The organism is Luteibacter sp. SVR4-7G (genome assembly GCF_056755555.1).
Genome location: NZ_JBPGXO010000003.1, coordinates 1 through 55,483, shown reverse-complemented (window position 1 = coordinate 55,483; position 55,483 = coordinate 1). Strand labels below are relative to the sequence as shown.

Sequence of the window (55,483 nt, the reverse complement as noted above, 5' to 3'; positions counted from 1 at the left end):
CCCGGCCAAGAAAACCTCGGCCAAGAAAACCTCGGCCAGAAAGCCCGCGCCACGCCCCACCCGCACATAGGCCCGGGCCTGGGGTTGCCACGGGCGGCAGAGTTAATAGACTAGGCCGCTAATGGGGAAGCCGGACCAGGCAGTAAATGAAGATCGATGACGGCAGCGGAAGGCGCGCCGAACCGGTGACGCTCGGCGAAGTCGCCGCGCGGCTGCGCAATCCCCGCATCGATCGCATCGTGGTCGGCTTTCGCGAGTACCGGGTGGCCCCATTGCGAGCCATCCTGCTCGGGCTCATCGTGGTCTGGACCGCGGCCTGGCTGCACGGTCCGGCCCGCATGGCGGCCGACGCGCAGCGTGTCGTCCCCGTCGCGCTCGGCCTGTTCGTCCTCAGCGTCGTATGGATGCTCTGCGTGCGGATCAGGCCGCTGCGTCAGAACGCGGCCGTCGACGCGATCGGCAGCGCCGCCAACTTCGTGATGGTCGCCATCCTGCTGAAGGCCGCCTTCATGCTGGTGGTCACGCTCACGGCGGTGCTGCCCTTCCTCTCCGTGGCCCTTGGCGTGCGTTACAGCCGCCGTGCCTTCGCCGCGGGCGTGGCCGCGTCCGTGCTCATCCTCGCCATCGTGCCTCCCGACGGTTATTGGGTCGCCCGCCCCGCCTATGCGCTCTACGCGCTGGGCCTGGTCGTCGTGCTGCCGATGACCCTGTACCGGATGATGGAAGCGCTGCGCGAGGTATCGGCCGAGGCGATCGCATCACGCGAAGCCCAGCATCGTTTCATTTCGATGATGAGCCACGAGATGCGCACGCCGCTCAGCACGGTGATCCACGCCGCTTCGCTGATCGATACCTCGGTGATGGGCGAGGACCAGCGTGGCCTGGTCGCGTTGCTTTCCGCGAACGCCAACGCGTTGCTGCATCGCGTGAACGCGGTGCTGGACGTCGCCTCGTTCGCCGGCGGCAGCTTCAATCTGCGCCATCAGGCCTTCGCCTTCGACGAAGTGCTGGCCACCGTCGGTGCGGTCTGCCGCCCCTTCGCCGCCGAGAAGCGGATCGTGTTCAACCTTGCGCGCGACGCTTCGGTGGAGGGCATCTTCATCGGGGACCCGGGACGCATCGAGCAGGTATTGTCCAACCTCGCCTCGAATGCGCTGAAGTTCACCCCGCCCGGAGGCTCGGTGGACGTGCGCGTGGAGCTGATCGAAGGCATCGGTGGCCGCGAGCCGACCATCGTCTGCACCGTGACCGACACCGGGATCGGCATCGCCGATGCGGACAAGCAGCGCATCTTCGATCCGTTCCACCAGCTCAGCGGGGGGGAAAGCCGGCGGCAGGAAGGCGTGGGGCTCGGCCTCTACGTCGTGCGCAACGTGTCCGAACAGATGCGTGGCAGCATGGAGGTCGCCGACAACCCCAAGGGTGGCGCGGTATTCCGATGGCGCTTCCCGCTGCCTCGCGCGGCGCCCGGTGCGCGCAGCGCGTCCGAGGTGCCACTCACGGAGTTGCTCGACGACCATCGGGCACGCGTTCCCGCGCAGCGCTGCCTCGTCGTCGACGACAACGCGGCAAATCGCGAGATCGTGGGCCGCATCCTCGATCGTGCCGGGCATGTCATCGTGTTCAGCGAAAGTGGCGACGAAGCGCTGGCACGCCTCGCGACCGAGTCGTTCGACCTGATCTTCATGGACCTGCACATGCCGGGCAGTTCCGGTTGGGACGTGCTGGGCCGCATCGACACGGCACGCCGTTCGGGCAGCGTGCCGCCGATCATCATGCTCAGCGCGGATTCGAGCCATGACGCCGTGCGCATCGCCTTCAAGGCGGGTGCCAGGGCCTACCTCACCAAGCCGATCGCGGCGCAGCGCATGCTCGACGTCATCGAGGCCGTGGTCGAGGAGCGTCGTCTTGAAAGCGTGGCACGGCTCTGGCAGCCCGCTGTCGAGCCCGCGGCAGAGCGCGACGGCTCAAGTCCGCTGGAAGACATGCGCGCGCTTAGCAGCCTCGAGGAGTTCTCGGAGTTCGTCGAACTCTGCGCGCGGACGGCGGCGAACCACCTGGAGGGCCTGCGCGGGGCGATCCTCTCGCAGGACGTGGCCGCGGCGACGGAAGCGGTGCACGCCCTGCGCAACGTGCTGGGCAATCTCGGCGTTCCGGGCGGCGACAGGGCGTGCGACGACATTGCCGTGATCATCGAAGCGGGCGGCGACATGCGCTCGGCCGTCGTGGCGGTCGACGGACTGGCCCGGTCTGTCCACCGTTTCGTGTCGGTCCAGCGCGAGCAATTGCGCGCGGTAGCCGGCGCGTGACGGAACTCGACGAACTCGCCGCGCGGATTGACGGTCAGGAACGCGCGACGGCGGGGCTCAAGCCCGACAACGAAGCGCGTATCGTCTTCCTCGCGGAGACGCCGCACACCCGGCGAGCGCAGTCCGTGGTGTACCTGCATGGGTTCACCGCCAGCCAGGCCGAAGGCGATCCTGCACACCGGGCCATCGCCCAGGCCTGCTCCGCGCACCTGTTCCTCAATCGCCTCACCGGCCACGGCAGCGAACGACCCGATGCGATGGCGGGCGTCACGCCGGAACGCTGGCGGGCCGACGCCGACGAGGCACTCGACGTCGGTCTGCGCCTTGGCGAACGGGTGGTGCTCGTGTCGACGTCGATGGGAGCCTCGCTCGCCCTGGACCTCGCCGTGCGCCGGCCGGACGCGATCGAGGCGGTGGTTGCGTGGTCGCCCGGCATCCGCGTGCACGACCCCGAGCAGCTGCGCGCCGCGCTGCTGTTGCAGGGGCCGGTCGTGCCGCCGGGCGAACGTTCTGCCTTCCAGCGCCGCTACTGGTCGTCGGTGGTGCACTCCGACGGGTACCGGGCGATCGCGCGCCTGTTCCTCGAGTGGATGCGGCCGGAGCGGCTGCACGCGATCGCCTGCCCGGTGTTCTTCGGCCTGTGGGATGGCGGGGAGGGCGACCGCGACACGCTGACATCGGTGACGGCGATGCGCGAGGCCTTCGATTGCCTGGGTACTCCACCGTCGCGGCGCCGGCTGGTGGCATACGACCATGCGGCGCACGTGCTGGCCTCGCCCGAGCGCTCGCCCGCGGCGGCGCGCGTGCTGGCCGATTCACTGGCGTTCCTGCGCGAGATGGGCATCGCACGGTAGGGAGCGGCTGGCGGAATTCGTTTTCCGCTATCTTTGTGTATTATTGTTGTTCCAGGACCTGACCAGGTGCGTTCTAAACGCGCGATGTCCCGGTGGACCGCGATCTGGCTGTCCCTGGCCGGCTGGCTGGCGTTCGCCTGTGCCGCATGGGCGATGGACAGCCGCGACCGCGACGTCAGCCAGTTCTATCACACGGCGTGGACGGTGCGCGAAGGAGCTCCCGGCCAGGTGACGGCGCTTGCACAGACGGCCGACGGTTACCTGTGGCTCGGCACGCAGACGGGGCTGTATCGCTTCGACGGCGTGCGCTTCGAGCGCTACCGTCCGCGTGAGGGAGGCGATTTCCTGGCTTCCAGCGTGGCCTCGCTTTACGCACCGCCATCGGGCGGACTGTGGGTCGGCTTCCGTTATGGCGTCGCCTGCTTCATCGACGGCGAGCGCGCGACGCATTACTCGGCGGGATCCGGGCTTCCCCCGGGCACGATCTATGCGATCGGTGGAACGCCCGACGGGAGGATCTGGGGGGCCTCGTTCAACGGCCTCGTCCAGTTCGATCATGGTCGCTGGCATCTGGTGCAGCAGGCGATGGGCCTGCCTGGCAAGCACGCGCGGAACCTCTCCGTGGATCGCGAAGGCCGGCTCTGGGTGGCAACCGAGGATGCGCTCGCATGGCTTCCGGCGGGTGGACAGCGTTTCGAGGTCGCGACCCGCGCGGTCGGCAGGGTGAACCGCATCGCGGAAGCGCCCGACGGATCGATCTGGGTGGCCGAAGCCGATGGCGGCGTACGACCCGCATGGATGGGGAAGGACGATCCGGCCGCGGCGGGGCCCGTGCTGCGCCTCTCCTCCGCGGGCTTGTTGTTCGACCGCGACGGAGCGCTGTGGATGCCGACGCTGGGTGACGGAATCCGGCGCGTATCGCGCGTGCGCGACCTCGCCGGCATGGAGATCGGTGCCGAAGGCAAGGAGGCGCAACGCTTCGTCGAGCGCGACGGATTGAGCTCCGACTACGTCAGCGCCGTGATCCAGGATCGCGAAGGCAATATCTGGGTCGGCGGCAGCAGGGGACTCGACCGGTTCCGCGTCAGCCGGCTGTTGCCCGCATTGACCTCGCCAGGCGCCACCGACTTCGCCATGGTTGCCGCCCCCGGTCACGGCATATGGGTGGGCACGAAAAACCAGCCGCTCAGTCGCGTTGAAGATACCGGCGTCTATCCCACAGAACTGGTACAGCCGGTGACCGCGGCAAGCCGCGATGCCGACGGTGTCTGGCTTGGCGGGCCTGGCGGCATCTGGCGCCTGCACGACGGCAAACCCGAACCCTATGCATCGCTGCCCTATCCCGACTACTCGGGCGTGCAGGCGATCGCGGGCGATGGCAAGGGCGGCGCCTGGGTATCGATCAACCGGCCGGGCATTTTCCATTTCACCGAAGGCGGCTGGGAACACGATCCCCTGCCCGCGTTCGGCAACGACCCGTCGCCGCTCGTGCTGCTGAACGACCATCACGGGCGGTTGTGGATGGGCTTCGCGCGGAACACGATCCTCGTGCGCAAGGGCGATGCGGATATCCGTATCGGCACCGGCGAGGGCCTGGACGTGGGCAACGTGACCGCGCTGCTCGAAGATGGCGAGACGATGTGGATCGGAGGCGAACGGGGTGTCGGTGCGCTCGTCGGCGGTCGCGCGCGGATGATCCAGGTCTTCGGCGAGCCGCTGCGCGGCGTGTCCGGCCTGGTCCGCGATCGCCGCGGCGATTTCTGGATCAACGCGGCGCAGGGCATTGCCCGCATCCGCGCTGCCGACATGGCACGCGCGCTGGCGGACGCCTCTTACCTCCCGCGGGTGTCGCTGTTCGATTCCCTCGACGGGTTGCCCGGCACGCCCGCGCAGTTCCGTCCGGTGCCCACCGCCGTGGTCGCCGACGATGGCCGGCTGTGGTTCGCCACGACCAGCGGCATCGTGTCGATCGATCCCTCCGACATCCCGCACAACCGGCTCGCGCCGCCGGTGGCGATCCGCACCATCTCCACCGATGCGGGCACCTGGCCGGCGGGCGCGTCGGTGAGCCTGCCGGCGGGGACCGAGCGCCTGCGCATCGCGTTCACGGCGACGAGCCTGACCATGCCGGAGCGCGTGCGCTTCCGCTACCGCATGGAAGGGCTCGATACGCGATGGCGCGACGCCGGCACTGTACGCGAGGCGGTCTATACCGATCCGCCGCCGGGCCGGTACGTCTTCCACGTGATCGCGACGAACGAAGACGGCGTCCCGAACGAGGTGGGCGCATCGATCCCGGTGACGATCGCGCGCGCTTTCTACCAGATGCCGTGGTTCTTCCTGCTGTGCATCGTGCTGGTGGCGCTGTTGATCTGGGTCGCTTTCCTCATTCGCCTGCGCCGCATCGCCGTCCAGTTGCGCGCGCGCCTGCAGGAACGGCATGCGGAGCGCGAGCGCATCGCCCGCGAGCTTCACGACACGCTGCTGCAGAGCATCCAGGGACTCTCCATGCGCTTCCAGGCGATCGCCAACCGCGTGCCGCCCGACGATCCGCTGCGAGCCGCGATGGAAAGCGCGCTCGATCGTGCCGACCAGGCGCTGGTCGAGGCGCGGGACCGCGTGCGCGACCTGCGCACCCATGCCGGCGAATCGTCCCGGCTCGACGTCGCGCTCCGGGCCCTCGCCGCTGCCTGCACGGCGGAGCACGCCGTGCCGGTGTTCGTGGCCATCCTTGTGGAGCTGCGCGATCTGGATCCGCTGGTGCGCGATGAGCTGTTCCGCATCGCACGCGAGGCCGTGCACAACGCGTGCGTCCATGCCGACGCCAGCCGCATCGACCTGACGCTTCGCGTCGACGACTGCGCGCTGCTGCTGAGCGTGCGCGACGACGGCCGTGGCATCGACGATGCAGTGCTTCGCGATGGCCGCGAAGGGCACTGGGGGCTCCGCGGGATTCGCGAGCGCGCCATCGCCGTGAGCGGCATCGCCTCCATCGCCACCCCCGAGGGTGGCGGTACGGAGGTGACGGTCCGCGTGCCCCTGGAGCGCGCCTTCCCGGCCCGGCACACGCCGCTCGGGTCGGCGTGGCGCCGGCTACGCGACAGGTTTCGTCAACGGTAGCAGCCGTTGCCGAACTGGCCCTTCGCGAGCGGGCAGAGAATGGCGGCGAAACCCCCGTTCACCGGCACGTCGAAGGAAAGCGAGCCATCGGCCGTGACATTCTGCGCCGACCGGACGACATCGCCCCGGCCGCTGCCGTCGCGAACGATGTCGGCGTGCCACGGGCCCACGCCCAGCGTGACGAGTGGCACGGTGAGGCGGCGTGCGGGGCCGGCGGCGATGGCACCGATGAACCAGCGATCGCCGCTGCGCCGGGCGAAGATCGCATCCTGGCCGGGTGCTCCGGCGATCAGCTTCGTTTCGTCCCACACCGTGGGTATCTGGTCGATGAAGGCGAGTGCCTGCGGCCGCTTCTCGTACGCTTCGGGCCGGTCGGCGAGATGCGTCCAGCCGGATTCGAACACGATGGGCAAGGCCACTTCATGGGCGATCGACGCTTCCTTGCGCCCGGCGTCGAAGGCCACGGGCGTGTAATCCATTGAGCCCACGACATCACGCGTGTACGGCTGGATGGTGTTGCCGACGGCAGGCGGATCGTTCTCCGCGCCGCGCACGCCTTCCATGCTCATGAGGTGCGGCCACGTGCGCGCGAGACCGTGCGGAATCGTGGCGCCATGGAAATTGACCATAAGGTGCAGGCGTGCCGTGTCGGCGAGGGTGGCGTCGTACCAGCGGTAGCGCGCCTGCGAATCGGATTCCATGAAGTCGATCTTGACACCCTTCACGCCCCATCCCTTCACCTTGGTGAGTTCGGCCATGCGCTTGGCCGGCGTGTCCAGCTTCGACCAGTGGAACCACAGCAGCACGTCCACCTGCTTCGCATTGGCATAGCGCACCAGCCCGGGTACCCAGGCGTCGCTCCAGCCCTCGTCCACCAGCACGTAAGGAATCCGGTTGCGCGAGGCGAAGTCGACGTAGGCCTTCTGCCGTTCATAGTTCGAAGGGCTTTCGTGTTCGCTCAGCCACGACCAGGCGACCTTTCCGGGACGAATCCACGAGGTGTCGGCAAACCTCGCCGGATCGGCCAGGTCGTCCACCAGGGTGGATTCGGTGACGGTGGCCAGGTCGCCGGCGATCACGGTACGCCACGGCGTGACGCCGGTGCTTTCCACCCGCGCGTCGGCAAGGGTCAGCGCGTAGGTTGCGCTGTTGGCCGTATGGGTTAGCCGGCTGCCGTCGTAGCGGCCGTCGGCGTTGGCTTCGGTGATCAGCAGGTAGTTGTCGCCGACCCGGAACAGCGACGGATAGCCGAAGTCCCCGGATGTCGCTGCCCCGGCCGTGGTTTCGATGCGTTCCTTCTCGTACTGCGGGTTATACGGCAGCAGCCACGCCTTCGCGCTGGCCGGCACGACGAACGCGGTGGCCTCCCCGGTGATCGTGGCCTGCGTCGCGCCGGGCAGTTCGTAGCGGAACGCGACGCCGTCGTTGGCGATGCGCACGACGACGTCGAGTTTCTGCCCCCTGCCGTTCTGCAGCGAATAACGGGTTTCGGTAAGGTTGGCGTTGCGCTCGAGCCGCTTGCCCACCGTCATGCGGTAGCGTTCGTTGAGCTGGCGATGGCTCGTGGCGATGAGCTTCAGGTCGCGGGTCAGGTCCGCGTCCGCGGTGCGTAGCCCGAGTGTCTCGTCCACGAGGGCCAGCCCGTGCGGATCGGTGATGCTCAGCACCGGGCGGCCACCGTCGCGGAAGACGAGCGTGGCGAGCGGCGGCGCGGCGAAGGCGGGAACGCTGAAGAGGGCTGCGAGCGCGGCGGCGAAACGGACTGGCTTCATCCGGGTTTCCTGTCGATGGCGAGAGGACACGGTACCATCCGCGACCATGGAATCGCTCGCGTCGACGGTCACGTTTCTCGAAGCGGAGGAGGGCTGGCGCCATCCTCTGGCCTTCCTCTGGCGCGCCGAGGCCGCGGATCGACTCGACCTGCTCCTGCTGGGCACGCACGAAGAAGCCTTGACCATGCGGGCCATCGACCTGCTCGATGCCATGGAGGCGCTCGACAGCGAGGGCTTCGCATCCATTCGCGATGCGATACGGCGTGGGGAGGGCCGCGCGGCGCTGGCGCCGTGGCTGGACGTCGGCGTTCCCGACGGGCAGCACTACGACGTGCTGGACCATGTGCTCGCCGGCGTGCTGGCCATTGCGGAACCGGATGTCGAGGATCCGGCTCCGCCTCCGGACATGGTGTTCTACCAGCCGACGCCCGCCCGGCACATCATCGACGGCGTGCACCGTGCGCGGATCGCGGGCAGCGATGCGGTGCTGGATCTCGGCGCGGGCCTGGGCCACGTTTCCATCCTGGTGAACATCCTCACCGGCGCGCGCACGTCGGGCGTGGAACGTGAGCCCGCCTACGTCGAGCGGGCCATGGAGGCCGTGCGCGGTCTGGGCCTGCGCAACGTGGCCATCGACGCAGGCGACGCGCGCGAAGCGGACTTCTCCGAAGCCAATGTCTTCTACCTCTTCACGCCCTTCATCGGCACGGTTCTGCGCGACGTCGCGGCGAAAATCGAGCGGGAGGCGCGCGAGCGCCACATACGCGTGCTTTCCCTCGGCCCGTGCACTCGCACCTTTGCGCGCATGCCCTGGCTAGGCACTGACGACCCCGTTCCCGCGGCCGTCGATCGCGTCGTGGTCTTCGACTCCGCGCTTGGCGGGCGGTAACTTTCCGATGAGCACGGCGCGGAAGATGCCCGCGAGCTGGTGGAAACCGGCCTCGGTAGGGTGCATCTCGTCGTGCCACTGCGCGTCCTCGGTCAGGTTGCCGCGGAGGTCCACGTAGTCGAACATGCCACCGAAGCGTGCATCGTGCTTCAGCGGATCCAGTACGCGCGCGACGAAGCCGTCGATGAGCAGCCTCGCGAATTCACGCCACGCCTCGATGCCGCCGTCGATCACGTGCTCGATGTTAGGCCCGATCCACGGGCCCATCGATTTCTTCAGCAAGGCCGCTACACCGAGGTTGCCCAGTCCAAGCTCCGCCTCGCTGCCGATGAGTCGCGGGTAATCGTAAGTGTGGGCGAGGATCGCCACCGCGGGGCGCGCCTTGTGGAACGCGCCCACGAAGTACTCGTACGCCTTGCGCACTTCCTCGTAGCGGCCGGTGCCCACGATGACCTCGAACGCCTGGCGGGGGCTCAGGTGCCGCTTGCCGGCAAGCGCGCCGTGCAACCAGGTATCGACGAAATCGTTCCCGCCCGCGCTCAGCAGCACCGCGTCGAAGGCATACCGGGTGAACCATCCGAGCAGGTCCTCGACGTTGTCTTTCGTGAACATGGAGCGGCCGGGATGCGCCTTCTGCGGAGCGGCCTGGTCGCCACTGCGTTCCACCCGGAAGAACAGGCCGCCATTGCCGAACTGCGGTACACCGCGTTCTTCGTCCTCCGGCGCGGGCGAAACGATCCAGTCGAGCAGGTTCATCGCCAAAGGCGTGGAGAACCAGGAATCGCCTTCGCACAGGAAGACCGGCGTGGAATCGAGCCGGTGCTGGGCCTTCAGGCCCATATACATCTGGCGGAACTGGCCGCGTTGGGAAAGCGAGGACGACTGTGGCATGGATGGGGTACCTCGGCCGTGCAACGGGCCGATGCTACACCTCGGCGTACGCGCTTACCGGGAACGGGTCACGCCTCGAACGTTGTCGTGGCACCGCCGGGGGCCGGCGGTCCGCGCCGCCGCCAGGTTTACCAGCGCCCGCGACCGAAATGGCCCTGACCCCCGCCGACCGAGATGCTCACGCCGCCGGTGGGGTGGTCGCAGCTGCCGAAGGCCTGACTGAGGCTGACCGTGCCGGCCTGGTAGCTGCCACTGCCGCCGCGACTGGCACTGACCACGCCGGTGGTGACGCTGCCGTGGACCTGCGGCTTGTTGTACGTGGCGTCGTCGCAGCGAGGGACATCATCCGCGTCCGCAACCCCTTCCATGCGGCCGCTGGTGTCGCCGTAATAGGTGCCCGGCGGGTCCTTCGGGCGGGAGGGGACGACGGCGACGTTCTCGCCGCTCTTGGTCGCCATCGACGCGTTCGCGCTGGCGGACCCGGCCGGCGCAGCCGCCGTGCTGGCAGGTGCCGGCGTGTAGCCCGGCGGAAGCTTGAGGTTGAGCGGCTTGTCCTGGGCCACGGCGGCCGTGGCGAGGAAGGAGGCGGCGAGGACTGCGATGGTTTTCATGGTGCGCTCCGGGTTCTGGCCTTCGAACGCTCGAGGGCGCGTCCGGTGTACCGGCCTTGGATCACCGGACGGCCTTCCGAGTTCCCGGCCGCTTCCCACCTTACTCCGTCAGGGCTTCTTCGGTGTCCTCGGGCGCGCCTTCGCCCAGCCGGGCACGCAGGGCGTCGATTTCACGGCGGAGGTTGCGGTTTTCCGCCTCCAGATCGGCGATCTGCTCGCGCAGGGCCTTCACTTCGTCGGTCGGTTTCTCGCGCGGCTTGCGCCTGGATTCGCGGACACGCTTCGCGGCTTCCTTCAGCTGCGCCTCGCCGGCGCTGGCCGCAGCGCGCTGCTCTTCTTCCGGCAGGCTGGCGACGGCGGCCGCGGCACTGATCGACAAGGTCCCGGACTTCACCGCTTCCACCACTTCCGGGGCGGCCTCCTTGCGGATCTTTTCGATCATGCCGACCTGGTTGCTGCTGATCCGCGCCTCGCGGGCGATGTCCTTGCGGGTTTCGGTCGCAACCGGGCGTGCCGTCTTTGCCGGCGCGGGCTGGGCGCCCGCGGTGTCGAACGGCACGTCGGGCGCGACAGCGTTGCCTTCCGCTTCGGCTTCCGCGGCGCGCGCGCGGCGCTCCGCCAGGATCTCCCGCTTGCGCAGGGCGAGCACGCCGCGCTGGAAGTCCGACACGCTGCGCCGGCCCAGGTGTTGCTCGATCATCCACAGGTGCACGTCGTCCAGGGACTGGAAGCGCTCGTTCTGCACCGTCCTGAACGGGATGTCGTGCTTGCGGCAGATGCCGTAGCGATTGTGTCCGTCCACCAGCGTGTCGCCCCAGAGCACCAGCGCGTCTCGGCAACCCTCGGCCAGCAGGCTGCGCTCGAGCGATTCGTATTCGTCCGGAGTGAGCGGATCGATGTAAGCCTTGAGTACTTCGTTGATGACGATGTGCATGCGTTGGCGGTGGGAGGTGGCGGCGGCGGGGCGGGCATTCTAGTGCCTGCAGCCGGCGCGTGCAGGGCTTCCGGCATAGGCACGGGCCCGATTCCCGTGCGAGGCTTGGGAGATGGCGGCCGCCGGCCGCGTACGGGGAGGGGCAGGATGGTCAGTCGTCGCGAATTCGTGCAGGCCGTGCCGTTCGGCGCGCTCTCCCTCGCCGCCGCGGGCATGCCCTGGACAGAGGCCCGGGCTGCCGCGGCGGGCAGGTCGCCCAGGGATATCCCGGCGGACCGGATCGTATCGCTCAGGGGAGACAGCCTCTTCACGAAACCGGACGAGTACCCGGCGAAACTGGCGCGCATGGTGGGAGACGGCGACGTCGCCGACTTTTACCTCGCCGGCGGCGCGGTGACGTCGCTTGAGGCGAAGTTCGCCGCCTTGCTCGGAAAAGAGGATGCGGCGTTCATGCCGACCGGCACGATGGCCAACCAGATCGCCATCCGTCTCCTGAGCAAGGACCGGTCGCGCGTGCTGCTGCAGAAGGAGAGTCATGTTTACCGCGACGAAGCCGACGCGGTGGCCGTGATGAGTTCGATCAACCCGGTGCCTGTCGACGGCGGTGCGTCGGACGCCCTGTACGACGGGGTTGCCGCCGCGTTCTCGCAGAGCGCAGAGAAACCCTATCCGATCGAAGTCGGCGCGGTCTCCATCGAGAGCCCGGTACGCCGCCTCGATGGCGCGGCGGTATCGCAGGAGACCGTGTCGAAGATCGGAGAGCTGGCCCGGAGCAAGGGTGCCGGCATGCACCTCGACGGGGCGCGGCTGTTGCTGATGTACGGTAGCAGGGACTTCGACGTGAAGCGCTATTGCGCGCCGTTCGACTCGGTGTACGTTTCGCTCTACAAGTATCTCGGCGCGCCCTTCGGCGCCATCCTCGCAGGCAGCAAGGACTTCGTGACGAAGGCGCGCAAGGCGCGCCATGTTTTCGGGGGAGCGATCTTCCATGGCTGGATGGCTGCCGCGATTGCCGAAAAGACCCTCGACGGCTTCGACCAGCGCTTCAGGCGGGTGCGCGAAGAAGGCGAAAAGCTGCTGGACCTGCTCGCCGCCATTCCAGGCATCGAGGTGCGCCGCGTGCCGAATGGTACGAACATCGCCTTCCTCAAGGTGGACGAGCGTGTCGCCACTGGATTGAAGGAACGCCTGGCGAAGATCGACGTCGTCAGCGGCGATGTCATCGACGGTGGCCTGCCATTGACGTTCAACGAGACGCTCCTGCGCAGGCCCGTGGCGACCATCGCGGCGGCCTTCGCGCCGCCGAAACAGGCATGAGGAAAGCACCATGCATCGACTGACTGCGCTCGCCCTCCTTGGCCTTGTCCTTCCACTCGCCGCTCCGGCGCAGGACACGCAATTCATCGATCCGCCCGGCCTGCCCAAGGCGGCAGGCTATACCCACGTGGTGGTCGCGCCGCCGGGAAACACGATCTATCTCTCCGGACAAGTCGCGCTCGACAAGGACGGGAAGCTGGTCGGCAAGGGCGATTTCGCCGCGCAGGCCGAGCAGGTCTTCGCCAATATCGATACGGCGCTCAGGGCGGCGCACGCATCCTTCCACGACGTGGTGAAGATCAACTTCTACGTCACCGATGCCACGAAGGTGCCCGCATTGCGCGTGGTTCGCGACAAGTACGTGGACACGGCACATCCGCCGGCGAGCACGCTGGTGGAAGTGCGCCGGCTGGTGCGCGAGGATTTCCTGCTGGAAGTCGACGTGGTGGCGGTGACCGCGGGTCCTGCGAAGGTCGCCGTGGAGCCCTGGCGGCCGGAGGGCGTGTCGAGCGGACTGTTCGAGTCGCATGCCGCGTTCGACCCGCGCGGCGGTGACATGTACTTCGTCCGCAGCGACAAGTCGTTCGCCGGCTGGCGGATCCTCGCGTCGCACTGCGACGGTACGCGCTGGTCGGCGCCGAAGCCGCCTTCGTTCGCCGGGAAGGGACTGGAAGCCGATCCCTGGTTCACTCCCGACGGCGCCCGCCTGTTTTACATCTCGTCTCGTGCCAGCGGCGGCATGAAAAGCAAGGACCTCGATATCTGGCAGGTCGACCGCGCGCCGGACGGAAGCTGGGGCAAGCCAGAGCGGCTTCCGGCGCCGGTGAATTCGGACGAGGCCGAGTGGTTCCCGCGGCTGGCGCCGGACGGATGGCTGTACTTCGGTTCGAATCGTCCAGGCGGGGTGGGAAAGAACGATATCTGGCGTGCACGGAAGGACGCATCGGGTCGATGGGTCGTGGAGAACGCAGGGCCAGGCCTCAACACCGCAGGCAACGAATACGAGGCGCTGCCGTCGCCCGACGGTTCGTCGATGGTGCTCGCGACCGATGCCGGCTATTTCGAATCGCGCCGGACGCCGGGCGGCTGGTCGCCGCGCGTGAAGCTGGGTCCGGAAATCAACGGCAACGGCTCCGAAATCGGCGCACTGTTCTCGCCCAGCGGAAAGTCACTGCTGTTTTCGTGGGATACCGGCGAGCCGGCATCCGGCGAGTTCTTCGTCTGGCATCGTGAAGGCGCGGAAGACTGGCCTCCGCGCTGCGGGGTTTAGTAGGCCACTTCCCTCACCATGCGCATGGACCAGGGGCACCAGCGATTGCCGGGAAGGAACGAGCCGCCAACTTCGTGGAGATTGTCTTCGATCTCGAACGGTGTGGCATCGCAGACTTCCGTTTCCATGCCGTCGGTCAGGCGCACGGTCTCAGGGATCAGGTGGAAGGGCCATTCGGTGTTGTATCCCTCGCGTCCTTTCACGATCTGGCCGGTAATGCGCGGATGGCGCGCCTTGCCATCCGCGTCCAGCACGATGTCGCGAAGCAGTGCGATGGTCTTCGGATCGGTCGCGCCAAAAACGAATTCGTGAGCGTCGGATCGAATGCCAGACGTCGATACAAAGGAAAAGTAGGCCGTCTCAGCGCTGGTGCTTGCGGAGAAGAGGGTGCAGGCCAGTGCGGCCGAGGCGATGAAAGTCGGGTTCATGGTTTTTTCTCTTCGAAGTTGAACGTGGCCGTAGGCCCCTGGTTGTCGGCGATGTCGTTGCCATAGGCGCAAAAACGCCAGGGTTGCTTCTTATCGACGGCGTACCAGCGCGACCAGCGATGGGGCTGGTAACCGTCGGGCGCCTGGCAATCGGTTTGCGAAGCCGGACCAAATTTCACGAAGAGGCTGCGCAGCTCCCACAGAACGAAGTCCGGTTTGACTTCGGTCAGACCGTCATGCTCCCGGGAGTCCAGGTAGGGCACGACGGCAGGTGCCGTATCGTCGATCTGGCGAAGGCGAATGGTCGCATCGCGCGGAGCCTGCCAGATCCCTCCCGTAGTGCCGCCGATCACGCAGGCAACGTGGACGCCTTCCTGCGCCGGGAGGGCGAGGCCGACGAGCGGCTGATCGCTGTAAGGCCGGGCTTCGCTGTACCCTGCGATATCGGCACAGTTCGTCGTCGTCGCCGGGCCGGTCTTATAGCGGACCAGGTCGAAACCCTCCTCGATTCGCAGGTTCCAACGCGCCGGCACGCGCTCTCCGTCGATGAGCTCGTTGCGCTGCGTGCTCCAGCCGGCGCGCGTGCGTGACAGCGTGACGCCGCTCCCCGGATCGAGCCGCGTCACGTCGATCGTGCCGTCGTCCCGGATCGCCTGGGCGATCCGCTCCACGGGCATCGCGTAGCTGGTGTCTTCGCGGGCTACCGGGAGGCCGCCGTCCGTCAGTTCGCATGGGCGCCCTCCGCCGCATCCCACGTACCCGGGCGAGACCGTCGTGTTGAGGACGGCGATAACGCCGCCTCCGTCCATGGCGAACACCGGAGACCCCGAAGTACCCCCGGCGACGCCCTGGCAGTCGTTCGGCAGCGCCGCCGGCCAGTACCACGGATTGGGATCTTCGAAGATCGTCTGGCGCGCCTGCGCACGGCAGGTGGAGTGGCGGAGGAAGCGGGCCTCTTCCGCCACGCCGATCACGGGAATGTGGGCCAGCTCGACCGGCGCACCGGGCGCCATGCCCGTCGGTTGGAGCCGCAGCGGCCGAACGCCGAGGGCCGCAAGTTCTCCATACGTGGCTTTGAGCGAAAGCACTGCAATGTCGGCATTCTTCATCGTCGAGTGCAGGACGCGTTCGATACCGAAGGTGACGTGCTTCGACTGGGTATCGATGAAATAGGCAGGCGTGAACGACCAGGAGGGCTTGGCCGGCCGATCGATGATGACGGCGTTCTCGTCGGACTCCTCGACACAATGTCCGGCGGTCAGGATCAGGGCGTGGCTGGACGGAGGGGGCGAGTCCGATGCCGCGACGACACTGCCGGTGCAATGGTATGCACCGTCTCCCATGAGCAGTTTGCCGACGGCGCTGAAGCGTGCAGCGCGTGGATCGGTGGAAAGCAGGAGCGGTGCAGGATTTCGCGCCGCGTCCGAAAGAATGCCTGGCTTTGGCGACGCGGCCGCGGGTGCACCCAGGGCGAAGGAGAACAGAACGATCGACGTCGCGGGCATACTTAGTGTCCGCGTCTTGTTGCTATGGTGGTCTTTCACCGGCGCACTTCCTGTGGGCTGAGGGACGCGGAACTTTGCATCGCGTATCGCGCCTGTCAAACCGGCTGCGGTCGCACCGCGCTGTCGTGCAAGCTCGCCGAAGACTGACGCGAATTCTGGCTTGAGAACTATCGTGCGTTTTCGGTCGACGGGCCGGCACACGACCTCGCTCTCGGACTTCGTCGCGTCGCGGTGGTATCGTCGGCTGGTTCAAAAGGGAGGGGAGCATGAGCAGATTGAAAGAGATCGACCAGCGCATCGCCGAACTCGGCGACTGGCGTGGCGTGACCCTGTCCAGGGTGCGCGAACTCATCCACGAAGCGGACCCCGAGGTCGTTGAAGAGCTCAAGTGGAGAGGCACACCCGTCTGGTCGCACGGAGGCATCATCTGCACGGGGGAGAGCTATAAGGCGAAGGTGAAGCTTACTTTCGCCAAGGGCGCCTTCCTGAAAGATCCCTCCAGGCTCTTTAATTCGAGCCTGGACGGAAATCTGCGCCGGGCCATCGATATCGAGGAAGGGCAGGCGATCGACGCGGAAGCGTTCAAGGCACTGATCCGCGCCGCCATCACCCTCAACACGGCACCCAGGAAGGCTGCCGTGAAGCGTACCGGGTAGTCGGCACAGCGTGGACCCGAACCGAGACTCGCTCTCGATGCTGACGCCGATGTGGAAACGCCAGGGAGAGGGTCGCTCCCAGCGGAGCGACCCTCCGGTCTTTCCGGAACGATGTTATTGCGGCTGCGTAGCAATGGCCGTCGGGAAGCTACCGACGTTGATCGTGGCGACCACCTTGTCGTTCTTCAGCGGGTCGATCACGGAAACCGTGTTGGATCCGGAGTTGGCCACATAGACGCGGCCTAGCGTCAGGCTCACCTTCACGGCGTCCGGTGCGGTTCCCACCGTTACCGTGCCGACGATGTTCTTGTGGATCGTGTCGATGACGGAAACCGTGCCGTCGGCGAGGTTGGCCACATAGGCGCGGGCACCCAGCAGGCCGGTGGCCACGGCGTTCGCGTTATTGCCGGCTGCGATCGTGTCGGTCACCTGGTTGGAGGACGTATCGATGACCGAGACGTTGCTCGAAGCCTCATTGGCGACGTAGACGCGGGCGCCGAAGGGGCCGACATCCAGGTTCATCGGCTGGACGCCGACAGGCACCGTGGAAACCGTCTCGCCGCTGCGGGCATTGATGACCGAGACCGAGTTCTCGCCAAAGTTGGCGGTGTACAGGAACTTGCCGGTCGGTCCGGTCGCCACGCCGAAGGGAAGGGAGCCCGCGGGAATCGAGGACGTGACGGTGTAGTTGGCCGTATCGATGACCGATACCGTGGAATCGTTCGCGTTGGTGACATAGGCGGAGCGGCCGTCCGGGCTGACCGTCACGCCAAAGGGAAAGTTGCCCACCGGCACCGAAGCGATGACCGTATTCGTGGCCGCCTTGATGACCGAGACGGTGTTATCGGCGCTATTGGTGACGTAGACCGTCGCACCGTCGGGACTGATGGCAGCGCTCTGCGGGACGTTGCCGACCGGAATGGTGGCCGTGACCTTGTTGGTGAGCGTATTGATGACCGAGACGCTGTTATCGCCCTGGTTCACCACGTAGGCGTTCGGGTTGAACGCAGCGGCGGGAAGCGTCACGCCGGCGAGGAGGAGGGGCAGGGCGCAGCGTGCAGCCGGCTTCATCCAGCGGCGGGCCGTGCTGCGGGAGTCGGGCTTCATGGGCTTGTTCTTCATGGTGAGACCTCGAAGTGGCATAAGGGCGGAAAACGCCCGCGACAAAGCGATGCCGGAAGACAGACCTCCGGCATGAGACGACTACGTAATCAGCGCACGGATGGCGTGCTCCCCTGCCAACCGATTCTGCGCACCGTCACCATAGGGCGAGGACGTTACCGACAGTTTCCCTGGGGGTTACCTCGTATGTTGCACACCGGTGGCAACCGATCGGGGCCATGGTGGGGGCAGGCCGCCCGAGCGGCCGTATCGGCGGGTTGCTAAAATAGCCGGATGCAACCCCTCGACCCTTCAGGTTTTCGCCTCACCGTCGCCCCCATGATGGACTGGACGGACCGCCACTGCCGGTACTTCCACCGGCTGTTGTCGCCCCATGCCCGGCTCTATACGGAGATGGTGACGAGCGCCGCCCTCGTGCGCGGAAACCAGCTTCGCCTGCTGGAGCACAGTCACGAGGAGCATCCGGTGGCCTTGCAGCTTGGCGGCAGCGATCCGGTCGAGCTGGCCAAGGCGGCGGTGCTGGGCGCCCGGGCGGGATACGACGAGATCAACCTCAATGTCGGTTGCCCCTCGGACAGGGTCCAGTCGGGCAGGTTCGGCGCCTGCCTGATGCGCGAGCCCGACCTGGTCGGAGAGTGCGTCCGGGCGATGGCCGATGCCGTGGATGTGCCGGTGACGGTGAAATGCCGCATCGGCGTCGACGACCAGGACGAGTACGCGGACCTGCAACGCTTCACCACGACCATGCTGGAAGCGGGCGTGCGCATCCTCGTCGTGCATGCCCGCAAGGCGTGGCTCGAGGGGCTGAGTCCGAAGGAAAACCGTGAGATCCCGCCTCTCGATTACGAACGGGTTTACCGCCTGAAGCGGGAGTTTCCAGAACTCACGGTCGTGATCAACGGCGGCATCACCACGGTGGACGCTGTGCGCGAGCACCTCACCCAGGTCGACGGCGTGATGCTGGGCCGCGCGGCTTACCACGACCCCTTCGTGCTGGCCCGCATCGAAGCCGATCTATACGGTACGCCGCTGCCCGAGCGCGCCGACGTGCTGGAGCGGATGCGCATCTACATCGACGCGGAACTGGCCCGCGGTGCCCAGCTCAAGCACATTACCCGGCACATCCTCGGGCTTTACCAGAGCGAGCCGGGCGCGCGCGGCTTCCGCCGCCAGCTCTCCGAAGGGGCCCACCTGCCGGGCGCCGACTGGGGCCTGATCGAGTCCGCACTTGCCGCGTTCCGTCAGGCCGCGTGACACTTGCTACGATTTCCCCAGGGCAGCGCGCATGATCGTTACCGAACGTCTGATCCTCACGCCCAGTGCCGTCTCCGATTTCGACGACTGCAACGCGATGAGAACCGATCCGAAGGTCATGCAATACATCGGCGGCGAGGCGCTTCCTGAAGATACCTGGATCAGGCTGCTGCGCAACGTCGGCCACTGGACGTCATTCGGGTACGGGTTGTTTACGTTGCGGGAAAAGGACGGCGGGCGTTTCGTCGGTGAAGCTGGGCTCGCCCACTTCCATCGCGGATTGGGCGATCGTTTCGATGCCTTCCCCGAGGGCGCATGGGCGCTCGCGAGTGCGGCACACGGCAAGGGTTACGGCACCGAAGCCCTGCTGGCCGTGCACGAGTGGTTCTTCGAACGCCGCGGGAAGGGACGCACCGTCTGCCTCATCGATCCCGAGAACACGCCGTCGGTTCGCCTGGGCGAGCGCCTCGGCTATCGGCCGTTCGACGAAGCCGAGTACCGCGGGAAGACGTTGACGCTATTCGAGCGCCTTCCCTGAGCGCCCGATCTCGACGAGCGCGCCCAATCCACGTTTCAATGCATGGACGCCGGCCTCGCCGAGACGCTCATGCAACTCGGCATCGATCCTGTCGCGGGCCGAGGCCTGGACCGCAGCGGCATCGCGTCCGCGCTCGGTCAGCGTGACGATCAGCTTTCGGCGGTCGGCCGGATCGCTTTCCCTCGACAGGTAGCCGCGCATGACCAGCGCGTCGACCAGCTGCCCTGCGGCCTGCTTCGAGATACGCAGTTCCTGCGCCATCCGCCCGACGGGCACGTCGCCCGCGCCCATGGCCAGGCCGCCGATCACATAGAGCCCGTTCTCCGGGATGTCGTCGTAACCGGCCTGGCTCAAGGCATCGCGCATGGCGGAGCCGTATGTCCCGCGCGCGTGCCGGAGCAGGGCGGGGACGACAATGTTTTCATACCCATGGGAGTCTCCCGTCATGCCCGCCGCCTCGTCAAGTAAGTTGATAGTCAACTTACTTTATTAAAAGCTTGGCAGCAAGTATCGCCCCGGTCCGGTTTTCGTTCAGCTTCAGGCGGGGCGGCGCTGGGCATGATCGTTCGAACAGCTTGCCCGGCTCCCCGCGCCCCACATGAAAATCACGTTTCGTCCGCTACTTTTCGCCGCGTTCTGCCTTGCTCTCCCTGCTATCGCCTCCGCTTTCCAGTCGATGTCGCTGGAGCAGGCGGTGAGCAAGGTGCAGAAGGACACCGGGGGGAAGGTGTTGTCTGCGGATACGCGGCTCGTCGAGCGCGGCCGGATCACTGAATACCGGGTCAAGGTCCTCACCCTCGACGGCCACGTCAAGGTGGTGCCGATCCGTACCGAAACCGCCAAGCCCCTGGACGCCAGCGCCGGGGACAACAAGGAGAAACATTGATGCGAATCCTGCTCGTAGAGGACGAGGCCCCGCTGCGCGAGACCCTCGCCGCGCGCCTGAAGCGTGACGGTTTCGCCGTCGATGCGGCCCAGGACGGCGAAGAAGGCCTGTACCTGGGACGCGAGGTGCCGTTCGACCTCGCGATCATCGATCTCGGCCTGCCCAAGCTGTCGGGCATGGACCTGGTCAAGGCCCTGCGCGAGCACGGCCAGCGGTACCCCATCCTGATCCTCACCGCCCGCGGCAGCTGGCAGGACAAGGTCGAGGGCCTGAAATACGGTGCCGACGACTACCTGGTAAAACCGTTCCACGTCGAGGAACTGCTGGCGCGCATCAACGCGCTGGTGCGCCGCGCCAGCGGCTGGTCGAAGCCGGTGCTGGCTTGCGGCCCCATCAAGCTGGACACCACGGCACAGACGGTCACCGTCGAAGGCCGCCAGGTCGACCTCACCAGCTACGAATACAAGGTGCTGGAATACCTGATGCTGCACGCCGGGGAGCTGGTCTCGAAGGCCGACCTCACCGAGCACATCTACCAGCAGGATTTCGACCGCGATTCGAACGTGCTGGAGGTCTTCATCGGCCGCCTGCGCCGCAAGCTGGACCCGGAAAGCACGCTCAAGCCGATCGAAACCGTGCGCGGCCGCGGCTATCGTTTCGCCATTCCTCGCAACGAAGCGGACGAAGACTGATCCCCGGGCTGTAAGCTCGAAGCATGGACAACGCTTCATCGACCAGACGCCGGCCCCTTTCGCTGGCCGCGCGTGCGGCGCTGGCGACCGGCTTCGCGCTTGCCGCGTTCTTGGGCCTGACCGGTCTCGCCCAGAACAAGGCGAACTATGCATCCGAGTTGTCGGCCATGCACGATCGGCTGCACAACTATGCCATCGCGTACATCACCGGCACGGACATCACCCGCGCAGGCAAGGTGACGACACCGGACAGCCAGCCGAATCCCGACTTCTCGCGGCCGGGCTCGGGCCTCTACGCGATCATCGTCGGTAACGACGGCTTCCGCTGGGAATCGTCGTCGGCGCTGGGCCGCGATTTCGACTTCGTGCGCATGTTGTCCCCCGGGGAAACCGCCTTCGAGCCGGTGGAGACGCGCAGCGGCAAGCTGTATGTCTTCAGTTACGGCGTGTCGCTGGACAGCACGGAAAAGCGCAGCGTGCCGCTGACCTTTGCGGTGGCGCAGACCGAGGACCAGTTCGAGCGGCAGGTGGCCACGTACCGCCGCACCCAGTTCCTGTGGCTGGCGATGCTCGGCATGATGCTCATGCTGCTGCAGTTGTTCCTGCTTCGCTGGAGCCTGCTGCCGCTGCGCCGCGTGTCCAGCGATCTCGCGCACATCGAACGCGGCACGCGTGACCACCTGGACGGCCCGTATCCGGTGGAGCTGACGGTGCTCACGCGGCGCCTCAATGCCTTCATCGACAGCGAGCGCGAACAGCGTACGCGCTACCGCGACACCCTGGCCGACCTTGCGCACAGCCTGAAGACGCCGCTGGCGGTGATCCGCTCGCAGCTGGAAACCGGCGGGGACGCGGGCAACCTGCGCGGCGACATCCTCGACCAGGTGCGCAGGATGGACGAGATCGTGGCGTACCAGCTGTCGCGAGCCGCGACCTCGGGTCGCCGCACCATCGCTTCCGTGGAGCCGATCGCGGGCCATGCGGAAGACCTGGTGCAGAGCCTCGAGAAAGTCTACGCCGCGAAGAACGTGCTCTGCGAATTCGAGATCGAGGACGGCGTGACCTTCCCCGGCGAGCAGGGCGACCTGCTCGAACTGATGGGCAATCTCGTCGAGAACGCCTTCAAATGGGCCTCGCACCGCGTACTGCTTTCGGCGCGCTCAGTGGGCAAGATGCGAGGTCGCAGCGGCCTCGAGCTGGTGGTCGAGGACGACGGGCCGGGCATTCCCGAAGACAAGATCGAGAAGATCCTGCAGCGCGGCGTGCGCGGAGACGAACGCGTGCAGGGCCACGGCATCGGCCTTTCGATCGTGCAGGACATCGTCAAGGCCTATCAGGGCGATCTGCACGTCGATCGTTCCGAGGAACTGGGCGGTGCGCGCTTCTGCGTGAAGCTGCCACCGCCTTAAGGGGACGTAGCCCCCGGCGAGGGCCCATAGAACGCTTCGAGCAGGTTCGCCACGTCGGGCTCCGCGTCGCGCAACAGCAACGGCTGCGAGAAATGGAGTTCGCTGGTCACCGCGAAATATTCTTCCGGCGCTTCCGCGGCATAGGGATCGATGGCGGTGCGGCGGCCGCGATCGACGGCCTTCGACAGCTTGTCGAAGCCACGCTGCATCGTCTCGATCCAGCGCCTGCGGTCGATCGAGGACGGCAGCGGCGGTACGCCGTTGGCCGGCCCCGCGAGCATGTCGAGCTTGTGCGCCATCTCGTGCACGACCACGTTGAAGCCATCCCAGGGCGCCTCGAGGTCGAGCGCCACGTCCGCCAGTGACAGCACCATCGGTCCGCGCTCCCAGGCTTCGCCGATCAGCGTGTCGTCGCTGTCGGTGACGACGCCGGTCGGTGCGTCATGGTGGCTGCGCCGCACATTGAATTCGCCCGGATACACGAGCACGTTCGTCCAGCCCTTGAAGGCTTTGGGCCCGTGCGGCAAGGCGGGGAGGCTGGCCTGCATGGCGATGGCCAGGCGCCAGAAATCGTCCAGCGCGGCACCACCCAGAGCATGGAACCGCTTGGTATGCAGGAAGGTGGCCGCCAGCTGGCGCAGGTAATGCGCCCGGGGCGCATCCAGGCTGCGGGCGAGGGGTACGCGAGCCATGGCCTGCCGCCACAGGGCGTCGTCGATGGGAGGAACGGGAGCGCGGAAGCGCGCGATCAGCGACTGGACGAAACCCACGGAGAACGGCCGGGAAGGGTCAGAGCATCGACCCGGGAAGCAGCGACTGCCAGCTCGGTGCGTTCGAGCGCAGCGGCATCGCGTCGTCGTGCGTGCCGTCGTCCACGTCGACCGGCGCGGCGACCGGCGGGGGATTATTGCCGCGATGCGAGCCAACCGAGCGGGCGGATGCGGCGCCGCTGGCCGAACTGTCGTGCGCGCTCTGAGATGACGACCGGGCACTGCCTTCGAACGACGCCGACGAGCCCGCGCCACTCGGCGCGAGCAGACCGGCGGCGGCCGGGTCGATGTCGGAAGCGGCGGCGGTGCCGGCGGCACCGACGAGGCACAGACATCCGAAGATGTACGGTCTGGCGTTCATCGGTAAACCCTGAGGCCCCTTGGGACATAAGGGGGGACGACCGATCCTCGCAGAATTTTCACGAGCATGCCAGTGCTGGAGGTTGCCGGCTCCCGGTGGCCGCCGGGGACAGGCGAAATCCCCGCCGCTGCCCTAGAATCGCCGGATGTCCAGGCTCATCCCCACCTCGACAGCGCCCGCCTTAGCTGGATGCTAGCCATGCTCGCACGCGATCTCCTCGAAGCCCTCGCCGGCGGCGATGCCGTGTCCGGCGCGGCCCTGGCCCGCAAGGCCGGGGTGACCCGCGCCGCCGTCTGGAAGCAGATCGAGGCCTTGCGCCTCAAGGGCGTTCCCGTGGAAGCGCGGGTCGGCGGCGGTTACCGGCTGCCGTGGGCCACGGAGTTGCTGGACGCCCGCCGCATCCGCGCCGATCTGGCAGCGGAGACCTCGGCCCGGATCGGTATGCTCGAAGTGCATTGGGACATCGATTCCACGTCGAGCGAACTGGCGCGGCGGATCCCGGTCCTCGACGACCTCGCCTTCGTCATGGCCGAGGCGCAGTCGGCAGGGCGCGGACGCCGGGGACGCACCTGGCTGTCGCCGCCGGGCATGAACCTTTACCTCTCCGTGCTTAAGCGCTTCGACGGCGGGTTCGCCTCATTGTCTGGCCTCTCGCTCGCCGTCGGGGTGATGCTTTTGCGTGCACTTGCGGACCTCGGCATCCGCACGGCGGGCCTGAAGTGGCCCAACGACGTCCTTGCGGGAAACGCCAAACTCGCCGGCGTGCTGGTCGAACTCTCCGGCGAATACTCGGGCCCGTGCGCGGCGGTGATCGGCGTCGGCCTCAACGTTCGTCTGCCGGGCAGCCTGCACGAGCGTGCGGGACAACCGATTACCGACCTGGCCTCGCTCGTCGGCGGCGACCCGCCCGGCCGTAACCGTATTGCCGCGGCCGTCGTCGGCCAGCTCACCGAAGGGCTGCTGGCCTTCGAACGCCACGGCTTCGCGGCATTCGCTGAAGAATATGCCGCGAACGACCTGCTCCGCGGGGCATCCTTGCGCATCATCGATCCGCGCGGCGAGTACGATGCGACGGGCGAAGGCGTCGACGAGCGCGGCGCCCTGCGCGTGCGCCGTGCGAACGGCGAGCCGGTCACCGTGGACAGCGCCGAGGTGTCGGTGCGAAAGGCGATGCCATGATCCTGCTTCTCGACCTCGGTAACACGAGGCTCAAGTTCGCGCTGCTCGACGGCGACGAATTCGTGCGGCGCGGCGCGTTCGGCTGGGATGCCGATATCGCGCATGAGCTTTCCACGTTATGGAGCGACTGGCCGGCGCCGCGCCGCGTGGTCGGCGCGTCGGTCGTCGACGCCGCCCGGGAGACGGCCGTGGCCGTCGCGGCAAGCAAGGCGTTCGATATCGAACCGCTCTGGGTAAGGACGCCGGCGGATGCCTGCGGGGTGACCAATGCCTATGCCGAACCGGGCCGCCTTGGCGTCGACCGGTTCCTGGCCATGGTCGACGCGCTGGCCGCCGGAAGGGCGCCCTGCGTGCTGGCCAGCGTCGGCACCGCGCTGACGCTTGACGCACTGGATGCCGGGGGCCGACACCTCGGCGGCTGGATCGCGCCGGGGCCGTTGCTCATGCAGCAGTCGGTACTGGGTGCCACGGCCCAGGTTCGGCCGGAACACGCGGGCGCGGTCCGCGATCTTGCCGACAACACCGCCGACGGACTGGCTTCCGGCTGCTGGCAGGCTTGCGCAGCCCTGGTCGACCGCTTCGTGGAGCGCACCGCGAAACGGCTCGGCGGCAACCCGATGCTGACCCTCGGCGGCGGCGATGCCGACGTACTCGCGTCGCTGCTCGATCGTGAGGTCACCCTCGTACCGGACGCCGTGCTGCGCGGGTTGGGCGTGTGGGCGAGGTCGCATGCCGCGGCGGGCGATATCGCCTAGAATGCGGTCGCTGCCGGTTCTTACAGGGGAACGCGAGCAGGCCCCACCGGAAGACTCAAGGCCGCCATGCTTTTGCGTTTGCTGTTCGTTCTTCTGATAGCCCTGAACATCGCGGTGGCCGCGTGGCTCCTGCTGGGCGATTCGGGTACGCACGCGATGGATCCGAACGATGGCGGCGTGCCGAAGCTGAAGCTGCTGACCGAACTGCCCGTGGCGACGACCGTCGCCGCACCGGCCCGCTCATCCAGCAACGCCTCGCCTCCCGCCACCACGGTGGCCGCCGCTGCCGCTGCATCCGTCGCCGCGGCCCAGGCGAAGCCGGTCGCGAAGCCGGAAGCGAAGAAGCCCGCGCCTGCCGCCGATGACCTTCTTGCCGCGGCGGCCAGTGCCCCGACCAGCCCCCGCCGCAGCTATCGCTGCCTCGCCCTCGGCCCCTTCGCCAACCAGGTGGACCTGCGTGCCGCACGCAGCGCGATCGCGCCGCGCACGGTGCGAAGCCGGCAGCGCCAGGAACAGACCAGCGAGTCGCACGGCTGGCGCGTGTTCCTTCCGCCCCAGCCGACGCGCGAGCTGGCACTGGCCCAGGCAAGGCGGCTGGAAGCCAAGGGCGTCAAGGATTATTTCGTCGTGACCGCGCAGGGCGAGCTGCAGAACTCGGTGGCGCTGGGCCTGTTCCACGACCCGGCCAACGCGCGCAAGCGCCGCGACCAGGTGGTGGCCGCCGGCTTCCCGGCGCGCATGAGCGAGCGCACCGAGACCACGCCCGTGTGGTGGCTGGACGTCGTGGTCCCCGACGAATCCGGCGCCGACATCCGCCAGGGCATCCGCAGCCCAGGCATCACTGCCCGGACCACCGGCTGCTTCTGATAAACTCCCACGCCTTCGCCGGCATAGCTCAGTTGGTAGAGCAACCGCCTTGTAAGCGGTAGGTCCCCAGTTCGAATCCGGGTGCCGGCACCAGACGCAAAACCTTTGGCGACGTACTTGCCGAAAAGGCCTCGCCCAGGACTACAACGAAGGGCAGATGGCCGCACTTCCGTTCGCGGCGGAAGATGGTCGGCGTATCCACATCCGCGAGGCCGACATGAAGTCACGGCCGCTGTTGTTCCTTGGGCTATGTTTCTGTGCGCACGCCGCCGACGAGGCGGGGAAAACACCGAACGGCATCCGCTATCACGGCGGTGACGAGGTCATCCTCCAGGGCTTCCATTGGAACTCGGTACGCGTGCAGCCCGGGCCGTGGTACACGCTTCTGAAGAGCGACGCCTCACGCATCGCCGCGGATGGATTCACTTCGGTGTGGATGCCTCCGCCCTGGCGCGATACCTCCCGATGGAGCTCCGCGGGCGCCAGCGGTGGCGGTGAAGGATACTTCTGGCACGACTTCGACAAGAACGGCGGGTACGGCTCCGATGCGCAGTTACACGCCGCCGCGGATGCGCTCGCTGCGGCAGGCGTGAAACCGGTTTACGACATCGTGCCGAACCATCGCCGCCAGGATGCGGCCGATGCTTCGCTGTCGATACCGAAGGGAGAAGGCCGCCTGCGCAGCGATTGCGCCAGTTGCGACGACGGCGACCCGTTCATGGCCGGCGATGCGGACCTGAACCTGGCGAATGCCGCCAACCTCGCGATGTTCCGCGACGAGCTTCGCGTGCTTCACGCGAACTACGATGCCGGCGGCTTCCGCTTCGACTTCGTGCGCGGCTACGCTGGCAAGCACGTGGACGAATGGATGACCGAGGCCGACGATGCGGGCTTCTGCGTGGGCGAATATTGGAAAGGCCCAGGGGAGTTTCCGCAGGGCGACGCTCATCGTGCGAAGTCGTGGCAGGACCTGCTCAAGGAATGGTCGGACGCGTCCCGCTGCACGGTGTTCGACTTCGCGCTGAAGGAGCGCATGCAGAACGGATCGGTGGCCGAATGGCGCTACGGACTCAATGGCAATCCCGATCCGCGCTACAGGGAAGTTGCCGTGACCTTCGTCGACAACCACGATACGGGCACGTCGCCTGGAGCGAACGGCGGGCAGCATCACTGGCCGTTGCGACCGGAACTGCGCCTCAAAGCCTATGCCTATATCCTGACCACGCCAGGCAGCCCGACGGTCTACTGGCCGGACATGTATGGCGATGCCGCAACGAGCCTGCACGATTACCTTCGCGACCTGATTCGCCTGCGCAGGAATGCGGGCGTGCACGCGCAGTCGCCGGTGGCATTCGAAACGAAATACGGTGGCCTTGTTGCGAACGTGACGGGGAACCGGCAGCGCCTGGTCGTGGCGCTGGACTCGACGCTGCTGGAGCCCCGCGATTTCGTCGACGAACCGTTCGTGCCGGCTCTCGAAGCCGACGGAGGGAAGGTGCGCATTTGGCACGGCGGGACGGTGACGCGGTTACCTGTGACCTTCCGTTGCGACAAAGGGGAGCCCGCGCCTGGGCAAAGCGTCTACGTCGTCGGTTCAAGCAAGGAGCTGGGGCAGTGGGATCCGGCGCGGGCCGTCCTGTTGAAACCCTCTCCTCGTCCATCCTGGACGGCGACCATCGATGTCTCACCGGCCTTCGCCGTGGAGTGGAAGTGCATCGTGCGCAGCGAGACGACGAGCACGGTCTCCGTATGGCAACCCGGCGACAACAACCGCACGGTGCCTGCCGCCGGTGCCGTGGCGACGGGAAGCTTCTGACTCAGGCACCGGGCTCGCAAGGGAACTGTCGATCGATCACGGCGGCCAGTTCGTGGTGATCGATGGGCGCGCGGGCGATGCGGGCTTCCAGGATCCCGGCGGCCAGTTCCCGCTCCTCCTCGGTGCCGGCGTAACCGCTGGCGCGGAGATAGAACACGACGAACATCTGCACCTGCCAGGGCAGGCGGTCGAAGGGCCGGTTGCCCGGCTTGAGGTCGGTCGGTTCGATCACGCAACGAGTCCTTGTGTTGCTTCGTGCCGAGCAATGGATGTGCCAAGACGCCGCCCGGCCTCGCATGCGGCATCGACTGGCTACCTGGCTGTCCGCGGACAGCGCATCGCGGACAGCCATGGACAGTGGCGACTTCTCGTCTGTCGCGCTGCAACGTGGCCGTCCCGGAGCCCGGTGTAAACTTGCGGCATGACCCGCTTCCGCGCATCGCTGATGTTCCTCGGCCTATGCCTGCCCGCCGTCGCCTGCGCGCAGGACGTTACCCGGGACACGCTTGCCAGGAGCATGGCCGCGCATGAGGCTCCGCTGCTCCTGGACGTTCGCACGCCTAAGGAGTTCCGTGAGGGTCACCTCGCGGGCGCCCTGAACGTTCCCGTCGACGAGGTGGCGGCCCGGCACGGCGTGCTGGGCATCCCCCGCGATCGCGAAGTCGTCGTGTACTGCAAGTCCGGCAAGCGTGCCGCCCGCGCGCGCGACACGCTCGAGTCCCTCGGTTACACGAACGTGAAGCTGCTCGAGGGCAGCGCCGACGCCTGGCGTGCTGAAGGCAGGCCGCTCGTGCAAGAGCATCCTTCCCCCTGAGAATTCCCGTCATGAGTCCAACCACCCGCTCGGTCGCCCTCATCGGCGTCCCCACCGACATCGGTGCCGGTCACCGTGGCAGTTCCATGGGGCCGGAGGCCCTGCGTGTCGCCCGCCTGGGCGAGCGCCTCGCCAGGCGCGGCATGCACGTCGTGGACCGCGGCAACCTTGCCGGTCCGCTCAACCCCTGGCAGCCGCCCACGGACGGGTATCGTCACCTCGACGAGGCGGCCGCGTGGAACACGGCCGTCCACGAGGCCATCTACAAGGCCCTGGGCGAAGGCCATCTGCCAGTGATGCTCGGCGGCGACCACTCCCTGGCCATCGGCTCGATTTCCGCCGTGGCCCGGCATTGCCGCGAGGCGCGAAAGAAGCTGCGCGTGCTCTGGCTCGATGCCCATGCGGACTTCAACACCAGCCAGATCACGCCCTCGGGCAATATCCACGGCATGCCGGTGGCTTGTCTTTGCGGTTACGGCCCCGATGCGCTCGTCCGGATCGGCGGCACGGTGCCGGCCACCACGCCCGACGTGTTCCGCCAGATCGGCATCCGCTCGGTGGACGAAGGCGAGAAGCGCTTCGTGCACGAGGTGGGCCTCGATATCTACGACATGCGCTACATCGACGAGATCGGCATCAAGGCGGCGATGGAAGAAGCGCTGGCCGGTGTGGACGAGGAGACCCACCTGCACGTGAGCTTCGACGTGGACTTCCTCGATCCGTCGATCGCGCCCGGCGTGGGCACCACCGTGCGCGGTGGCCCGAACTACCGGGAGGCGCAGCTATGCATGGAGATGATCGCCGATACCGGCCGCGTCGGCTCCCTGGACATCGTCGAGTTGAATCCCGCGTTCGACAAGCGCAACCAGACCGCGAAGCTGGCGGTGGACCTGGTGGAATCGCTGTTCGGGAAATCCACCCTGATGCGCTGAGCCCTGCGGGGCAGCGGGCAGGGGCGCGGCAAGCTGCCACGGCCCGGGGTCGCCGCCCGGCCGTCACGCGGGCTACACTCGGACGGTTTCCGCCGTCCGAGCATCAGGCTTCCCATGCATACCCGCGTCCTCACCGGCATCACCACCACCGGCACGCCGCACCTCGGCAACTACGTCGGCGCCATCCGGCCGGCCATCCTGGCCAGCCGCGACGCGAACGTCGACGCGTTCTACTTCATGGCGGACTACCACGCCCTGATCAAGAGCGACGACGCCGACCGCGTAGAGGCCTCGCGCCTGAAGATCACCGCGAGCTGGCTGGCCGCCGGACTGGACCCGGAGAGGGTCACCTTCTACCGCCAGTCCGACATCCCCGAGGTGACCGAGCTGATGTGGCTGCTCACCTGCGTGACCTCCAAGGGCCTGCTCAATCGCGCCCACGCGTACAAGGCCGCGGTGGACCGCAACATCGAGAACCAGGACGACGCCGACGCGGGCGTCACCGCGGGCCTCTACATGTATCCGGTGCTGATGGCTGCCGACATCCTCGCCTTCAACGCGAACAAGGTGCCGGTGGGCCGTGACCAGATCCAGCACATCGAAATGGCGCGCGACATCGCGCAGCGTTTCAACCACACCTACGGCCGCGACTTCTTCGTGATGCCGGAAGCGCTCATCGAGGAGCAGGTGGCCACGCTGCCCGGCCTCGACGGGCGTAAGATGTCGAAGAGCTACGACAACACCATTCCCCTGTTCGAAGGCGGCGCGAAGGGCATGCGCGAGGCGATCATGAAGATCGTCACCGATTCGCGCGCGCCGGGCGAGCCGAAGGACACGGAGGATTCCGCACTGTTCACCATCTACAAGGCCTTCGCCTCGCCAGCAGAGACGGCCGCGTTCGCGGAGGCACTGCATGGCGGCCTCGGTTGGGGTGAAGCCAAGCAGGTGCTGTTCGAGCGCGTCGATTCCGAAGTGGCGCCGATGCGCGACAAATACGAAGCGCTGATGGCCAGCCCCGGACAGATGGAGGACATCCTCCTCGCCGGTGCGGCGAAGGCGCGCGCCATTGCCGGGCCGCTCGTGGAAACCCTGCGCGAGGCGGTGGGACTGCGCAGCGCGCGGCATAAGCTGGAACCGCACGGACAGCCGGCTGCCGCTTCGCACGCCGCGAAGGCGAAGCCGCCACGCTTCGCGAGCTTCCGCGACACCGACGGAAGTTTCCGTTTCCGTCTCTTCGGCGCGGATGGCGAGGAACTGCTGCTGTCGGTGCCGTTCGCCGACCCGAAGGCGGCGGGCGCGCTGCGCCAGACCCTGTCGTCCGCGGGCGGCGCGCATGCGACGATCGAGTCGCATGGCGATCACCTTGCGCTCCTGGTCGATGGCCAGGTCGTCGCCAACGGCGAATCGTATGCGGACGAGGTCGTGCGCGCCGCGGCCTTGCTCCGGCTGCGCAGCGCGCTCGACACGCTCGCCGCCGCCACGGCCGAGGAAGCCGCACTGAAGGCCGGGGAAGCCGCGGCGAAGGCCGCCAAGAACGCTGCCCGGAAGGCCTGACATGCGCTATCTCGCGATCATGCTCCTGGCGCCATGGCTGGTTGTGCTCGGCTGGGCGTATTGGGCTTACCCGAAGTCGCTGCTGAAGAACGCCGCACGCCGGGGCTTCGACGTGCTCGCGTTGCTCGCGGCGACAGTCGCCGCGTTCCAGGCGGCCCTGCTGGCCTACGATGCCGTCGAACTACCAGCCGCCGACCAGTTCGGACCGAAGAGCGGGGCGATCTGGCAACAGGTGGTGCCGGCGCTATATGGCTACGGCGCGTTCGTGGCCGTGCTGGTGGTGGCGCTCATCGTCCGCCAGCTCGTCTGGAAAAAGCGCAGCCTGTAGGAGCGGCCACCGGCCGCGACAGCCTTTCGCGCTGCGTATCAGGGCCTGTTGCTCGCGGCGAAAAGATGTCGCGGCCAGGGCCGCTCCTACAGGGCGGCGGCATCAATCCCAGGTGTTCAAGTGAGGGCCGAATGCTTCGGCCTGCTTACGCACGATGCAGAAGCGATGACCGGTGGGGGCTTCCATCACCCACCAGCGCTTCACGAAGCCGATGCGTTTTGCGCCCAGCGCTTCGAGCCGGTCGGCCTCGGCATCCACGTCGTCGGCCTCGATGTCGAGGTGCACGCGACTGGGATGGTCCACCTTCTGGAGAAGGACCTGGAGTTCGTCGGGTGCGGTCTTCAACGACGCATATTTGCCGTCGCCTTCTTCGTCGGTCGTCTTGATCGGCTTGCCGAGCGCACGGCTCCAGAATTCGGACGCGGCGACGAGGTCGCCGTCCTGGCAGTCGAGGACGAGGGCACAGAGTCTGCTGTGGTGCATGAGGCAACCTCCGGAGGACGGGAAGCCGCATCCTAGCCCTGCAAACGCGGGACTCGCGTGAGCATTCCGTGCACCCGTCATTCCTGCGAAGGTAGGAATCCAGTGCCTTCCGGCTGGATCGTGCGCAGAGTCGCTGGTCCCTGCCTGCGCAGGGACGACTGCTGGTGAGCGTGATGCAGCGGGTTAGCAGAAACCGGCTCAGGCGCCGCGCAGCCGCTGCGTGAGGCCCTTGAGGAAGTTGCGCAGGAACTGGTCGCCGCAGAGGCGGAAATTGCTGTGCTTCGGCTGGCGGAAGAGGGCGTTGATCTCGCCGCGGGACACGCGGAATCCGGCCTCGGTCATGATTGCCAGGATGTCCTCCTCCTTGAGCTCGAAGGCCACGCGCAGTTTCTTCAGCACCACGTTGTTGTTGACCCGGGTTTCCACGGGACGCGGTGGCTGGCTGTCGTCGCGGCCCCGGCGATGGACGATGAGGCCGTCGAGGAAATGCGCCATGGCGGCGTCGGGCATCTCGGCGAAGCCCGGCTCGTCTTCCTTGCGGAGCCACGGCTCCACCTGCTCGCGCGTGGCGGGGAAACCGGTGAGCTTCATGATCTCGACGACGTGGACGTCGCCGAGGTCGAGCATGTAGCGGATGCTGCGGAGGGTGTCGTTGTTGAGCATGAGGGGAAGGATACCGCCTCGGGAGCCGCATAGTAGGAGCGCGCCCGCGCGCGACAGCTCTTCGCGCCAGTCTTCACGGTCACGCGCCAGTTCCGGGTCTTGGCCCCATGCTGTCGCGCGCAGGGCGCGCTCCTACAAAGAGCGCGCCCTGCGGGCGAACGACGGCAGGGCTGTTTCCCGCGGACTTACTGCGGCAGGCCCAGGTCGTCGATCATCGCCTTCAGGAAGCGCGCGGCTTCGCCGCCCGTGGCGGCGCGGTGGTCGAAGGTGAGTGACAGCGGCATGCGGCGGTGCACTTCGATGCCGCCCATCACGGCCACGACGTCGTGGCTGAGCTTGCCCGCGCCGACGATGGCCACCGTCGGCGGCACGACCACCGGAGTGGCGTAGCGGCCGGCGAACATGCCGAAGTTCGACAGGCTGATGGTGTAGCCGGAGAGCTCCGACGCCGGAATGCTGCGGTCTTCCACAGACGTGCGCAGGCGCTTGATCGCGGCACGGATGCCCGCGCCGTCGAGCACGTCGGCATTGCGCAGGGCCGGAACGAACAGGCCGTCCTCGGTATCCACGGCGATGCCGATGTCCACGTGCGGGTGCAGCGTGCGGCTGAGGTTCTTGCCGTCGAACCACGCGTTGAGCGCCGGTACCGCCTTGCAGGCCACCACGATGGCGCGGATGAGGCGGGCGGTGATGTCCTGCTTGCCGATCCAGGCGTGCAGGTCGGCGTCATCCACGAGGGTGGTGGGCACGACGTTGGCGTGCGCGTCAGCCATGACGCGGGCCATGTTGCGGCGGACGCCCTTCAGCTGCTCCGGCTGGCCCATCGCCTCCTTGCCCGGGGGCGCGGTACGCACGGCCTTGCCAGCCTGCGACACGGCCGTGCGCTGCGGCGCCGGACCCGGCTCAGGCAGGCTCGGGGCCAGATGTTGAGCCGATGCGGGACGGGCCGGGGCGGCACCCAGCGCGGCGCTGCCGTTGGCGGCGGCGTTCTTCACGTCGGTCATGGTGATCACGCCGCCGGCGCCGGTGGGCTGCACGCGGGTGAGGTCGACCTTGAGCTTCTTCGCCGCGGCGCGCACGGCCGGAACGGCCTTAACGCCGCCGGCGTTGCTGACCTGCTCGGTGTGCACGGCGTTGCCGCTGATCATGGCGCCCACGACGGTGCCTTCGTCTTCACGGTCGGCACCGTTGCCGGCGTCGATCTCGCCGCCGTCGTCGGAAGCGATGACCTTGCTGGCATCGTCCGGCGCCTGGCTGCCCACGCCCTTCTTCGGGCCGTGGTGGTGGCCCGTGGATTCGGCCTCGGCGCGCTGGCGCGCGTTCGGATCGATCTCGAAGTCGGCCAGGGCGGCACCGGTCTCGATGATGTCGCCGGTGGCGCCGTGCAGCTTCTTCACGGTGCCGGAGTACGGCGACGGCACGTCGACGACGGCCTTCGCGGTTTCCATCGACACCAGCGGGGCGTCGAGCTTGATGGTGTCGCCTTCCTTGACGTGCCACTCGACGACGGTCGCGTCGGGAAGGCCCTCGCCGAGGTCCGGCAGGTAAAAGGTCTTGATGTCGGCCATGTCTATCGGTTCCTCAGGAGGCGGCGAGCGTGCGCTCGGCGGCTTCGACGATGCGTTCGACGCTGGGCAGGTACTTCATTTCCAGGCGGAACAGCGGGATGTGCGTATCGAAACCGGTGACGCGTTCCACCGGCGCGAGCAGGCTGTAGAGGCATTCCTCGGCCAGGCGGGCGGCGATTTCGCCGCCGAATCCGGCCGTCTTCGGTGCCTCGTGCACGATGACGCAGCGGCCCGTCTTGGTCACCGATTCGGCGATGGTGTCGAAGTCGAGCGGCGTGAGCGTGGCCACGTCGATCACTTCGGCGCTGATGCCCTTCTCGGCGAGCGCGTCGGCGGCCTCGAGGCATTCCTTCACCTGCGCGCCCCAGGTCACCAGGGTCACGTCGGTGCCGTCGCGCAGCACGAAGCAGACGTCGAGCGGCAGGGCCTCGCCGTCGTCGGGCACTTCTTCCTTGTACTGGCGGTAGATGCGCTTCGGCTCGAAGAAGATCACCGGGTCCGGATCGCGGATGGCGGCCAGCAGCAGGCCGTAGGCACGGGCGGGCGACGACGGCATCACCACGCGCAGGCCTGGGATGTTCGTGAACAGGTGCTCGTTGGCCTCGGAGTGGTGCTCGGGAGCGCGGATGCCGCCGCCCCATGGAGCGCGCCACACGGCCGGGACGGTGATGCGGCCGCGGGTGCGGTTGCGCATGCGCGCGGCGTGGCAGGCAATGTGCTCCATCATCGGGTAGATGAAGCCCTCGAACTGGGCCTCCGCCACCGGACGCATGCCCTGCGCGGCGAGGCCGACGGTGAGCCCGGCGATGGTGGTTTCGTCGAGCGGCGTGTCGATCACGCGCCATTCGCCGAACTGTTCCTGCAGTCCCTGGGTGGCGCGGAACACGCCGCCGTTGACGCCGACGTCCTCGCCGAGCACCACGACGCGGTCGTCGTTGCGCATTTCGTAAGCGAGCGCCTGGGTCACCGCTTCGATGAGAGTGATTTGTGCCATGGGAAGGAATCCTTACTTGCGATCGAGGGAAGCGGCGAGTTCACGCTGCTTTTCGAGGTCGGCGGGGAGTTCGGCGTACAGGTAGTCGAACATGGCCGTGGCCGGCTGCACCTTCGACTCGAGATACGCGTTCACCTCGTTGTCCATCCAGTCGTCGCATTCGGCCTTCCAGGCCTCTTCCTTCGCGTCGTCCCACTTGCCCTTGGCTTCGAGCCATTTGCGCAGGCGCGGCACGGGGTCGCGTTCCCAGGCTTCCTTCACTTCCTGCTCGCCGCGGTAGCGGCGGGCGTCGTCGGCGGTGGTGTGGTCGCCGAGACGGTACGTGACCGCCTCGATGACGCTGCCGCCCTGGCCGGAGCGGGCGCGCTCGAGCGCATCCTCCATGGCCTTGCGCACGGCGATGATGTCGTTGCCGTCCACCTGGATGCAGTACAGGCCGGCGGCGATGCCCTTCTGGGCTAGCGTGCCCGAGCCGCTCTGGATGCGGCGCGGCACGGAGATGGCCCACTGGTTGTTCACGATCACGGCCACCAGCGGCAGCTGCTGCGCGCCGGCGACGTTGATGGCGCCGTAGAAGTCGCCCTTGGACGAGCCGCCGTCGCCGATCGTGCACACCGCGACGCGCGGTTCGTTACGGATCTTGAACGCGAGGGCCGAACCGGCGGCGTGCAGGCACTGCGTGCCGATGGGCACGCACCAGGCGAAGTCGTGCGCGGGCGCGTCGGCGAAGTCGTTGCCGCGCTCGTCGCCGCCCCAGTAGGTGTAGACCTCACGCGGTTTCACGCCGCGGTACAGCTGCGCGCCGTACTCACGGTAGGACACCGCCAGCGAGTCCTCGCGGCGCATGGCGCTGCCGATGCCCACGTGCGCGGCCTCGTGGCCCAGGCAGGAGGCGTAGGTGCCTAGCTTGCCGGTACGCTGCAGCGCGATCGACTTGGCGTCGAACACGCGGGTGGACACCATGAGCTTGTAGAGCTCGACCATGTGGTCGAGATCCTTGGCGAATTCGGGCAGTTCCTTGCCGGTTTCCTTGCCGTCCTGGTCAAGGTATTGCAGGTATTCGATTTCGAACTTGGCGGCGATGGACACGACTCGCTCCCAGGGGATGGTTAGAAACGACACGCACGAGTGGGGAAGCGGCCGGGCCCATCCAGCGGGGCGCGACACGGCTTTTGGGTTCTTGCGAGCCGGACTAGATATCAGGGGTATTATCACCCGGCAAGGTACGGCGCAGCATGACATTTCCTATCCTCATGCCCGTAATGGCCTTGCGACGCGGCTTTCCAGCCTTGTCAACCCCTACCGTGAACCCGTCCCATGGCCAATCCCCAGCGCGACCTCGAACCCGGTATCCGCACCGATCTCGACGGGCGTCTTACCTATGGGGAGTACCTGAAGCTCGACCAGGTGCTCACCGCGCAACATCCGCGCAGCGAGCCGGCCCACCATGACGAGATGCTGTTCATCATCCAGCACCAGACCTCCGAGCTCTGGCTGAAACTGATGATCCATGAGCTGGAGGCCGCGCTCGTCCGCCTGCGCGCCGACGACGTGGACGGCACGCTGAAGATCCTTGCCCGGGTCAAGCAGGTGCAGCGCCAGCTCTACGAACAATGGGGCGTGCTGGAGACACTGACGCCGGCCGAATACCTCCAGTTCCGCGACGTGCTCGGGCCGTCGTCCGGCTTCCAGTCGTTGCAGTACCGCATGGTGGAATTCCTGCTGGGGAACAAGCACCGCGACATGCTGCGCGTGTTCGAGCACGATCCCGTCGCGTACGAGCGCCTGCGCAAGGTGTTCGAGGCGCCGGGACTTTACGACGAGTTCCTGCGTTACCTCGCGCGCCGCGGCCACGCCGTGCCGGCGGAACTCCTCGGGCGGGACCTCACCCAGCCCTGGCAAAGCCAGCCTGCCTTGCTGCCCGTGTTCAAGCGGATCTACGAGGACACCGCGAACCACTGGTCCGAGTACCACCTCAGCGAGGAACTGGTGGACATCGAGGAAGCGTTCCAGCTCTGGCGCTTCCGCCACATGAAGACCGTGGAGCGCATCATCGGCTTCCGGCAAGGCACCGGCGGCTCTTCGGGCGTAGCCTTCCTGCGCAAGGCGCTGGAGCAGACCTTCTTCCCCGAACTCATCGAGGTACGCACGATCATCGGGACGTAGGAGCGCGCCTTTCGCGCGACAGCTCTTGAGGCCGTGATCTGGAGCTGGCGCGCTAGCTTGCAAACAGGTGCGAAAAGATGTCGCGCGCAAGGCGCGCTCCTACGGGCGATTCCGTAAGATTTGACGCGTCGGGCCGGTCCAGCTAAACACCTTGCACGAACCGATGCACAAGGGAAGCCATGACACCGACCGCCGCAGCTGCCGCCAGGCCCTTGCCCGAGTACCCGCAGACCCTCGGCCATCCGCGTCCCCTGTGGATGCTGTTCATGACCGAATTCTGGGAACGCTTCGCCTTCTATGGCATGCGCTGGGCCCTCACCCTCTATATCGTCGCCGAGTTCTTCCATGGCGATCAGGCGGGGCAGGGCTATGCCAGCCGCACCTATGGCGCCTACCTGGCCCTGGTCTACGCTTCGGCCATTTTCGGCGGCTGGGTGGCCGATCGCATCCTCGGTTACCAGCGCTCGATCCTGCTCGGGGCGGCGGTGATGGGCTCGGGCCTGTTCATGGTCATGCTGCCCAACCAGCAGGTGTTCCTTGCCGGCCTTGCCACGGTCATCGTCGGCAACGGCCTGTTCAAGCCGAATATTTCCTCACTGGTGGGCCAGATCTATCCCGTGGGCGACGACCGCCGCGACCGCGGTTTCACCATCTTCTACATGGGCATCAACCTCGGCGGCTTCCTCGCGCCGCTGGTCACCGGCTGGCTCGCCTCGGTGATCACCGATACGCCGCTGCAGCAGAACTACAAGGTGGTGTTCGCCGCCACCGGCATCGGCATGGTCATCTGCTTCATCTGGTTCCTGCTCGGCAAGAAGCAGCTCAAGGGCGTGGGCGTGCCGCCGCCGGAGCGCCACGAGGGGAAGAATCTCGTTGCCGTGGTCATCGGCGTCCTTGTCGCCATCCCCCTCGTCTACCTGCTGATGGCCAAGGCAGGCGCCGTGTTCATCGCCTGGCTGCTGGGTGTGCTGTTCATCGGCGTGGCGGTGATGCTGGTGATCGAGGCCGTGCGTCACGACCGCATCCAGATCCACCGCGTGATCGCGATGCTGCTGCTGTTTGCCTTCAACGTGCTGTTCTGGATGTTCTTCGAGCAAGCGGGCAGCTCGTTCAACTTCCTGGCCCAAAACATCGTGGACCGCCAGATGTTCGGCTGGGAGTTCCCCACCGGGTGGTTCCAGTCGGTGAACTCGGCGGCCATCCTGGTCTTCGCGCCGGTGGTGGCGCTGGCGTGGGGCTGGTCGGCGAAGTTCCGCAAGGAGCCCTCGATTCCGCGCAAGTTCGGCCTCGGGCTCATCTTCAACGCGCTGGGCTTCCTGGTGCTGATGTATGCGCTGAAGAGCCTCGTGGGCGGCGACGGCCTCATCCCGTTCTGGCCGCTGGCGGCCTGCTACGTGCTGCAGACCATCGGCGAGCTGTGCCTGTCGCCGATCGGGCTGTCGATGGTGACCAAGCTCGCGCCGCTCCGCGTCGTCGGCCTGGCGATGGGTGGCTGGTTCCTGTCCACCGCCATCGGCAACAACCTTTCCGGTCTGCTCGCCGGGCACATCAGCGGCGAAACCGGCATGACCGTGGCCTCGGCGCTGTCCGGGTTCAGTTTCAGCTTCGAACTGCTGATCGGCGCAGGCATCGTGCTGTTCCTGATCGCGCCGCTGATCAACCGGCTGATGCACGGCGTGAAGTGACCCAGGCCGCCGCATCCGGGTGAATGGCCCGCACGTGTAGGAGCGCGCCTTGCGCGCGACAGCTTTTGGGACCGTGAGCAACAGGGCCTGCTGCTTCTCGCGAAAAACTGTCGCGCGCAAGGCGCGCTCCTACAGGCCAGACGCCATCGCAGCCCGGTCAGGGCGCCATCAGCTTGTCCAGGATGCGGTTCAACTGTTCCCGCTCCGCCTCGTCCAGCCTGGCCAGCAGTTCCCGTTCGTGCTCACGGGCCATCGGCGCCACCTCGTCGTGGATGGCCCAGCCCGCCTCGGACAACTTGAGGACCGAACGGCGCTTGTCGCCGTCGTGGGTACTGCGGTCGACGCGGCCCGCCTCGACCAGGCGGGCCAGGGCGCGGCTCACCGCCACCTTGTCCATCCTGGTCCGCTCGGCCACCTCGCGGGCGGACAGGTCCGCGAAGCGGGCCAGCACGGCCATCACGCGCCATTCGGTCATGCTGAGCTGGAATCGGTCCGTGTATTCGTCGGCGATCGACTGGCTCACCGTGTTCGAGAGGATCGAAAGGCGGTAGGGCAGGAAGTTTTCTAACTCCAGAGGGGCATGGGCGGGGACGGCGTCGGATGTCATGCTGCACTGGTCCTTGCAAATGGTTACAAGTGAAACTATAAATGATGCTAGACGGCCCAAGCCATCCTCATCCCCAGGAGTATCGCCCATGAGCGCCCAGCCCAATATCGGCATGCAGGTCACCACCTTCGAAAATCCCCAGGGTGTCGACGGGTTCGAGTTCGTCGAATTCGCGGCGCCGGACCCGGCCCTGCTCCATACCCTCTTCCCGAAGCTGGGCTTCACGGCCGTGGCGAAGCACAAGACGAAGAAGATCACCCTGTATCGCCAGGGCGACTGCAACTTCCTCGTGAACGAGGAGCCGGATTCCTTCGCCGCGGACTTCGTTGCCAAGCATGGCCCCTCCGCCTGCGGTTTCGCCATCCGCTTCACCCGTCCGGCCACGGACGTGCAGGCCACGGCGCTTTCCAACGGCGCCCAGAAAGTCGCCTTCAAGCCGGAGACGCTGGCCCTCCAGGTGCCGGCCATCGAGGGCATCGGCGGGGCGGCGCTGTACCTGATCGACACCTATGGCGCCAGGGGTGAGGTGTACGACGCCGAGTTCGAATGGCTGCCGGGCGTCGATCGCCACCCGAAGGGGTTCGGCCTCACCTTCATCGACCACCTGACCCATAACCTGCACTTCGGCAACATGGAAGAATGGTCGAAGTATTACGAGCGTCTGTTCAACTTCCGCGAGATCCGCTACTTCGACATCAAGGGCGCGAAGACCGGCCTCGTGTCGAAGGCCATGACCGCGCCGGACGGCCTCGTGCGCATTCCGCTCAACGAGTCCTCGGACGAGAAGTCGCAGATCAACGAATACCTGCGTGAGTACAACGGCGAAGGCATCCAGCACATCGCCCTGTTCACCGACAACATCTACGAGTCGGTGGAAGCCATGCGCGCGCGGGACGTCGCTTTCCTCGACACGCCGGATACCTATTACGAAGTGATCGATGCGCGCGTGCCCGATCATGGCGAGGACATTCCGCGTCTTCAGGCGAGCAAGATCCTGATCGACGCCGACGACGAGACCAAGAAGAAGCTGCTCCTGCAGATCTTCACCCAGAACACCATTGGCCCGATCTTCTTCGAGATCATCCAGCGCAAGGGTAACGAGGGCTTCGGCAACGGCAACTTCAAGGCGCTGTTCGAATCGATCGAGCGCGACCAGATGCGCCGCGGCGTGCTCTGACGCATCATTACAGGCCGCTATCGACCCAGGACCGCCACGATGAGCTACACCGACGATACCCGCGGGTACCAGACCGGCTTCGGTAACGAGTTCGCTACCGAAGCCGTGGAAGGCGTGCTGCCCACGGGGCAGAACTCGCCGCAGCGCGTGGCCGCGGGCCTCTACGCCGAGCAGCTGTCGGGCAGCGCGTTCACCGCGCCGCGTCACCGCAACCGGCGCAGCTGGCTGTACCGCATCCGTCCGGCGGCCCAGCATTCGCCTTTCGCGGCGATGGACCACGGCACCTTCCACAACCGATTCGACGAAGCCGCGGCCACGCCGAACCAGCTTCGCTGGGATCCGCTCCCGATACCGTCCGAGCCGTGCGACTTCCTCGACGGGTTGTTCACCATGGGAGGCAACGGCGGTGCTGCCGAGCAGGCCGGCGTGGGCATCCATCTGTACGTCGCGAACCGTTCGATGGAAGGGCGCTACTTCTACGACGCCGACGGCGAACTGTTGATCGTTCCGCAGCAGGGCAGGCTGCGCATCCGTACCGAACTGGGCGTACTCGACGTGGCGCCGCTCGAAATCGCGGTGGTGCCACGCGGCATCCGCTTCCTCGTCGAATTGCCGGACGGCGAGGCACGCGGCTACGTTGCCGAGAACTTCGGCGCGCCGTTGCACCTGCCGGACCTCGGCCCCATCGGCGCGAACGGGCTGGCGCATGCGCGCGACTTCCTCACGCCGGTGGCCGCGTATGAGGATGTCGATGGCGAGTTCGCGCTCGTGGCCAAGTTCCAGGGCGCACTGTGGAGCGCGCGCATCGACCATTCGCCGCTCGACGTGGTGGCCTGGCACGGCAACTATGCGCCATACAAGTACGACCTGCGCCGGTTTAACACCATTGGCTCGATCGCCGTCGATCACCCCGATCCGTCGATCTTCACCGTGCTCACCTCGGTCAGCGATACCCCGGGCGTGGCGAACATGGATTTCGTGATCTTCCCGCCGCGCTGGCTGGTGGCCGAACATACGTTCCGGCCGCCTTATTTCCATCGCAACGTGGCCAGCGAGTTCATGGGTCTCATCGACGGTGCCTACGACGCCAAGGCCGGCGGCTTCGTGCCGGGCGGTTCGAGCCTGCACAACTGCATGAGCGGCCATGGGCCGGACGCGGCCAGCTTCGAGAAAGCCTCGAACGCCGACACCTCGCGTCCCGACCACATCGTGGGCACCATGGCCTTCATGTTCGAGACCCGCAAGGTCATTCGTCCCAGCCGGCAGGCGCTCGATTCGAAGGCGCTGCAGGGCAACTACTACGAATGTTGGCGCGGACTGAAGAAGCATTTCAAAGGAACCGCATGAAACTTGCGTCACTCAAGGAAGGCGGCCGCGACGGCACGCTGATCGTCGTCAGCCGCGACCTTCGCCGCGCCGTGAAGGCCACCGGCATCGCTCCCACCCTGCAGGCCGCACTGGATGACTGGCGTTCGCTCGCGCCGCGGCTGAATGCGCTCTCGGAAGACCTCAACGAGGGCAAGGGTGAAGGCATCTTCGATCTCGATATCGCGAGGCTCGCCGCGCCGCTGCCCCGTGCCTACGAGTTCGTGGACGGCAGCGCCTACCTCCCGCATGTGGAGCGCGTGCGCAAGGCCCGAGGCGCGGAGGTTCCTGCGTCGTTCTACACCGATCCGCTGATGTACCAGGCGACCAGCGCGGGCTTCCTCGGTCCGCGCGATCCTGTGGTCGTGTCCAGCGAAGAGTTCGGCATCGATCTCGAAGCCGAAGTCCTGGTGGTGACCGACGATGTGCCGATGGGCGTGACGCCCGCGCAGGCGGCGGAGCACATCCAGCTCGTCGGCCTGGTGAACGACGTCTCGCTGCGCGGGCTCATTCCCGCCGAACTGGCCAAGGGATTCGGTTTCCTGCAATCCAAGCCGCGCTCGGCGCTCTCGCCGGTCTTCGTCACGCCCGACGAACTCGGCGATGCATGGCAGGGTGAGAAGCTGCACCTCCCCATGCGCACCTGGATCAACGGCGCGTGGTTCGGCGAGGCGGAATGCGGCGTCGACATGCAGTTCGATTTCGCCCAGCTGGTGGCGCACGTCGCGAAGACGCGCCCGCTGACCGCCGGGACCCTGGTGGGCTCAGGCACCATCGCCAACCAGGACACCGCCAAGGGCGCGTCCTGCCTGGCGGAACAGCGCACGGTCGAGACGCTGCGCGACGGCAAGCCCTCGACGCCCTTCCTGTCGTTCGGCGACACGGTGCGGATCGACGTCACCGACAAGGCCGGCGCATCGATCTTCGGTTCGATCGAGCAGGTCATCGCCAAGGGCTGAAAAAAAGGGGCCCGCATCGCTGCGGGCCCCATGACCGTACCTGTCCGGCGGGCTATGCGGCTTACTTCGCCGCCATCAGCGCCTTGGCCATGTCCAGCATGCGGCTGGAGAAGCCCCACTCGTTGTCGTACCAGGCCAGCACCTTCACCATCGTGCCTTCCATGACGCGCGTCTGCGTGGCGTCGTAGATGGACGAATGCGGATTGTGGTTGAAGTCGATCGAGACCAGCGGCTGCGTATTGACCGAAAGGATGCCCTTCAGCGCACCGTTGGCGGCTTCGTTGATCGCGGCATCGATCTCTTCCTTGGTGGTCGCGCGCGCGGCCGTGAAGGTGAGGTCCACCACCGATACGTTGATCGTCGGCACGCGCATGGCGAAGCCGTCGAGTTTGCCGTTGAGTTCCGGCAGCACCAGGCCCACCGCGGCGGCGGCGCCGGTCTTCGTCGGGATCTGGCTGTGCGTGGCGCTGCGGGCGCGGCGCAGGTCCGAGTGGTAGACGTCGGTCAGCACCTGGTCGTTGGTGTAGGAGTGGATGGTGGTCATCAGGCCGTGCACGATGCCGATCTTCTCGTGCAGCACCTTGGCCAGCGGCGCCAGGCAGTTCGTGGTGCAGGACGCGTTCGAGATGACCTGGTGGGCCGAGGTCAGCTTGTCGTGGTTCACGCCGAACACGAAGGTGCCGTCCACGTCCTTGTCGGCGGGAGCGGAGATGATGACCTTCTTCGCGCCGCCGGCGATGTGAGCGCCCGCCTTGGCCTTCGAGGTGAAGAAGCCGGTGGATTCCATCACCACGTCCACGCCGTGATCGCCCCAGGGTAGCTTCGAGGGATCGCGCTCGGCGAAGACCTTGATGCGGTCGCCATTGACGATCAGGTCGCCGCCATCGACCGAGACCTCGCCCGGGAAGCGGCCGTGGGCCGTGTCGTACTGGGTGAGGTGGGCATTGGTTTCGGCATTGCCGAGGTCGTTGACCGCGACGATCTGGATGTCCTTCCCGTTCTGCTTCGCCTCGTATAGCGAGCGCAGGATGTTGCGACCGATGCGACCGTAACCGTTGATGGCGACCTTGATGGTCATGCGTTTGTCTCCGGAAGGGTGTCTTGGAAGGGGGCTCAAACCTCAATGGTAGCCGAAGGCCCCCCGGCCCGGCTTGCTGCGCCGCCGCGACGTGTCATCCGAGTCTCAGTCAGGCTGTGGCACACTTGACCGTTCCACCGCCCGGAAACGTTTACTGTCCCCATGAGATCCGCCCTGAAGCGCCGCAGCATCGCCATCGTGCTGGCCCTGGCCATCCCCGCCTTCGCCAGCACCGTCCAGGCCTGGGGCGACATCGGCCACCGCATCGTGGCCGAACTGGCCTGGCGGCAGCTGGACCCCGCGGCGAAGGCCGAGGTCACCCGCCTGCTCAGGGCCGACGGCTCCGATTCCCTTCCGGATATCGCCAGTTGGCCGGACCACCTGCGCGACATGCCGGGCAAGGAAGCGCTGGGCAAGGCCACGGGACCGCTGCATTACGTGAACTTCCACGATGACAAATGCCACTACGAGCCGCCGCGCGACTGTGCCGACGGCCGCTGCGTGATCGGCGGGCTGGACAAGTACGTTGCCATCCTGCGCGACCGCCATGCCTCCGACGCGCAGCGCGCCGAGGCCCTGAAATTCGTCGTCCACTTCGTCGGCGACGTGCACCAGCCGCTGCACGCCGGCAATCGCGACGACAAGGGCGGCAACGAATACCAGGCGCAGTTCGAGGGCAAGGGCTCGAACCTGCACCGCGTATGGGATTCGCAGATGCTCTACACGCGCGACCTCAAGTGGCAGGCCTATGCCGACCGTCTCGCCGCCGAGGGCAAGGTGAAGCTGCCTCGCCCGATCGCGCCGCTCGACGATCCGTATGCGCAGTGGGCCGAGGAATCGTGCAAGATCGTGGCCGGTCGCGGCTTCTACCCGGACGGGCATCGCATCGACGATGCCTATGTGGCGAAGAACCTCCCCATCGCGGAGACGCGCCTGCGCGAAGCGGGCAAGCGCCTCGCCGACCTGCTCAACAAGACGCTCGACTGATTCGCGCTCAAGACATAGGTAAACATCGATGACCGAAATCCAGGTACGCCGCACCAAGATCGTCGCCACCCTCGGCCCTGCCACCGACGCGCCGGGGATGCTCGAGAAGATCCTCGAGGAAGGTGTGGACGTCGTCCGCCTGAACCTCTCGCATGGGCAGCCGGACGACCACCGGGCACGCGCCGCAGCGGTGCGTGCCGCGGCCGACGCGGTGGGCCGCGAGGTGGGTATCCTGGCCGACCTGCAGGGCCCGAAGATCCGCATCGAGAAGTTCGCCGGCGGCCCGGTCGACCTCATGACCGGCGACAGCTTCGTGCTCGACTGCCGTCCCGACGCCCCTCCCGGCAACCAGGAACGCGTCGGTGTCAGTTACTACGACCTGCCCAAGGACGTTGCCGCGGGCGACATCCTGCTGCTGGACGATGGCCTCGTGGCCCTGTCGGTGGTCGAGGTGGTCGGCAGCGAGATCCGTTGCCGCGTCGCCATCGGCGGCCGCCTGTCCGATCGCAAGGGCCTGAACCGCCAGGGCGGTGGCCTCAGCGTGGCCGCGCTCTCCGACAAGGACCGCAACGACATCAAGCTGGCCGCCGAAATGGGGGCCGACTTCCTCGCGGTGTCCTTCGTCCGTTCGGCCGACGACCTCAACGAAGCGCGCCGCCTGCTCCGCGAAGCCGGCGGCGACGCGGCGATCGTCGCCAAGATCGAGCGGGCCGACGCCATCCCCGTGCTCGGCGAGATCATCGACGCCTCCGACGTCGTGATGGTCGCCCGCGGCGACCTTGGCGTGGAGATCGGCGACGCCGAGCTGCCGGGCCTGCAGAAGAAGATCATCCGCGAATCGGTCATGCGCAACCGCTCGGTGATCACGGCGACGCAGATGCTGCAATCCATGGTCACCGCGCCGATCCCGACCCGTGCCGAGGTCCTCGACGTGGCCAATGCCGTCATCGACGGCACGGACGCGGTGATGCTGTCGCAGGAGACCGCCGCGGGTGCGCATCCCGACAAGGCCGTCGCCGCCATGCGCCGCATCTGCCTCGGCGCCGAGCGCCAGTTCGAGCCGCGCGACGAGTTGCGCCCCGGCACCCACTCGCTGGACCGCTCCGACCAGGCCATCGCCCTGGCCGCGATGCTCCTCGCGGCGCAGGTGGGCGTGCGCGCGATCGTCGCCCTCACCGAGTCCGGCGCCACGGCGCAGTGGCTGTCGCGCTACCGGTTCGCCGTGCCCATCTACGCGATGTCGCCCTCGGCCGTGGCGCGCCGCCGCATGCTCGTGCTGCGCGACGTGCAGCCGGTGGATTTCGAGCAGAGCAACCTCGACCCGGCGCACACGGCCCGCGCCGCGCTCCAGCACCTGTTCGCGCTGGGCAAGCTGATCGAGGGCGACCGCGTGATCCTCACCCACGGCGACCACATCGGTCGGGGCGGCGGCACCAACACGCTGAAGCTGCTGATGATCGGTGAGGACGGCATCGCGGATAGCCTCCGCGACCTGTAAGAGCGTCATGCCCGCGACGATCTGTGGGCTGCGTGTGAAGCGCACGATTTCACACGCACCCCATCCCCTGCCGGGGGTAAACTTGACGCCCGGGTTCAATCACGAGGGCGTCATGATCCGCAACAGCTTGCTCACCGGCGCTATCGCCGTCGCCGTCCTTCTCGCCGCCGGCACGGCCGGGGCGCAAACCCTGCGCAAAGTGTCGCCGGAACGGCTCACGGGCTACTGGTTCCTCACCAACAAGTCCCTCAACGTGGACGTGCCGAACACCGGCAAGAACCTGAACCAGCCGGGCTGCGCGGCAGTCAGCTACATGATCGGCTCCGACGGCAAGACGCAGAACCCGAAGATCGAGAAGGTCGTGCCCGACGGCGACCTCGGCCAGGTCGGCGTCAGCATCGTCAAGCAGCTGTCTTACGTGAAGGGCGCGCAGAACGGCACCGCCATCCCCGTCCAGACCTACTACGTCGCCGGCTTCAACCTGCCGGACGACCCGGCGCGCAAGGCGGCGATCCTCAAGCAGTGCAAGCTGCCCGGTTACGACCAGACCAGTTGATCGCGCCGCACAACGGCTTTCGCGGAGTATTCCCCTATACTCCGCCGGTTTTTGCATTCGCACCACGTTGCCTCGCGGGGCATACCACTACATCCACGGAGTTGTCATGAGCATCGAAAACCTCGAACAGGTCGCGCAGGCGATGGTGGCCACCGGCAAGGGCATCATCGCCGTCGACGAGTCCACCGGGACGATCAAGAAGCGCTTCGACGCCGCCGGCGTCGAGAACACCGAGGAAAACCGCCGCGCTTACCGCGAACTGCTGCTGACCACCCCCGGCCTGGGCGAGCACATCTCGGGCGCCATCCTGTACGACGAAACGATCCGCCAGAAGACCAAGGACGGCGTGCCCCTGGTCGAGGCCATGAAGAAGGCCGGCATCATTCCGGGCGTGAAGGTGGACAAGGGCACGCATCCGCTCGCCGGCTTCCCCGGCGACGTGATCACCGAAGGGCTCGATGGCCTGCGTGAGCGCCTCAAGGAATACGTCCAGCTCGGCGCGCAGTTCTGCAAGTGGCGTGCGGTGATCAAGATCACCGAAGACAACCCCAGCTCCACCGCCATCGAGGCCAACATGCACGCGCTGGCCCGTTATGCGGCGCTGTGCCAGGAAGCCGGCCTGGTGCCGATGGTCGAGCCGGAAGTCCTCATGGACGATCCCGAGAGCAAGCACGACATCGACGTCAGCTACGAAGTGCACGAAGCCGTGCTGCGCAGCCTGTTCAACGCGCTGTACGAGCAGAACGTGATGCTCGAGGGCACCATCCTGAAGGTCAGCATGGTCATCCCGGGCAAGTACGCTCCGAAGGAAGCGCAGGTTTCGGCTGAAGAGGTCGCCGAAGCCACCGTTCGCGTGCTGAAGTCCTGCGTGCCCGCGACGCTGCCCGGCATCGTGTTCCTCTCCGGCGGCCAGACCGACGAACAGGCCACCGAGCACCTGAACCTCATCAACCAGATGGGTCCGCACCCGTGGCCGGTCAGCTTCTCCTACGGCCGCGCCCTGGTGGCCGAAGCCCTGAACATCTGGTCGAAGGATCAGCAGAAGAACGTGGCCGAGGCGCAAAAGGCGGTTTATGTCCGCGCGCAGGAAAACGGCGCTGCGGCACTGGGCCAGTGGAAGAAGCGCTAAGCGTCCTTCATTGACGCTGTAGGAGCGCGCCTGCGCGCGACAGCTTTTCGCGAAGAGCGACAGGGCCTGTCGCTATCGGCCTCAAAAGCTGTCGCGCGCAAAGCGCGCTCCTACACTCGCACGTCAGTGATGCTTATCAGAAGCGGTATTCCGCCGAGACGGAGGTCATGTTGGTCGACAGGTCGAGGCCGTTCTTCTTCGCATCGTAGTGGTCGTAGTTGATGCCAAGGCTCCAGTTGTTGCTGAAGTCGTAGCCCACGCCAGCGCCCGCGTACCAGCTGGTCTTGTCGAGGTCGTGGCGGTCGAGGTCGTTGTTGCTCGTACCATGGCCCTTCCAGGCGTAGATGCCGGCGCGGCCGCTGATGTACCACTGCGGGGCGATGTTGAAATGCCCGTTCACGCCCGCCGTCCAGCCGTGCAGTTCGGACTTCCGGCGGTCGACGACGCGGTTGCCGTTGAAGAAGTTCTTCGCGTCGATATTGCCCAGGTCGTTGTAACCCGCCTCGACGCCGAGCGCAGCCCACGGGCTCACGGTCCAGCGGTAGCCGCCGTTGAGGGCATAGCCGGTGTCGTGGCCGTCGTAGCGGCCCTTGTCGACCGAGGTGCGGCCGACGTTGCCATTGATGAACCAACCACCCGCGCCATTGGCATCCTGCGCGAAAGCGGGAGCCGCGGCCATGCCGGCGGCGACCAGGGCGAGGGCGATAAGGGTCTTCTTCATGGTGGATCTCTCCTGCTTATTGTTCTTGCGGCGCGAACGGCCTTGAGGGGGACGCCGTTCGCACTGGCGCACGAGCGGGGGTGCCGTGCGTGAACCCATAGATTGGGCGGGCTCGCGAAGATTCAATACTGATTAGTTCAATATTAAGAAACGATTAAGCCACGGCGGGGTGGCACCGTGGCTCAATCGACCGCGCGAAGTGCTTAGAAGCGGTATTCGCCCGCGAGGGACACGATGCCCGTGGAACGCTTCAGGCCACGCGAGACCTCGCCCGTGGCATTGTTGCGGACCTTGCCGGCGTCGGCATGGAAGTAGTCGTAGCTGACGCCCACGCCGAAGTGCTCGTTGACGTCCCAGCCGGTGCCGAGGCCCGCGTACCAGCTGCCGCGATCGGGACGGCCGCCGCTGGAGAAGCCGAGATCCTGGCCAACGCTGTTGTTGTAGTTCTGGTTGTTGTCGTTGGCGCGGAAGTAGCCGCCGTGCGCGCTGATGTACCACTGCGGCACGAGGTTGATCTTGCCGTTCACGCCGACCATCCAGCCGCGCAGCGCATTGCGCGTGGACTTCTGGTTCACGTCCTGGCCGGACTCGAACACGTTCTTGACCCGGTAATTACCGAGGTCCGCGTAGCCGGCCTCGACGCCGAGACCGAGATCCGGGCCCACCTTCCAGCGATAGCCGCCAAGCAGGCCGTAACCCGTGCGGCGGTCTTTCTCGCCGCGCAGGAAGTTGAAACCACTGGTGTTGCTGCCGAAACCGCCGTTGTCGCTGCCGTTGGTGCGGCCCACGTTGGCGCCGATGAACCAGTTGCCGCTACCTACGGCCTGGCTGGGCTGGTAATTGCCGCTGACGGCAGGGTTGCTGTCCTGGGCGAAGGCCGGGATGGCCGAAAACGAGACGCAAGATACCGCAAGGGCAAGAGCTGCCTTTTTCATGGGATGTTCCTCTTTTTGTTCGGGGCGGCCACCGTCCGTCGAAGGGGAGGGGGAAGATCGGTGGCCGTAACGATTAGAGTCCCTCTTACCTGAAGAAATTCAAAAAGCGCTGCTAAAAGATTAAGGTGAGGTTAACTTCGCAGCCACGGCAGGTACGTCCACGACAAGCAGGCGGCCAATGGGCGACAATCGCATTTTTTCCGCCGCCGCTTACTGGAGAATGCCGATGACGACACGCCGCGAACGCGCCAATGCGATCCGCGCCCTGGCCATGGATGGTGTGGAAGCCGCCAAGTCCGGCCATCCCGGCATGCCGATGGGCATGGCCGACATCGCCGAGGTCCTCTGGGGCGATTTCCTGCAGCACAACCCGTCGAATCCGCACTGGCCGAACCGCGACCGCTTCGTACTCTCCAACGGCCACGGCTCGATGCTGCAGTACGCACTGCTCCACCTCACCGGGTACGACCTCGGCATCGAGGACCTCAAGCACTTCCGCCAGCTGGGCTTCCGCACGGCCGGTCATCCCGAGTACCACCACACGCCAGGCGTGGAGACGACCACCGGTCCGTTGGGCCAGGGTCTCGCTAATGCCGTGGGTTTCGCGCTGGCCGAAAAAGTGCTTGCTGCGCGCTTCAACCGTCCGGGACACGACATCGTCGACCATCACACGTATGTGTTCGTCGGCGACGGCTGCCTGATGGAAGGCATCTCGCATGAAGTGTCGTCGCTTGCCGGCACGCTGAAGCTCGGCAAGCTCGTCGCCATCTACGACGACAACGGCATCTCGATCGATGGCGAGGTGCACGACTGGTTCACCGACGACACACCTGCGCGCTTCCGCGCCTACGGCTGGAACGTGGTGCTGGGCGACGATGGCAAGCCTGTCGACGGCCATGATGCCGAAGCCATCAAGAAGGCGATTGCGGCCGCCACCTCGCAGAGCGAGAAGCCCTCGCTGGTGATCTGCAAGACGGTGATCGGTTTCGGTGCTCCGAACAAGGAAGGCAAGGAATCCTCGCACGGTGCGCCGCTCGGCGCGGACGAAGTGAAGGCCGCGCGCGAGAAGCTCGGTTGGAAGTACGGCCCGTTCGAGATTCCGCAAGAGATGTACGCCTCGTGGAACGCGAAGGACGCCGGCGCGAAGGCCGAGCAGGCCTGGAACGAGAAATTCGATGCCTACGCGAAGGCCTATCCGGAACTCGCGGCCGAACTGAAGCGCCGTCTCTCCGGCGAGCTGCCGGCGGGCTGGAAGGAAGGCGCCGACGCGTACATCAAGAAGATGCAGGCCGAAGGTCCCGTCGTGGCTTCGCGCAAGGCATCGCAGATGGCTCTCGACGCTTTTGGTCCGCTGCTGCCGGAGCTGATCGGCGGCTCCGCCGACCTCGCGCCGTCGAACCTCACCATCTGGAAGGGTTCGAAGAACGTCGCGACGGCCGGTGCGGAAGGCAACTACATCCACTTCGGCGTGCGCGAGTTCGGCATGAGCGCGATCTCGAACGGCCTCGCCCTGCATGGCGGCTTCATCCCATATGACGCCACCTTCCTCACGTTCTCCGACTACGCACGCAACGCCGTGCGCATGTCGGCGCTGATTCCGGCGCATGCCATCCACGTCTATACGCACGATTCGATCGGCCTGGGCGAAGACGGCCCGACCCACCAGCCCGTCGAGCACCTCGGCTCGCTGCGCCTCATCCCGAACAACCGCGTCTGGCGTCCGGCGGACGCCGTGGAATCCGCGGTCTCGTGGAAGAAGGCGATCGAGCGTGCGGGCAATCCGTCCTGCCTCGTCTTCTCGCGTCAGAACCTGAAGCACAACCCGCGCACCGAGCAGCAGGTGGCGGACATCGAGAAGGGCGGCTATGTCCTCTTCGAACCGGCGGAAAAGTTCAAGGCGATCATCATCGCCACGGGCTCGGAAGTCGGCATCGCCGTCGAAGCAGCGCATGCACTCGGCGACCAGGGCATTCCGGCTCGCGTCGTTTCGATGCCTTGCACCGAGGAGTTCGACGCGCAGCCGATCGAATACCGCGAAGGCGTGCTGCCGTCCTGGTGCCGCGCACGCGTGGCAGTCGAAGCCGCGAGCGTGGACTTCTGGGCGAAGTACATCGGCCTCGACGGCAAGGCGGTAGGCATGACCACCTACGGCGCATCGGCCCCGATCGACAAGCTCTACGAGCACTTCGGCATCACCACCACCGCGGTGGTGGATGCGGTGAAGAGTGTGATCAAGTAAGTGGTGCTAAGAGGCCCCCGGAAGGGGGCCTCTTCAGGCGTGCTGGCGGAGCGCAGCTCAGCCCGCGATGACCTCGCCCGCAAGCAGGACAATCTCCGCGGGTGTCTCCACCACCTTCCACGCCCCCGCTGCTTCCAGCTCTTCCCGGTCACCGAAGCCCCAGAGCACGCCCACGCCGCGCACGCCGTTGGCAACGGCACCTTCGATGTCGAACAGGCGGTCGCCGACCATCATCGTGTCGTCGGCGGGATGGCCGAAGTCGGCGAGGGCGGCGGCGATCATTTCCGCCTTCTCGCTGTGGGCCGTGGAGGGCGGCGGGGCGTAGAGGCGTTCGAACAGCTGGCCGAAGGGCAGGTGGGCGAGGATCGGCTCGGCATGCGCACGCACCTTGCTCGTGACTACTGCAAGGCGATGTCCCGCTTCGGCCAGGGCCGTGACCATGTCGCCGATGCCATCGTAGACGGTGTGCTCGGACCAGCCGATCTCGCGGAAGCGCTGCGAGTACGCCGCGACGGCGGCTTCCACCCGCTCCGCGTCGCCGTCCAGCACCGCGCCGAAGCTCACCCGCAGCGGCGGACCGATCCAGGAGCGGAGGATGCCGTCGTCGGGCGCCTCCGCGCCGACGCTCGCCAGCGAATGGCGAACGCCGGCGAGGATGCCGAGTTCGGAATCGATGAGGGTGCCGTCGAGATCGAACAGGACGAGCATTACTTCGCTTCCGCCCGGGCTTTGAGCGCGGCCACGGCCGGCAGTTCCTTGCCTTCGAGGAATTCCAGGAAGGCGCCGCCGCCGGTGGAAATGTAGGAGACGCCGTCCTCGATGCCGTACTTGTCCACGGCTGCGAGCGTGTCGCCGCCGCCGGCGATGGAGAACGCCTTGGAGGCGGCGATGGCGCGGGCGAGCGTTTCCGTGCCCTTGCCGAAGGCGTCGAACTCGAACACACCGACCGGGCCGTTCCAGACCACGGTGCCTGCCTTGGCAATGAGCTCGGCGTAGCGCTTCGCCGTGTCGGGGCCGATGTCGAGGATCATCTCGTCGTCGCCGACCTGGTCGACGGCCTTCACGGTGGCTTTCGCGCTTGCCGAGAATTCCGTGGCGACCACGACGTCGGTGGGCACGGGTACCTCGGCGCCGCGTGCCTTGGCGTCGGCCATGATCTTCTTCGCTGTATCCAGAAGGTCGGCCTCGACCAGCGACTTGCCCACCTTATGGCCCGCGGCAAGGATGAAGGTGTTGGCGATGCCGCCGCCGACGATCAGCTGGTCGACACGGCCGACGAGGTTCTGCAGCAGTTCCAGCTTGGTGGAGACCTTGGAGCCGGCGACGATGGCCAACAGCGGATGATCGGGGTTCTCGAGCGCCTTGCCCAGCGCGTCCAGCTCTTTCGCCAGCAGCGGACCCGCGGCGGCGACCGGCGCGAAGCGGATCACGCCATGGGTCGAGGCCTGCGCGCGATGCGCCGTGCCGAAGGCGTCCATGACGAAGACGTCGCAGAGCGCCGCGTATTTCTTCGACAGGCTCTCGTCGTCCTTGCCTTCGCCGACGTTCATGCGGCAGTTCTCCAGCACCACCACCTCGCCATCGGCGACGTCCACGCCGTCAAGGTAATCGCGGACGAGGCGCACCTGCTTGCCGAGCTTCGCACCCAGCCACTCCGCGACCGGCTTCAGCGAGGAGGCTTCGTCGAACTCGCCTTCCTTCGGCCGGCCCAGGTGCGAGATGACCATGACCTTCGCACCGGCGCCGCGGGCGGCGACGATGGTCGGCAGCGAGGCGTCGAGGCGCTGGGTGGAGGTGATCTTTCCGTTTTCCACCGGGACGTTGAGGTCCTCGCGGATGAGCACGCGCTTGCCGCGCAGGTCGAGGTCTTGCATGCGGATGACGGACACGTTGGGCTCCAGCGTTCGGGACGAAGACCGCTATTGTCCTTGCCGGGGACGGACCGGCGCAAATCGGGCCGCCGCCGCGGCGCAGCGAGGCTTGTCGCGCGCGCCCCGCTAGAATCGCCGGCGACTCCGAAGGAAGGCCCGCATGTCCCTCGTCCTCTATACGTACTGGCGGTCCAGTGCCGCCTACCGCGTGCGCATCGTGCTCAACCTCAAGGGGCTGGACTACGAGCCCCGCCCGGTGCACCTCGTGAGCGAAGGTGGCCAACACCTCAAGCCTGAGTATCGCGCCTTATCGCCGCAGGCGCAGCTGCCGACCCTGCTCGACGACGGGCGTGTGGTACGCCAGTCGATGGCGATCATGGAATACCTCGACGAGACCCGCCCCGAGCCGGCGCTGATGCCGAAGGACGCGCCGGGCAGGGCGAAGGTGCGCGAACTCATGCAGGCGGTGGGCACGGACATTCACCCGGTGGGAAACCTGCGGGTGCTGAAGGCGATCGAAGCGGAGTTCCGTGCCGACCAGGCGGCGAAAGAAGCCTGGTCGCGTCGCTGGATCGGGCTGGGCTTCGACGGGCTGGAGAAGCTGCTCGCCGACGGCACCGCGGGACGCTTCAGCTACGGGGATGCGCTCAGCCTGGCCGACGCGTGCCTCGTGCCGCAGTACTACAACGCCCTGCGCTGGGGTGTCGACCTGACCCCCTATCCGACCATCACGCGGGTGGTCGAAGCCTGCCAGGCGCTCGAGGCCTTCCAGAAGGCGGCGCCGGAAGCCCAGCCCGACGCTCCGTAGGAGCGCGCCCTGCGCGCGACATCTCTTGAGGCCGTGAGCAACAGGCCCTGCTGCGCCTCGCGAAAAGATGTCGCGCGCAGGGCGCGCTCCTACACTCCGATGCCGTAGGGATCGCTGGAGGCGAACTCGTTACCCGAGGCGCCTTCCGACAGGCGGATCTT

At 66.8% G+C, this 55,483-nt stretch carries 53 protein-coding genes, 1 tRNA gene and 1 pseudogene (1 of these 55 cut by a window edge); 33 read left to right on the top strand and 22 right to left on the bottom strand.

The features are described from left to right. The 4 genes from xth to ACR9ZH_RS01930 all read left to right on the top strand — a co-directional run. On the top strand, positions 1-70 hold the final stretch of the coding sequence (gene xth / locus ACR9ZH_RS01945; protein WP_481289079.1) for an exodeoxyribonuclease III. The gene continues 848 nt to the left of window position 1, outside the view; 70 of the gene's 918 nt are visible here — the last part of the coding sequence; its start codon lies off the left edge, out of view; the stop codon is at positions 68-70. Positions 71-146: 76 nt separating this feature from the next. Then, complete coding sequence (locus ACR9ZH_RS01940; RefSeq protein ID WP_481289078.1) at positions 147-2,309, top strand: ATP-binding protein; 2,163 nt, start codon at positions 147-149, stop codon at positions 2,307-2,309. After that, entirely contained in the window at positions 2,306-3,163 is an 858-nt protein-coding gene (locus ACR9ZH_RS01935; RefSeq protein WP_481289077.1) for an alpha/beta hydrolase, read from the top strand. The genes ACR9ZH_RS01940 and ACR9ZH_RS01935 overlap by 4 nt, the downstream gene beginning before the upstream one ends. 66 nt (positions 3,164-3,229) lie before the next feature. Further along, positions 3,230-6,283 carry a sensor histidine kinase gene (locus ACR9ZH_RS01930; protein WP_481289076.1) on the top strand — a complete coding sequence of 1,018 codons (3,054 nt, stop codon included), beginning with the start codon at positions 3,230-3,232 and terminating at the stop codon, positions 6,281-6,283. Here ACR9ZH_RS01930 and ACR9ZH_RS01925 read toward each other — a convergent pair. Continuing rightward, complete coding sequence (locus tag ACR9ZH_RS01925; RefSeq protein ID WP_481289075.1) at positions 6,274-8,055, bottom strand: glycoside hydrolase family 97 protein; 1,782 nt, start codon at positions 8,053-8,055, stop codon at positions 6,274-6,276. The genes ACR9ZH_RS01930 and ACR9ZH_RS01925 overlap by 10 nt on opposite strands. Before the next feature lie 46 nt (positions 8,056-8,101). Here ACR9ZH_RS01925 and ACR9ZH_RS01920 point away from each other — a divergent pair, with 46 nt between their 5' ends. Beyond that, entirely contained in the window at positions 8,102-8,944 is an 843-nt protein-coding gene (locus ACR9ZH_RS01920) for a class I SAM-dependent methyltransferase (RefSeq protein WP_481289074.1), read from the top strand. On the opposite strand, the gene ACR9ZH_RS01915 is transcribed toward ACR9ZH_RS01920, so the two are convergent. From ACR9ZH_RS01915 to ACR9ZH_RS01905, 3 genes are all read right to left on the bottom strand, one after another. Then, positions 8,870-9,835, bottom strand: a complete 966-nt coding sequence (locus ACR9ZH_RS01915; RefSeq protein WP_481289073.1) for a hypothetical protein — start codon at positions 9,833-9,835, stop codon at positions 8,870-8,872. The two genes, ACR9ZH_RS01920 and ACR9ZH_RS01915, sit on opposite strands and share 75 nt — an antisense overlap. A gap of 128 nt (positions 9,836-9,963) precedes the next feature. Next, a complete protein-coding gene (locus tag ACR9ZH_RS01910; RefSeq protein ID WP_481289072.1) occupies positions 9,964-10,446 on the bottom strand; it encodes a hypothetical protein in 483 nt (160 codons plus the stop codon). A 100-nt stretch (positions 10,447-10,546) separates the two neighbouring features. Then, positions 10,547-11,380, bottom strand: coding sequence for a plasmid replication/partition related protein (locus ACR9ZH_RS01905; RefSeq protein WP_481289071.1), 834 nt, complete (start codon positions 11,378-11,380; stop codon positions 10,547-10,549). A 147-nt stretch (positions 11,381-11,527) separates the two neighbouring features. On the opposite strand from ACR9ZH_RS01905, the gene ACR9ZH_RS01900 reads away from it, so the two are divergent. Both ACR9ZH_RS01900 and ACR9ZH_RS01895 read left to right on the top strand, forming a co-directional pair. Continuing rightward, positions 11,528-12,697, top strand: coding sequence for a threonine aldolase family protein (locus ACR9ZH_RS01900; protein ID WP_481289070.1), 1,170 nt, complete (start codon positions 11,528-11,530; stop codon positions 12,695-12,697). Positions 12,698-12,707: 10 nt separating this feature from the next. Next, the gene (locus ACR9ZH_RS01895; protein WP_481289069.1) at positions 12,708-13,967 is read left to right on the top strand and encodes a Rid family hydrolase; all 1,260 of its coding nucleotides are present in this window, start codon (positions 12,708-12,710) and stop codon (positions 13,965-13,967) included. Here ACR9ZH_RS01895 and ACR9ZH_RS01890 read toward each other — a convergent pair. After that, positions 13,964-14,395, bottom strand: coding sequence for a BP74-related protein (locus ACR9ZH_RS01890; protein ID WP_481289068.1), 432 nt, complete (start codon positions 14,393-14,395; stop codon positions 13,964-13,966). The two genes, ACR9ZH_RS01895 and ACR9ZH_RS01890, sit on opposite strands and share 4 nt — an antisense overlap. Then, a complete protein-coding gene (locus ACR9ZH_RS01885; protein ID WP_481289067.1) occupies positions 14,392-16,101 on the bottom strand; it encodes a trypsin-like serine peptidase in 1,710 nt (569 codons plus the stop codon). The genes ACR9ZH_RS01890 and ACR9ZH_RS01885 overlap by 4 nt, the downstream gene beginning before the upstream one ends. Positions 16,102-16,166: 65 nt before the next feature. On the opposite strand from ACR9ZH_RS01885, the gene ACR9ZH_RS01880 reads away from it, so the two are divergent. Further along, positions 16,167-16,556, top strand: coding sequence for a DUF1801 domain-containing protein (locus ACR9ZH_RS01880; RefSeq protein ID WP_481289066.1), 390 nt, complete (start codon positions 16,167-16,169; stop codon positions 16,554-16,556). 114 nt (positions 16,557-16,670) lie between these two features. On the opposite strand, the gene ACR9ZH_RS01875 is transcribed toward ACR9ZH_RS01880, so the two are convergent. Then, the gene (locus ACR9ZH_RS01875) at positions 16,671-17,678 is read right to left on the bottom strand and encodes a YVTN family beta-propeller repeat protein (protein ID WP_481289065.1); all 1,008 of its coding nucleotides are present in this window, start codon (positions 17,676-17,678) and stop codon (positions 16,671-16,673) included. A 273-nt stretch (positions 17,679-17,951) separates the two neighbouring features. Between ACR9ZH_RS01875 and dusA the strand changes: the two genes are divergently transcribed. Together dusA and ACR9ZH_RS01865 are read left to right on the top strand one after the other, a co-directional pair. Further along, entirely contained in the window at positions 17,952-18,932 is a 981-nt protein-coding gene (gene dusA / locus ACR9ZH_RS01870) for a tRNA dihydrouridine(20/20a) synthase DusA (protein WP_481289064.1), read from the top strand. Between the two features lie 31 nt (positions 18,933-18,963). Beyond that, positions 18,964-19,470: a GNAT family N-acetyltransferase gene (locus tag ACR9ZH_RS01865; RefSeq protein ID WP_481289063.1), complete on the top strand. Its 507-nt coding sequence runs from the start codon at positions 18,964-18,966 to the stop codon at positions 19,468-19,470. Here ACR9ZH_RS01865 and ACR9ZH_RS01860 read toward each other — a convergent pair. After that, the gene (locus ACR9ZH_RS01860; RefSeq protein WP_481289062.1) at positions 19,450-19,836 is read right to left on the bottom strand and encodes a MarR family winged helix-turn-helix transcriptional regulator; all 387 of its coding nucleotides are present in this window, start codon (positions 19,834-19,836) and stop codon (positions 19,450-19,452) included. The genes ACR9ZH_RS01865 and ACR9ZH_RS01860 overlap by 21 nt on opposite strands. A gap of 232 nt (positions 19,837-20,068) precedes the next feature. Here ACR9ZH_RS01860 and ACR9ZH_RS01855 point away from each other — a divergent pair, with 232 nt between their 5' ends. Genes ACR9ZH_RS01855 through ACR9ZH_RS01845 form a run of 3 tightly spaced genes read left to right on the top strand, consistent with a single transcriptional unit; the run spans position 20,069 to position 22,457 of the window. Next, a complete protein-coding gene (locus ACR9ZH_RS01855; RefSeq protein ID WP_481289061.1) occupies positions 20,069-20,356 on the top strand; it encodes a PepSY domain-containing protein in 288 nt (95 codons plus the stop codon). After that, positions 20,356-21,048, top strand: a complete 693-nt coding sequence (locus tag ACR9ZH_RS01850) for a response regulator transcription factor (RefSeq protein WP_167031704.1) — start codon at positions 20,356-20,358, stop codon at positions 21,046-21,048. The genes ACR9ZH_RS01855 and ACR9ZH_RS01850 overlap by 1 nt, the downstream gene beginning before the upstream one ends. Before the next feature lie 23 nt (positions 21,049-21,071). After that, positions 21,072-22,457, top strand: a complete 1,386-nt coding sequence (locus ACR9ZH_RS01845) for an ATP-binding protein (RefSeq protein WP_481289060.1) — start codon at positions 21,072-21,074, stop codon at positions 22,455-22,457. Here ACR9ZH_RS01845 and ACR9ZH_RS01840 read toward each other — a convergent pair. Continuing rightward, complete coding sequence (locus ACR9ZH_RS01840) at positions 22,454-23,227, bottom strand: M90 family metallopeptidase (protein WP_481289059.1); 774 nt, start codon at positions 23,225-23,227, stop codon at positions 22,454-22,456. The genes ACR9ZH_RS01845 and ACR9ZH_RS01840 overlap by 4 nt on opposite strands. Before the next feature lie 19 nt (positions 23,228-23,246). Further along, a complete protein-coding gene (locus tag ACR9ZH_RS01835; RefSeq protein ID WP_481289058.1) occupies positions 23,247-23,588 on the bottom strand; it encodes a hypothetical protein in 342 nt (113 codons plus the stop codon). A gap of 198 nt (positions 23,589-23,786) precedes the next feature. Between ACR9ZH_RS01835 and ACR9ZH_RS01830 the strand changes: the two genes are divergently transcribed. The 5 genes from ACR9ZH_RS01830 to ACR9ZH_RS01810 all read left to right on the top strand — a co-directional run bounded on the left by ACR9ZH_RS01830 (position 23,787) and on the right by ACR9ZH_RS01810 (position 28,205). Further along, complete coding sequence (locus ACR9ZH_RS01830) at positions 23,787-24,767, top strand: biotin--[acetyl-CoA-carboxylase] ligase (protein ID WP_481289057.1); 981 nt, start codon at positions 23,787-23,789, stop codon at positions 24,765-24,767. After that, positions 24,764-25,522, top strand: coding sequence for a type III pantothenate kinase (locus ACR9ZH_RS01825; protein ID WP_481289056.1), 759 nt, complete (start codon positions 24,764-24,766; stop codon positions 25,520-25,522). Before ACR9ZH_RS01830 ends, ACR9ZH_RS01825 begins: the two co-directional genes overlap by 4 nt. 66 nt (positions 25,523-25,588) lie before the next feature. Continuing rightward, positions 25,589-26,389: an SPOR domain-containing protein gene (locus ACR9ZH_RS01820; protein ID WP_481289055.1), complete on the top strand. Its 801-nt coding sequence runs from the start codon at positions 25,589-25,591 to the stop codon at positions 26,387-26,389. 17 nt (positions 26,390-26,406) lie between these two features. Next, positions 26,407-26,482 (top strand) — tRNA-Thr (locus ACR9ZH_RS01815). A gap of 64 nt (positions 26,483-26,546) precedes the next feature. Then, a complete protein-coding gene (locus tag ACR9ZH_RS01810) occupies positions 26,547-28,205 on the top strand; it encodes a glucan 1,4-alpha-maltotetraohydrolase domain-containing protein (RefSeq protein WP_481289054.1) in 1,659 nt (552 codons plus the stop codon). A gap of 1 nt (position 28,206) precedes the next feature. Here the strand turns inward: ACR9ZH_RS01810 and ACR9ZH_RS01805 are convergent, their stop codons facing one another. Beyond that, a complete protein-coding gene (locus ACR9ZH_RS01805) occupies positions 28,207-28,437 on the bottom strand; it encodes a hypothetical protein (protein ID WP_481289053.1) in 231 nt (76 codons plus the stop codon). 189 nt (positions 28,438-28,626) lie between these two features. On the opposite strand from ACR9ZH_RS01805, the gene ACR9ZH_RS01800 reads away from it, so the two are divergent. From ACR9ZH_RS01800 to ACR9ZH_RS01785, 4 genes and pseudogenes are all read left to right on the top strand, one after another. Beyond that, the gene (locus tag ACR9ZH_RS01800) at positions 28,627-29,019 is read left to right on the top strand and encodes a rhodanese-like domain-containing protein (RefSeq protein WP_481289052.1); all 393 of its coding nucleotides are present in this window, start codon (positions 28,627-28,629) and stop codon (positions 29,017-29,019) included. A gap of 11 nt (positions 29,020-29,030) precedes the next feature. Next, positions 29,031-29,951, top strand: a complete 921-nt coding sequence (gene rocF, locus ACR9ZH_RS01795; protein WP_481289051.1) for an arginase — start codon at positions 29,031-29,033, stop codon at positions 29,949-29,951. Positions 29,952-30,065: 114 nt separating this feature from the next. After that, positions 30,066-31,427, top strand: a pseudogene (locus ACR9ZH_RS01790) (tryptophan--tRNA ligase); the annotation flags it as partial. A gap of 79 nt (positions 31,428-31,506) precedes the next feature. Next, positions 31,507-31,833, top strand: coding sequence for a hypothetical protein (locus ACR9ZH_RS01785; RefSeq protein WP_481289050.1), 327 nt, complete (start codon positions 31,507-31,509; stop codon positions 31,831-31,833). Between the two features lie 102 nt (positions 31,834-31,935). On the opposite strand, the gene ACR9ZH_RS01780 is transcribed toward ACR9ZH_RS01785, so the two are convergent. From ACR9ZH_RS01780 to pdhA, 5 genes are all read right to left on the bottom strand, one after another. Beyond that, entirely contained in the window at positions 31,936-32,316 is a 381-nt protein-coding gene (locus ACR9ZH_RS01780; protein ID WP_481289049.1) for a VOC family protein, read from the bottom strand. A gap of 198 nt (positions 32,317-32,514) precedes the next feature. After that, the gene (locus tag ACR9ZH_RS01775; protein WP_481289048.1) at positions 32,515-32,979 is read right to left on the bottom strand and encodes a YehS family protein; all 465 of its coding nucleotides are present in this window, start codon (positions 32,977-32,979) and stop codon (positions 32,515-32,517) included. Positions 32,980-33,164: 185 nt separating this feature from the next. Next, on the bottom strand, positions 33,165-34,547 hold the full coding sequence (locus ACR9ZH_RS01770; protein ID WP_481289047.1) for a dihydrolipoamide acetyltransferase family protein: 1,383 nt from the start codon (positions 34,545-34,547) through the stop codon (positions 33,165-33,167). A 13-nt stretch (positions 34,548-34,560) separates the two neighbouring features. Next, positions 34,561-35,541 carry an alpha-ketoacid dehydrogenase subunit beta gene (locus ACR9ZH_RS01765; RefSeq protein ID WP_481289046.1) on the bottom strand — a complete coding sequence of 327 codons (981 nt, stop codon included), beginning with the start codon at positions 35,539-35,541 and terminating at the stop codon, positions 34,561-34,563. 12 nt (positions 35,542-35,553) lie between these two features. Further along, positions 35,554-36,630, bottom strand: a complete 1,077-nt coding sequence (gene pdhA, locus ACR9ZH_RS01760; protein ID WP_481289045.1) for a pyruvate dehydrogenase (acetyl-transferring) E1 component subunit alpha — start codon at positions 36,628-36,630, stop codon at positions 35,554-35,556. Positions 36,631-36,858: 228 nt separating this feature from the next. On the opposite strand from pdhA, the gene ACR9ZH_RS01755 reads away from it, so the two are divergent. After that, positions 36,859-37,707: a tryptophan 2,3-dioxygenase gene (locus tag ACR9ZH_RS01755; protein ID WP_481289044.1), complete on the top strand. Its 849-nt coding sequence runs from the start codon at positions 36,859-36,861 to the stop codon at positions 37,705-37,707. Positions 37,708-37,886: 179 nt separating this feature from the next. Beyond that, positions 37,887-39,392 carry a peptide MFS transporter gene (locus ACR9ZH_RS01750; protein ID WP_481289043.1) on the top strand — a complete coding sequence of 502 codons (1,506 nt, stop codon included), beginning with the start codon at positions 37,887-37,889 and terminating at the stop codon, positions 39,390-39,392. A 157-nt stretch (positions 39,393-39,549) separates the two neighbouring features. Here ACR9ZH_RS01750 and ACR9ZH_RS01745 read toward each other — a convergent pair whose 3' ends face one another. Continuing rightward, positions 39,550-39,999, bottom strand: a complete 450-nt coding sequence (locus tag ACR9ZH_RS01745; protein WP_481289042.1) for a MarR family winged helix-turn-helix transcriptional regulator — start codon at positions 39,997-39,999, stop codon at positions 39,550-39,552. 88 nt (positions 40,000-40,087) lie between these two features. Here ACR9ZH_RS01745 and hppD point away from each other — a divergent pair, with 88 nt between their 5' ends. Genes hppD through ACR9ZH_RS01730 form a run of 3 tightly spaced genes read left to right on the top strand, consistent with a single transcriptional unit; the run spans position 40,088 to position 43,500 of the window. After that, a complete protein-coding gene (gene hppD, locus ACR9ZH_RS01740) occupies positions 40,088-41,176 on the top strand; it encodes a 4-hydroxyphenylpyruvate dioxygenase (protein WP_481289041.1) in 1,089 nt (362 codons plus the stop codon). A gap of 39 nt (positions 41,177-41,215) precedes the next feature. Beyond that, positions 41,216-42,523 (top strand): homogentisate 1,2-dioxygenase, encoded by a 1,308-nt coding sequence (hmgA, locus tag ACR9ZH_RS01735; protein WP_481289040.1) that lies wholly within the window; start codon positions 41,216-41,218, stop codon positions 42,521-42,523. Beyond that, positions 42,520-43,500, top strand: a complete 981-nt coding sequence (locus tag ACR9ZH_RS01730; RefSeq protein ID WP_481289039.1) for a fumarylacetoacetate hydrolase family protein — start codon at positions 42,520-42,522, stop codon at positions 43,498-43,500. The genes hmgA and ACR9ZH_RS01730 overlap by 4 nt, the downstream gene beginning before the upstream one ends. A gap of 61 nt (positions 43,501-43,561) precedes the next feature. On the opposite strand, the gene gap is transcribed toward ACR9ZH_RS01730, so the two are convergent. Then, on the bottom strand, positions 43,562-44,578 hold the full coding sequence (gene gap / locus ACR9ZH_RS01725; protein WP_481289038.1) for a type I glyceraldehyde-3-phosphate dehydrogenase: 1,017 nt from the start codon (positions 44,576-44,578) through the stop codon (positions 43,562-43,564). A 162-nt stretch (positions 44,579-44,740) separates the two neighbouring features. Between gap and ACR9ZH_RS01720 the strand changes: the two genes are divergently transcribed. The 4 genes from ACR9ZH_RS01720 (at position 44,741) to ACR9ZH_RS01705 (ending at position 48,748) form a co-directional block, all read left to right on the top strand. Further along, entirely contained in the window at positions 44,741-45,565 is an 825-nt protein-coding gene (locus ACR9ZH_RS01720) for a S1/P1 nuclease (protein ID WP_481289037.1), read from the top strand. Positions 45,566-45,593: 28 nt separating this feature from the next. After that, the gene (pyk, locus tag ACR9ZH_RS01715) at positions 45,594-47,063 is read left to right on the top strand and encodes a pyruvate kinase (RefSeq protein ID WP_481289036.1); all 1,470 of its coding nucleotides are present in this window, start codon (positions 45,594-45,596) and stop codon (positions 47,061-47,063) included. A 112-nt stretch (positions 47,064-47,175) separates the two neighbouring features. Next, entirely contained in the window at positions 47,176-47,619 is a 444-nt protein-coding gene (locus ACR9ZH_RS01710; protein WP_481289035.1) for an energy transducer TonB, read from the top strand. Positions 47,620-47,725: 106 nt separating this feature from the next. Then, a complete protein-coding gene (locus tag ACR9ZH_RS01705) occupies positions 47,726-48,748 on the top strand; it encodes a class I fructose-bisphosphate aldolase (RefSeq protein WP_481289034.1) in 1,023 nt (340 codons plus the stop codon). Positions 48,749-48,884: 136 nt separating this feature from the next. On the opposite strand, the gene ACR9ZH_RS01700 is transcribed toward ACR9ZH_RS01705, so the two are convergent. Continuing rightward, the gene (locus ACR9ZH_RS01700) at positions 48,885-49,469 is read right to left on the bottom strand and encodes a porin family protein (RefSeq protein ID WP_481289033.1); all 585 of its coding nucleotides are present in this window, start codon (positions 49,467-49,469) and stop codon (positions 48,885-48,887) included. A 203-nt stretch (positions 49,470-49,672) separates the two neighbouring features. Then, on the bottom strand, positions 49,673-50,404 hold the full coding sequence (locus ACR9ZH_RS01695) for an outer membrane protein (protein ID WP_481289032.1): 732 nt from the start codon (positions 50,402-50,404) through the stop codon (positions 49,673-49,675). 226 nt (positions 50,405-50,630) lie between these two features. Between ACR9ZH_RS01695 and tkt the strand changes: the two genes are divergently transcribed. After that, positions 50,631-52,643 carry a transketolase gene (tkt, locus tag ACR9ZH_RS01690; protein WP_481289031.1) on the top strand — a complete coding sequence of 671 codons (2,013 nt, stop codon included), beginning with the start codon at positions 50,631-50,633 and terminating at the stop codon, positions 52,641-52,643. Positions 52,644-52,700: 57 nt separating this feature from the next. Here the strand turns inward: tkt and ACR9ZH_RS01685 are convergent, their stop codons facing one another. Further along, the gene (locus ACR9ZH_RS01685) at positions 52,701-53,351 is read right to left on the bottom strand and encodes an HAD hydrolase-like protein (RefSeq protein WP_481289030.1); all 651 of its coding nucleotides are present in this window, start codon (positions 53,349-53,351) and stop codon (positions 52,701-52,703) included. Further along, positions 53,351-54,532 (bottom strand): phosphoglycerate kinase, encoded by a 1,182-nt coding sequence (locus ACR9ZH_RS01680; protein ID WP_481289029.1) that lies wholly within the window; start codon positions 54,530-54,532, stop codon positions 53,351-53,353. The genes ACR9ZH_RS01685 and ACR9ZH_RS01680 overlap by 1 nt, the downstream gene beginning before the upstream one ends. Before the next feature lie 142 nt (positions 54,533-54,674). On the opposite strand from ACR9ZH_RS01680, the gene maiA reads away from it, so the two are divergent. Further along, positions 54,675-55,322: a maleylacetoacetate isomerase gene (maiA, locus tag ACR9ZH_RS01675; protein ID WP_481289028.1), complete on the top strand. Its 648-nt coding sequence runs from the start codon at positions 54,675-54,677 to the stop codon at positions 55,320-55,322. The last annotated feature ends 161 nt before the right edge of the window (positions 55,323-55,483 follow it).

Coding starts and splice junctions, on each gene's coding strand:
- ACR9ZH_RS01940 (WP_481289078.1), top strand. CDS start 147: ATGAAGATCGATGACGGCAGCGGAAGGCGCGCCGAACCGGTGACGCTC.
- ACR9ZH_RS01925 (WP_481289075.1), bottom strand. CDS start 8,055: ATGAAGCCAGTCCGTTTCGCCGCCGCGCTCGCAGCCCTCTTCAGCGTT.
- ACR9ZH_RS01920 (WP_481289074.1), top strand. CDS start 8,102: ATGGAATCGCTCGCGTCGACGGTCACGTTTCTCGAAGCGGAGGAGGGC.
- ACR9ZH_RS01915 (WP_481289073.1), bottom strand. CDS start 9,835: ATGCCACAGTCGTCCTCGCTTTCCCAACGCGGCCAGTTCCGCCAGATG.
- ACR9ZH_RS01910 (WP_481289072.1), bottom strand. CDS start 10,446: ATGAAAACCATCGCAGTCCTCGCCGCCTCCTTCCTCGCCACGGCCGCC.
- ACR9ZH_RS01905 (WP_481289071.1), bottom strand. CDS start 11,380: ATGCACATCGTCATCAACGAAGTACTCAAGGCTTACATCGATCCGCTC.
- ACR9ZH_RS01900 (WP_481289070.1), top strand. CDS start 11,528: ATGGTCAGTCGTCGCGAATTCGTGCAGGCCGTGCCGTTCGGCGCGCTC.
- ACR9ZH_RS01895 (WP_481289069.1), top strand. CDS start 12,708: ATGCATCGACTGACTGCGCTCGCCCTCCTTGGCCTTGTCCTTCCACTC.
- ACR9ZH_RS01890 (WP_481289068.1), bottom strand. CDS start 14,395: ATGAACCCGACTTTCATCGCCTCGGCCGCACTGGCCTGCACCCTCTTC.
- ACR9ZH_RS01880 (WP_481289066.1), top strand. CDS start 16,167: ATGAGCAGATTGAAAGAGATCGACCAGCGCATCGCCGAACTCGGCGAC.
- ACR9ZH_RS01875 (WP_481289065.1), bottom strand. CDS start 17,678: ATGAAGAACAAGCCCATGAAGCCCGACTCCCGCAGCACGGCCCGCCGC.
- dusA (WP_481289064.1), top strand. CDS start 17,952: ATGCAACCCCTCGACCCTTCAGGTTTTCGCCTCACCGTCGCCCCCATG.
- ACR9ZH_RS01865 (WP_481289063.1), top strand. CDS start 18,964: ATGATCGTTACCGAACGTCTGATCCTCACGCCCAGTGCCGTCTCCGAT.
- ACR9ZH_RS01860 (WP_481289062.1), bottom strand. CDS start 19,836: ATGCGCGATGCCTTGAGCCAGGCCGGTTACGACGACATCCCGGAGAAC.
- ACR9ZH_RS01855 (WP_481289061.1), top strand. CDS start 20,069: ATGAAAATCACGTTTCGTCCGCTACTTTTCGCCGCGTTCTGCCTTGCT.
- ACR9ZH_RS01850 (WP_167031704.1), top strand. CDS start 20,356: ATGCGAATCCTGCTCGTAGAGGACGAGGCCCCGCTGCGCGAGACCCTC.
- ACR9ZH_RS01845 (WP_481289060.1), top strand. CDS start 21,072: ATGGACAACGCTTCATCGACCAGACGCCGGCCCCTTTCGCTGGCCGCG.
- ACR9ZH_RS01835 (WP_481289058.1), bottom strand. CDS start 23,588: ATGAACGCCAGACCGTACATCTTCGGATGTCTGTGCCTCGTCGGTGCC.
- ACR9ZH_RS01830 (WP_481289057.1), top strand. CDS start 23,787: ATGCTCGCACGCGATCTCCTCGAAGCCCTCGCCGGCGGCGATGCCGTG.
- ACR9ZH_RS01825 (WP_481289056.1), top strand. CDS start 24,764: ATGATCCTGCTTCTCGACCTCGGTAACACGAGGCTCAAGTTCGCGCTG.
- ACR9ZH_RS01820 (WP_481289055.1), top strand. CDS start 25,589: ATGCTTTTGCGTTTGCTGTTCGTTCTTCTGATAGCCCTGAACATCGCG.
- ACR9ZH_RS01810 (WP_481289054.1), top strand. CDS start 26,547: ATGGCCGCACTTCCGTTCGCGGCGGAAGATGGTCGGCGTATCCACATC.
- ACR9ZH_RS01800 (WP_481289052.1), top strand. CDS start 28,627: ATGACCCGCTTCCGCGCATCGCTGATGTTCCTCGGCCTATGCCTGCCC.
- rocF (WP_481289051.1), top strand. CDS start 29,031: ATGAGTCCAACCACCCGCTCGGTCGCCCTCATCGGCGTCCCCACCGAC.
- ACR9ZH_RS01785 (WP_481289050.1), top strand. CDS start 31,507: ATGCGCTATCTCGCGATCATGCTCCTGGCGCCATGGCTGGTTGTGCTC.
- ACR9ZH_RS01780 (WP_481289049.1), bottom strand. CDS start 32,316: ATGCACCACAGCAGACTCTGTGCCCTCGTCCTCGACTGCCAGGACGGC.
- ACR9ZH_RS01775 (WP_481289048.1), bottom strand. CDS start 32,979: ATGCTCAACAACGACACCCTCCGCAGCATCCGCTACATGCTCGACCTC.
- ACR9ZH_RS01770 (WP_481289047.1), bottom strand. CDS start 34,547: ATGGCCGACATCAAGACCTTTTACCTGCCGGACCTCGGCGAGGGCCTT.
- ACR9ZH_RS01765 (WP_481289046.1), bottom strand. CDS start 35,541: ATGGCACAAATCACTCTCATCGAAGCGGTGACCCAGGCGCTCGCTTAC.
- ACR9ZH_RS01755 (WP_481289044.1), top strand. CDS start 36,859: ATGGCCAATCCCCAGCGCGACCTCGAACCCGGTATCCGCACCGATCTC.
- ACR9ZH_RS01750 (WP_481289043.1), top strand. CDS start 37,887: ATGACACCGACCGCCGCAGCTGCCGCCAGGCCCTTGCCCGAGTACCCG.
- ACR9ZH_RS01745 (WP_481289042.1), bottom strand. CDS start 39,999: ATGACATCCGACGCCGTCCCCGCCCATGCCCCTCTGGAGTTAGAAAAC.
- hppD (WP_481289041.1), top strand. CDS start 40,088: ATGAGCGCCCAGCCCAATATCGGCATGCAGGTCACCACCTTCGAAAAT.
- hmgA (WP_481289040.1), top strand. CDS start 41,216: ATGAGCTACACCGACGATACCCGCGGGTACCAGACCGGCTTCGGTAAC.
- ACR9ZH_RS01730 (WP_481289039.1), top strand. CDS start 42,520: ATGAAACTTGCGTCACTCAAGGAAGGCGGCCGCGACGGCACGCTGATC.
- gap (WP_481289038.1), bottom strand. CDS start 44,578: ATGACCATCAAGGTCGCCATCAACGGTTACGGTCGCATCGGTCGCAAC.
- ACR9ZH_RS01720 (WP_481289037.1), top strand. CDS start 44,741: ATGAGATCCGCCCTGAAGCGCCGCAGCATCGCCATCGTGCTGGCCCTG.
- pyk (WP_481289036.1), top strand. CDS start 45,594: ATGACCGAAATCCAGGTACGCCGCACCAAGATCGTCGCCACCCTCGGC.
- ACR9ZH_RS01710 (WP_481289035.1), top strand. CDS start 47,176: ATGATCCGCAACAGCTTGCTCACCGGCGCTATCGCCGTCGCCGTCCTT.
- ACR9ZH_RS01705 (WP_481289034.1), top strand. CDS start 47,726: ATGAGCATCGAAAACCTCGAACAGGTCGCGCAGGCGATGGTGGCCACC.
- ACR9ZH_RS01700 (WP_481289033.1), bottom strand. CDS start 49,469: ATGAAGAAGACCCTTATCGCCCTCGCCCTGGTCGCCGCCGGCATGGCC.
- ACR9ZH_RS01695 (WP_481289032.1), bottom strand. CDS start 50,404: ATGAAAAAGGCAGCTCTTGCCCTTGCGGTATCTTGCGTCTCGTTTTCG.
- tkt (WP_481289031.1), top strand. CDS start 50,631: ATGACGACACGCCGCGAACGCGCCAATGCGATCCGCGCCCTGGCCATG.
- ACR9ZH_RS01685 (WP_481289030.1), bottom strand. CDS start 53,351: ATGCTCGTCCTGTTCGATCTCGACGGCACCCTCATCGATTCCGAACTC.
- maiA (WP_481289028.1), top strand. CDS start 54,675: ATGTCCCTCGTCCTCTATACGTACTGGCGGTCCAGTGCCGCCTACCGC.